The organism is Streptomyces blastmyceticus (assembly GCF_039521185.1).
GTDB lineage: Bacteria > Actinomycetota > Actinomycetes > Streptomycetales > Streptomycetaceae > Streptomyces > Streptomyces blastmyceticus.
The window spans coordinates 995,466-1,053,136 of sequence record NZ_BAAABW010000026.1; the positions used below are offsets into that span (position 1 = coordinate 995,466).

Genomic DNA, 57,671 nt, shown 5'->3' on the forward strand with positions numbered 1-57,671 from the left:
CCCCGGCGCCCGCCAGCGGGTGCTGCTGCGGGTCGTGCCGGGCATCGCGGCGGGGGCTCACTCCGCCGTGCGCACGGGGGTGGAGGGGCAGAAGTTCGGGCTGCCGATCGCGGGCGGGGAGGCCGAGGACGCGGTGGCGCGGATCCTGGGCCAGCCACGGCTCGAACTCGTCGGACTGCACTGCCACCTCGGCTCCCAGATCGCCGGTCTCGGTCCGTACGTCACCGCGGTACGCAAGCTCGTCGCGCTGCTCGCCGAGCTCCGCGACCGGCACGGGGTGACCTTCCCGGAGCTGGACCTCGGCGGCGGCTTCGCCATCGCCTACCGGGAGGGCGACCCGGTCCTCGACCCGGCCCTGTACGCGACCCGGGTGACGGGTGAACTCGCCCTGCAATGCGCCCGGTTCGGCCTGCCGGTGCCCAGGCTGACGGTGGAGCCGGGGCGCTGGATAGCGGGTCCGGCGGGCGTGGCGCTGTACCGCGTCCTCGCGGTCAAGTCGACCGGCGGGCGTACGTTCGTCGCCGTGGACGGCGGGATGAGCGACAACCCCCGGCCCGCGCTGTACGGCGTGCGCTACACGGTGCGGCTGGTGGGCCGGGCCTCGACCGCGCCCGCGCGGTCCGCGACCGTGGTGGGCCGGCACTGCGAGGCCGGTGACGTCCTCGCGGAGGACGTGCCGCTGCCCGGTGACATCCGGCCCGGCGACGTGCTGGCCGTGCCGGCGGCCGGGGCGTACCAGGTGTCGATGGCCTCGGCGTACAACCTCGTCGGCAGGCCGCCCGTCGTGGCCGTGTCCGAAGGGCGCGCGCGGCTGCTCGTACGCCGGGAGACGCTGGAGGATCTGCGCAGCCGCGACGTGGGGGAATGACGCAGGGGATGACGAGCGGGCCGGGCCGGACCCGGCGGGTGGGGGACGCTCCCTGCGCTCCCCCGCCCGCCCCATCGGCCCCACCTGCCCCGATCGCTTCTTTTGGCCCGTATATCCTGTTGTGCGGTCCAGAACGAGCGAGAGGGAGAGCGCCCCATGCCCGAGAACCCTCCGCGCCGCGAACGGCCCACGCCGAAGAAACACTCCTGGCTGCGGCCCACGGCGACCCGCTCGAACGGCTCCGGGCGCCCGGCCCCCGCGGACCCTCCCGGTAACAGCTCCGGCAACGCCGACACGAGCGTCGTCCACGCCGCCGTCTACCGCGACGGCCACCGCGTCGCCACGCCCGCCTCGCTGGCCGACACCTACCGGCAGTTGCGGGAGCAGCCGCAGGGGATGGCCTGGATCGGCCTCGACCGGCCCTCGGAGAGCGAACTCCTCTCCCTGGCCGACGAGTTCGACCTCCACCAACTGGCCGTCGAGGACGCGCTGGAGGCCCATCAGCGCCCCAAGCTGGAGCGCTACGGCGGCACCCTCTTCGTGGTGCTGCGGGCCGCCCGCTATCTGGACGCCCCCGAGGAGGTCGACTTCGGCGAGCTGCACATCTTCGTCGGCCCCGACTTCGTGATCACGGTCGGGCACGGCGCGGCCCCCGACCTCTCCGCGGTGCGCAACCGCATGGAGGCCACCCCCGAGCTGCTGGCCCTGGGCCCCGAGGCCGTCCTCTACGCGATCCTCGACGCGGTCGTCGACGGCTACGCCCCCGTGGTCTCCGGCGTGCAGAACGACATCGACGAGATCGAGACCGAGGTCTTCAGCGGCGACCCCGAGGTCTCCCGGCGCATCTACGAACTCGCCCGCGAGATGGTGGAGTTCCAGCGCGCCACCCGCCCCCTGGTGGGCATGCTGCACAACCTCATGGCAGGCTTCGCGAAGTACGGCACCGACGACGAGCTCCAGCGCTACCTCCGCGACGTCGCCGACCACGTCACCCACACCAGCGAACGCGTCGACGGCTTCCGCTCCGCCCTCGCCGACATCCTCGCCGTCAACGCGACCCTCGTCACCCAGCAGCAGAACGCGGAAATGCGCGCCCTGGCCGAGGCGGGCTTCGAGCAGAACGAGGAGATCAAGAAAATCTCCTCCTGGGCGGCGATCCTCTTCGCCCCTACGCTGGTCGGCACCATCTACGGCATGAACTTCCAGGCGATGCCCGAGCTGCACTGGGCCTTCGGCTACCCGTTCGCGATCGCCCTGATGGCCGTGGTGTGCGTGAGTTTGTACTTCATCTTCAAGCGGCGCGACTGGCTGTGAGCAGACGCGCGGGACGGTTGCCCGGACGTTGCGCCCGTTCACGGATCACCCGAGCCCTCCCGGACAGCCCACGCACGCTTACGATGCATTCGTGGACGACGGAGCCCGACGACGGAGAGGCAGTTCGGAGAACCCATGAGTGATGGCACGACCACTCCCGAGGCCGGCTTCGTCCAGGACAGGATTCCCGTCGAACTGGACGAGACAGGTTTCAGTACCGATGTGGAGAAGGAGGACATCGGCGAGCGGATCGACAGCCCTTTCGATCCCGATCTGATCGAAGTGCAGACCCGTAATCCAACGGTCGCTCTGCTCCTCAACCGGATCCGGCGCGGCACGATCGACCTCGCTCCCGACTTCCAGCGCCGGGCCGGCATCTGGACCCAGCAGGCCCAGAGCCGGCTCATCGAGTCGCTGCTCCTGCGCATCACCCTGCCGACTCTCTACGCCGCCGAGGGCGAGGAAGACATCTGGGCCATTGTGGACGGGGTCCAGCGTCTCTCCACGATCGCCCGTTTCGTCACACCCGAGCACATCGGCGCCACCCCTTTGCGCCTGACCGGGCTGGAGTACCTCACAGAGTTCGACGGATGCGCGTTCGGTGATCTGCCCGGCCGACTCCAGACTCGGATAGAAGAGACGGAACTTGTCGTTCTCCTCATTCGGCGGGGCACGCCGGAGGAGGTCAAATTCAACATCTTCGCCCGTATCAACACGGGCGGCCGGCCACTCACCCGCCAGGAGCTCCGCCACGCCTTGATCCCCGGTCCGGCCCGCTCGTTCCTGGCAGAGCTCGCACACTCCCATGCGTTCCGGCAAGCGACCGGCGGGAGCGTGTCGGCTGAGCGGATGTCCGACCGGGAGATGTGCCTGCGCTTCCTCGCCTTCTCCCTCACACCGCCCGAGGACTACGCGAGTGGGGACTTCGACAAATTCCTCCGCCAAGCCATGCACCAGGTCAACGGCATGGACTCCGCCGGGCGCGACGCCTTGCACGCCCGCTTCCTCAGCTCGATGGACGCAAGCTTCGCCGTGTTCGGCGAACATGCCTTCCGCAAGCGCTTCCGCGAGATCACCCGCCGTTCACCGGTCAACAAGGCACTCTTCGAAGCACAGTCGGTCACGCTCTCCGGATACACCAAAGGCATGATCGATCTGCTCGCTGAGCGCCACTCACAGGTCGAGGAAGGCTTCCTCGACCTCATGGACGATGCCGACTTCTTCAACGCCGTGTCCGCGGGCACCGGCGATGTCGGCAAGGTCAGACTCCGTTTCCGCATGCTGGACGAAATGTTCTTGGAGGTTTTGAATGCTTGAGCGCATCGGCATCATCAATTTCAAGGCATTCGGCCGCCAGAACCTCGCGCTCGCCCCCTTCACCCTCCTCACCGGCCTGAATTCCTCCGGCAAGAGCACCGTCCTCCAGGCATTGGCCCTGCTGCGTCAGTCGTACGAAGCGGGGGTCCTGGAGGACGGCGGTGAATCCGGACTGCTCCTCAACGGCGAGTTCGTCCAATTGGGCACCGGACAGGATGTCCGGCACGAGGCCTACCCCAAGGACGATCCCGATATCGGGTTCAGCGTGGCGACGGCCGACGCTGCCGGGGAGCCCTTCACCTGGCACGCCGCATACGGCTCCGAGGACGACCTGCTCAAGCTGGTCGCCGCGCCATCGGCACAGCCTCTTCTGGACGCCCTTCCCACACTCTTCGGCCCGGGGTTCCAGTATCTGAAGGCAGATCGCATCGTCCCGGACATCAGCTATCCGCGCTCGCACCACGCCGTCGTACGGCGCGGGTTCCTCGGAGCCCGTGGCGAGCACACGGTGAACTACCTGCGCGTCCACCAGGACGAACCCGTCGAGGCGGCCTCCTTGCGGCATCCGTCCGCCGCCTCGGGGACACTGCTCGCGCAGACGGAAGCGTGGATGCAGCAACTCTGCCCAGGCGTGAACCTCCAGGCTGTCGGTATCGACGGCACGGACACCGTGCGGTTGAGCTACGGCTTCGGGTCAGGCGTGAACGCGTCGAACCGGTACCGACCCACGAACGTCGGTTTCGGCCTCACCTACGCACTGCCCATCGTCGTCGCATGCCTCACCGCCCGGCCGGGTTCGCTCATCCTGCTGGAAAACCCGGAGGCCCATCTCCACCCCCAGGGTCAGACCTCGCTCGCCTACCTGGCAGCTGCCGCCTGCGCGGCCGGCGCGCAGCTCATCGTGGAGACACACTCCGACCACGTCCTCAACGGTCTGCGAATTTCGGTCAAGAACGGCCGCATCGCGGCGGCCTCGACAGCCGTGCACTTCTTCCGCCGCAACGACCAGAGCGGGGAGGTCATCAGTCCTCTGATGGGCGACGACGGCATGCTGTCCGAGTGGCCACAAGGGTTCTTCGACGAGTGGGAGAACTCCCTCGATCAGCTGCTGGACTGAGCGGGACCGTCAGAGTTCACGATCACCACAACCTGGGGCGGGGAGTGCCACTTCTACTCTTTCTCAACGAGCGGTCCTGTATGGCGGACGCCTCCCCTGCGGAGGTCGGTGAAGCGATGGAGGAGCTGGTCCGGGTACTGCGCGAGGCCCGGTCGTGGCGTGAGATCGCTCTCGTCACTCAGTCGCCGCTCGCCTCGTCCGAGCTGGCCCGGGGGTATTACTACCAGCAGTGGGCGGCCGACAACCGTCACCGCAACCAGCGTCAGTTCATCAAAGCCCTACGCAACCGGGCGCCTTTCACCGATGTTCTCTCCCAGGATGTGAATCCAGGAGAGATCGAGCACGAGCACGCTGGTGAACGTGTCGAGGGAATCGGTGCCGCCCATCTCATGGATGGCCTCTGCCTGAGTCTGCCCGTGTCGGAGGTATGGCAGCGGTCATGGCTGGAGGTCACCGTTCGCACACTGGTCGAGGGCAACGACGGCGAGCTGTCCATGGTCGAGACGACCGAGAGCGTACGGCACAGCTCGTGCCGTACCGACCTCAAGCCGCACGAACAGTGGGGCCGGTCCGCCGGGCTCGAATCCATCGGCTCCCCGACACAACTATGGGAGCAGCGAGCCGACTTCTTCCCCTCCCTCCGCTTCCTTCCCCGGGTCCTGAACGATCTTCAAGCCCTCCAGCCCGCATGGTTCGTACAATCGCGTCGGCTGCTGGCACGCCTCGAGGAGTCGGCCGCACGCTGGAACCCCGCCGAGACCGCCGTCCCGGCCTGGCAAGGAGCGAAGGTCACGCCGGAACACGAGCAGCGCAGGCGCCTGTGCCGCTTCACCGACGAGGGCGGAGAGGAGCATTGCTACGACTGGCACGGCCGCTTCACACCGGGGGCAGGGCGTTTGCATTTCCGTCTCGTGCCCAAGGAAGGGATGTTGGAGATCGCCTACATCGGGCGCAAGCTCGGGTCGTAGGAGCGGCCGACGGTCCGCAGGGCCGTCAGTTGTACCGAGGAGGAGCAGTGGCGGACGAGCCGGAGACGGTGCATGCCCCCGGTGTGCGGCGGCGGAAGCGGAAGTTGTGGTACGAGCTGATCGAGTGCGGGCTGCACGGGCACCGTCTGGAGGGCACGGACGCCGCGCGGGTGCGGCCCGGGGACGCGCTGTTCGTGCGGGAGGCCGACGGGGTGCGGTGGCACCGCTGTCTGCGCTGCGACGCCTGGCTGCCGCTCCCGCCGCCGGAGAGTCCCGGCAGGGAGACGCCTCCGGAGCGTGAGGCGATCGAACTGCCGCTGCGGGGCAGGCCGTTGCGGGACCGGTACGTGCTGCGGCTGATCGCCATCGACCGGATGGTGCACTTCGTGGTGCTCGCCGTGCTGGCCGTCGCCGTGTTCGTGTTCGCCGGGGAGCGCGCCCGGCTCAAGGACCCGTTCTACCGCGTCGTGGACGCCCTGCAGAACGGCGTGGGCGGGCCCAGCGGCCGGTCGGGGCACGGGCTGCTCGGGGAGCTGGACAAGGCGTTCAAGGCGCACACCTCCACGCTGTGGCTCATCGGGCTGGTGATCGCGGTGTACGCGGTCCTCGAAGGTGTGGAGGCGGTCGGGCTGTGGCGGGCCCGGCGGTGGGCGGAGTACCTCACTTTCGTCGCGACCACGGTGCTGCTCGTGCCCGAGGTCTGGGAACTCACCGGGCGCATCAGCGCGACCAAGATTCTCACTCTGGTGATCAACCTCGCGGTCGTGGTCTATCTCCTCTTCGCCAAGCGGCTGTTCGGCCTGCGGGGCGGCGGCCGCGCCGAGGAGGCCGTGCGCGCGCACGACACCGGCTGGCACGCCCTCGAACGCGTCTACCCCGGCCCGCGCCCCGCCCGGCCGCACGCCCCGTGACCGGAGCGTGCTCAGGCTGCGTACAGGTGAGCCGTGCCAGCCTCGCGCCATGACCATCACGACGGGGCATCCCGAGGCCGCCGCGCGGCGCCGCCGGATGCTGAACAAGGTTCCGGAAGTCACGCTCTACTTCTGGATCATCAAGATCCTCTGCACCACGGTGGGCGAGACCGCCGCCGACTACCTGAACCAGAACCTCGGCCTGGGCCTGACCGGCACGACAGGTGTCATGGCCGGGCTGCTGATCGCCGCGCTGGTCGTCCAGTTCACGTCCAAGCGGTACGTGCCGGCCGTCTACTGGATCTCGGTCGTCCTGATCAGCGTCGTCGGCACGCTGGTGACCGACAACCTGACGGACAACCTCGGGGTGCCGCTGGCGGTGGCCACCGCCGTCTTCGGCGCCGCGCTGGCGGTCACCTTCGCGGTCTGGTACGCGTACGAGAAGACCCTGTCCATCCACACGGTCCACACCACCCGGCGCGAGGCCTTCTACTGGTCGGCCATCCTCTTCACCTTCGCCCTGGGCACCGCGGCGGGTGACTTCGCGGCGGAGCAGCTGAACCTCGGCTATCCGGTGTCGGCGCTCCTCTTCGGCGCGGTGATCGCCGCCGTGGCCGTCGCGCACCTGAGGTTCCGGCTCGACGCGGTCGTGGCCTTCTGGATCGCGTACGTCGTGACGCGGCCGCTCGGCGCGTCGCTCGGCGACTATCTGTCCCAGGCCTGCGCCGACGGCGGGCTGGGGCTGGGCACGGTCGCGACCAGCGCGGTCTTCCTCGTCACGATTCTCGGCCTCGTCGGCTATCTGTCCTATCTGTCGGTCGTGCGCGAGGACCGGGACTGACGGTGCCGGGTACGGGCGCGGCCCCGGGGCCGCGCCCGTACCGTCAGACGGCCGCCGGGCTCTTCCGCTCCTCCTCGACGGCTCCGCGCTTCGGCTGTTGCCGCACGGTGCGGACGATCAGCACCGCCAGGACCGCCAGCAGGACGGCCGACGAACCCACCGTGCCGTAGCCGAGGCCGCCCTTGGCGCCCGGCTTGCTGAGGAAGTCCCCCACGGTCGCGCCCAGCGGGCGGGTCAGGACGAACGCCATCCAGAACAGCAGGGTGTCGGAGATCCCTCCGGCGTACTTGGCGGCGACGATCAGCGCCAGCGCGCCACCGACCAGGAGCGCCCCTCCGGAGTAGCCGAGGCCGGAGCTGTCGGCCAGGAAGTCGCCGAGGGACGTGCCCAGCGTGTTGGAGATCAGGATGGCCGCCCAGTAGAGCAGTTCGCCCCTGAGGGTGCCGATGCTCTGGACGTCGAAGGAGTGGCCGCTGCGCTTCCACACCGCGAACACGACGGCCAGGGCCGTGATCAGCACCAGCGCGCCCTTGGCGTAGCCGAGCCCCGCGGTGCGGTTCATGAAGTCCGACACGGTCGTGCCGGCGGTGCTCGTGGAGAGGATGACCGACCAGTAGAGCACCGGGTGGAAAGCGCGGACCCTCAGCTGCGTCACGAGGCTCGCGAGGAAGAGCCCGACCAGGATCACGGAGCTGACAAGATAGCCGACGGCCATGGTCTGGGCGAGGAGGTCCCCGGCCGTCTCCCCCAGCGTCGTCGCGGCGATCTTCATGATCCAGAAGGCCAGGGTGATCTGCGGAAGCTTGTTCATTCATCCCGTTTTCGCCGTGGTCACCGGGCGCGGCCGAAGACCGGTCGAGAGACTTGTGACGGGGAAGCGTAGGGCTCCGCGGGCGTGTGTGGCTGAACAGAACCTGAGCGCGTGAACCACGCCGCCCGGCCCGTACGTCCCCGGCGTGGCCGGTGGGCGGGCCGGGCGATACTGGGCCCGTGACCGTACACCGGGTGCTGGTCGTCGAGGACGACCACGGACTGCGCGACGTGCTCGCCCGCGGCCTGCGGGAGGAGCGCTTCGACGTGCTGACCGCCGCCGACGGGGCGGCCGCCCTCCGGGCGGTGACCGGCGAGGGGCGGGTGGACGCCGTCGTGCTGGACGTGGGCCTGCCGGATTCCGACGGGCGTGACGTCTGCCAGGCGATGCGCGCCCGGGGGCTGGACGCCCCTGTGCTCTTCCTCACCGCGCACGACGGCCTCACCGACCGGCTGTCGGGCTTCTCCTCCGGCGGGGACGACTATCTCTCCAAGCCGTTCCACCTGGTGGAGCTGGCCGCCCGGCTGCGGGCCGCGCTGCGCCGCGCGGGCCGCAGCGCGGCGGTCGACGTCGGCGGGATCCGGCTGGACCCCACCCGCCACCTGCTGGAGCGCGAGGGCCGGACCGCCCCGCTGACCCCGACCGAATTCCGGCTGCTGGCCTGCCTGATGGCCGAGCCGGGCGCGGTCGTACGCCGCCACGGGCTGATCAGGGCGGCGTGGCCGGAGGGCGCGCTGGTCACGGACAACACCCTGGACCAGTATCTGGCGCGCCTGCGCCGCAAGCTGCGCGCCGTGGGCGGCGACCGCGGCATCGGCACCGTACGCGGAGTGGGGTACCGGTTCGAGTGAACGCGTTCGCACCGGGCCGGTGGTGGCGCCGCGTACGCCCCGGCACCCTGCGCGGCCGGCTGGCGCTGCTCGCCCTGGTCACCACCGCGGTCTGGGTGGTCCTCCTCACCTGTGCCTTCAACGTCGTGCTGAGCGGGCGGCTGCGCGCGGAGGCCGACGACCTGCTCCGCACCCGCGCGGAGGCGGCCGCCGCGACCGTGCACGTCGGCCCCGACCGGTCCCTCACCGTCCGCGAACCGGCCGACGACCGCGCGCTCGACACCGGCATCTGGATCTACCAGGGGTCCCGCGCCCTGGAACAGCCCTCCGCGACCGAGCGGGACCGGCGGCGGGCGGACGGACTGGCCGGGCGCGGCCGGGCCTTCGCCGAGACCACCGGGCCGGCCCCCACCCGGCTCTACGCCCTGCCGGTCCTCGCCGAGGGCCGCCAAGTGGGAACCGTGGTCAGCGCGGTCGGGCTCGATCCCTACCGGCACACCGCCCGGTCCGCGCTCGTCGGCTCCATCGGCCTGGCGCTGCTGCTCCTCGCCGGTGTGTATCTGATGACCCGGGCCGTGGTCGGGCGCGCCCTGCGCCCCGTGGCCGCGATGAGCCGGCAGGCCGCCCGGTGGAGCGGCCACGACACGGACCGCCGGTTCGGGGACACCCCGCGCCCGGCGGAGCTCGGCGCCCTCGCCGGGAACCTCGACGAGCTGCTGGACCGGCTGGCCGCCGTGCTCCGCCACGAGCGGCAGCTGAGCGCCGAGCTCTCCCACGAGCTGCGCACCCCGCTCGCCCGGATCACCGCCGAGACGGACTGGCTCCTGGCCCGCTCCCGCGACCCCGCGCAGCAGAAGGCCGGTCTTGAGGCGATCTCCGCCGGGGCCGACCGGATGCGGACGATATGCGAGACGCTGCTGAGCGACGCCCGCGCCCGCACCTCCGAGGCGCCCGGCAGGTGCGCGCTCGGCGCGCTCGCCCGGGACCTGGCCGCCCGCGCCGCGCACGAGCTGCCCGCGGCCCCGCCGGTCACGGTCCGCCTCGCGGACGAGGAGTCCGCCCTGACGGCCGGTGTCTCCCCGGCGGTCGCCGAGCGGATCCTCGCCCCGCTGCTGGACAACGCCCGCCGCTATGCGGCCGGGCACATCGCCCTGGAGTGCTCCGCCCGGCCCGAGGGCGTACGGGTGGTGGTGGCGGACGACGGCCCCGGGGTGCCGGACGGCGCCCGCGAGGCGGTCTTCGAGCCCGGGCACCGCGCGCACCCGGCGGACGGGCACGACGGGGCGGGTCTGGGCCTTCCGCTGGCCCGGCGCCTGGCCCGCGCGGCGGGCGGCGAGCTGACTCTCGAACCCGCCGCGCGCGGCGCCCGGTTCGTGGTCACGCTGCCGCCGGGCTGATCGTCAGCCCCCCTGGGGCACCGCTTCCGCCTTGCGCCGGGCCCGGTGGGCGGCGGCGTGGGCGCGGTTGCCGCAGATGAGGGGGGAGCAGTAGCGGCGGGACTGGTTGCGGGAGGTGTCGACGAAGACCTCGGCGCAGCGGTTGCCGACGCAGACGTGGAGGCGGTCCATCCCGCCGGTGGTGATGACGCCCAGCAGGGCCATGGCGGCGTTGGCGGCGTAGCGGTCGACGGGTGAGGCGTCGGGGGCCGCGACGTGGAGGTGCCAGGTGCCGTCGTGGTCGGTGTAGTGGGGGACGGCACGGTGGTCGGCGAGCACGCGGTTGAGCAGGGCGACCGCGGTGGCCTCGTCGGGGGCGCCGAAGACCTCGCGCAGCACGGGGCGCAGCCGGTGGGCGGCGGCGAGGTCGGCCTCGGAGAGCTCGGCGGCGAGGGGCATGCCGTGCTGGGCGAAGAGAGCGGACAGCCCGTCAACTTCCGGCATTTTTTCGATATTTCGCACGATGTTGTAGGTGTTGACCAGGTCTTCAGCCAGCGTCACCGAAGGCTCCGAGTAACTAGTAAACCTCACCATGACTCCGTACTATGGCTGTCAGTCGGCGGCGCCGTGCACGCGGCTGTCGCGGCACCGCACCCTGTTTGCCCGCTCCGAAGCAGAGGGCTCGATGGATTCACAAAAGGAATTACCCAACCCGGCCACCTCCGGCTCTCCTGTTTCCGATGCGGTCCCCGACGGGGGAACACATTCTCCCTCGGCGGGATTCCGGGAGGAAGCGGTCCAGGGGCTGCGGGCCGCGGTGCCGCTGGCCGTGGCGGTCTTCGGGTTCGCCGTGTCGTTCGGCGTGGTCGCCCGTGCGGCGGGCATGGGGGTGCTGGCGCCGCTGGTGATGTCGGTGACGACCTTCGCGGGCTCCGCGCAGTTCGCGGCCGCGTCGGTGCTGGGCACGGGCGGTGGCATCGCGGCGGCGATCGTGGCGGCCGTACTGCTGAACTCCCGCTATCTGCCCATCGGCATCAGCGTGGCCCCGGCGATGACGGGCGGGGTGCTCAAGCGGTTCCTGTCCGCCCAGTTGGTGGTCGACGAGTCGTGGGCCGTGGGCCACATCGGAGGCGGCCGCTACTCCCGGGGGCGGCTGCTCGGCGCGGGCGTCCTGGTCTACGCCGCCTGGGTCGGCGGCACCGCGGTGGGGCTGCTGGGCGCGCACTATCTCGGCGACCCCGAGCGCTTCGGTCTCGACGTGGTCTCCCCCGTGCTCTTCATGGCCCTGCTCAAGGGGCAGATCACCAGCAGGAAGGCGCTGGTCGCCGCCGTCCTGGGGGTCGCGATCGCGCTGACCCTGGTGCCCTTCGCGTCGCCCGGCGTCCCATTGATCGCGGCCACCGCCGCCTGCCTGCTGGGGTTGAGGAAGCGATGAGCGGACTGTGGCTCGCGGTGCTGCTGGTCGGCGCCGTTTCCATGGCACTGAAGGCGACGGGGCCGGTGCTGCTGGGCGGTGAGGAACTGCCCGCCGCCATGCAGCGGGTGGTGACCCTGATGGCCCCGACCCTGTTGGCCGCCCTGATTGCCACTCAGATGTTCGGCCACGGCAAGGCGTTGGTCCTCGACGCCCGCGTGGCCGGGCTCCTGGTGGGCGCCTTCGGCATCTGGCGGAAGTGGCCGACCCTGCTCGTCGTCGTGCTCGGAGCAGCGGCGACCGCCCTGACCCGCCTGGCCATTGGCTGACGGCCCCTCACCCCCCAGGAGAATCCGCATGGTCAGCAGCACCGAGGAGCACCCGATGTGGCCCACCGCCGCGCTGTGGGACGCCGCCGCCCGCCTGGGAGCGCCCCTCGCCCTCCCGCCCCGCCCCCTGACTCCCGCCGTCGCCGGCATGCGCTGCTCCGGCCCGCTGCGCCGGATCGCGCACACGGACGGGGTGGCGTCGATCCTCGAAGGGCTGGACCGTACCGTGCCGGGCGAGGTGCTGCTGATCGACGACGGCGGCCGTACGGACGAGGCGTGCGCGGGTGACCTCGTCGCGATCGAGTCCCGGCTCGCCGGTACCGCGGGCCTGATCCTGTGGGGCTGTCACCGCGACACCGACGAACTCGCCGCCATCGGCCTGCCGGTGTTCAGCCTCGGGCCGTGTCCGGCCTCGCCCCATCCCCACCCCGAGGGCCCGGGCGCGGGCACGCCTCTCTTCGAGGGGCGGGACGGCGACACCGTGGTGGCCGACGCGGACGGTGTCGTGGCCGTGCCGGCGGCGCTGTGGGAGGACGTGCTGGCCGTGGCCGAGAAGATCGTCCGCGCCGAGCGGATCCAGGCCGACATGGCGCTGGGCGGCGTCGGCCTGCGGGAGCAGCTCCAGTGGAGCCGCTTCCTGGACCGGCGCCGCACGGACCCGGGCTATACGTTCCGCTCCCACCTGGCCCAGGTGAACGGGGCGTTGGAGTAGCAGCCCGCTCCCCGGAGCGGTGGCGTACGGCGCCCGCGCCGGGGAGGGCACAGCACGGTCCCGCCCTGCGGGCACAACCCGCTGCCGCCGGGATGCGACAGCACGGAGATCAGCACAGGAACGTCCTTTCCCCGGTTTTCCGGGGAGGGGCCGTGGGCCCCGGCCCGGCCTTCGGTGGACCCCCGCCGCCGGAGGCCGGCCCAGGACCCACGGCCCGGAACCGCCCGTACCCGCCGAAGGCTCAGCAGGAGGGAGGATCCGTCAGATGGGCACGTACGAAGTCGAGTTGACGCCGGAAGAGCGCCACCCGCTCCGCGACGTCGGTGACGCTGTGCCCGGCGTCGTAGCAGTGGAACTGATGGGGCACCCCCCGCTCGGCGAGCCGCTCGGCGTAGGCGCGAGCCTGGTCGACGGGGCAGCGGGCGTCGTTGGTCCCGGCGCAGATGAGCACCGGGGCGCGGACGGCGTCGACGTAGGTGACGGGCGAGGCCTCGCGGTAGCGCTCGGGCACCTCGTCGGGCGAGCCCCCGAAGAGGCTGCGGTCCAGTGCCTTGATCTCCTCCATCGCCTGCCGGTGGGCGTCGGCGCAGTCGGCCACCGGCGTCCCGGCGAGCCCCAGCGCCCAGTCGTCCGGCTGGGTGCCCAGGGCCAGCAGCGTCAGATAGCCGCCCCAGGACCAGCCGGAGAGCACCATGCGGCGCGGGTCCGCGATGCCGTGCTCCACGGTCCACCGCCGCACGGCGGCGACGTCCTCCAGCTCGGTCAGCCCCACCCGGGCGCGCAGCGCCTCGGTCCAGGCCTGTCCGTAGCCGGTCGAGCCGCGGTAGTTGACCCGGACGACCGCGAAGCCGTGGTCGACCCAGGCGGCCACCGTCGGGTCGAAGGCGTCCTGGTCCGCCTCGTCGGGCCCGCCGTGCAGCAGGAAGACCGTCGGGTACGGCCCCTCGCCGGTGTCCGGGGTGCTGAGCAGGGCGTGGATCCGGCCGCCGGGGCCGTCCACCCAGAGGTCGCGGGCCTCGGCCGTCAGCGGCGGCACCTGCCGCGGGGCGGGGAACTTGGGGTCGTCGAGCAGCCCGCGGAAGGCCGGTGGCCGGGAGGAGCTCGACCACAGCAGCCAGGCGTCGCCGTCGGGGCGGGTGCGGGCGTGCTCGATCGTCCCCGGCGGGGTGTCGAGGCGGGTGAGCCCACCGCCCCGCAGGTCGTAGCGGTAGGCCGTGGACCGGGCCTCGTGGTCGTGGACCACCAGCAGGGAGCGGGCGTCCTGGAACCACTCGACGGTCACGTCGCCGGGCAGCCCGAGGCCGATCTCCGTGCGCTCGCCGGTGCGCGGGTCGAAGATCACCGGTTCCCAGCGGTCGTCGCGCTGGTGCTGGAGCAGCAGCCGGGCGTCGCCGCGGACCGGCGAGAAGCCCACGGCCTCCAGGCCGCCCTCGTCGTCGGCGAGGTCGGCGACCGTGGAGCCGTCGGTGCCGAGGACGCGGACGCCCAGGTCCCACAGGTCGCCGCGCTCGCTGTGGGCGATCACCGCGAGGTCCAGCGCCCGGGACAGGTCGACGGCGAAGGCGGGCTCCTCGTGCCGGTAGAGCAGGCGGGTGGCCCCGCCGGGCAGCACCAGGTGGACAGCGGCGCCGTCCTCGGTCGAGCAGCCGAGCAGGGCGTGGTCCTCCAGCCCGACGGCCAGGCCGGACGGCCAGTAGAGGCCGGTGGAGGGGGCCGCCGGGGTGTCGGGGCCGCCTTCGAAGGGCTGCCGCATCCACTGTCCGTACTCGTCGCCGTCGGCGTCGGCGAACCACCACACCGCCCGCCCGGACGCCTCGATGGCGCAACTCTGGGTGCCCGAGGGCCGGTCGGTGACCTGCCGGATGCTCCCGGCCGTACGGTCCCAGCAGTACACCTGGGCGATGCCGGACAGGTCGCTGACGAAGGCGCAGCGCTGCGGCGCGCTCTTGGCCCATGCGGGCAGGGTGTAGCGGGGCGCGCGGAAGCGCTGCTCCCAGCGGGGGGTGTCCACGGTGTGCGGCACGGGCGCGGTCATCGCTGCGGTTCTCCTACGGCTCCGTCGGGTGCCGGCGCGCTCCCGCGGGCGGAGAACGGCGGGCCGGTTGCGGGGTCGGGCGGCCGGCGGCCGGGGCCGCCGGACGGGCCGGGGTCCCGCACCGCCCGGAGTCGGTCAGTGGCAGCCGCAACTGGACGCGGTGACACGGTTCATGCGGCGCCGGGGGCGCTCGCCCCCGGCGGTCTCCGTGCCGGTGCCGGCCAGTGCCTCTGTGGCGCCTTCGGCGGTGACGGTGCTGGTCGCGCAGGCCAGGGTCAGCTGGTACGGGGTCTGCGGCAGTGCGCCGAGGACCAGGTGGACGGAGGCCTTCGCGCGGCCCGTGGCAGCCGAGTTGGCCTCGGTGTTGAAGGGCAGCGGCTGGGTGCCCCGGCTCAGGCCGAACTCCACGCCGGAGACGACGGAGTGGTCGGAGTGCTCGGCGAAGAGGCTCTCCAGCGCGGCCGCGGCGGCGCCCGAACCGGACGCGGCGGCCTTCAGGTCGGTCACCGTCCCGTCGTCGACGGTGAGGACGAGCGGGTAGTGGGACAGACCCGTCAGCTGCTCGTAGAGCTCGTTCCGGCGGGCGTCGCCTTCGGTGCGGCTGCGGACGACCGGCCAGCCCTTGACGGCGATCTGGCCGGAGAGCGTCGTGCCCGTGACGTCGGTGGCGAGGCGCAGCCGTCCCGTGGGGGCCAGTTGGACCGCGCCGGGCTTGAAGGTGCCGACGTCCGACCGCGACCAGGTCGGCCGGGTGAATCCGGCCTGCGCGACGGAGGCGGTGAGCGGGTCCTCGATCCGCAGCCCGCCGGCCGTGGCCAGTGCGCCGGCCAGCTCGTCGGCGTGGCGCTGCACGTCGTCGGGGTCGGTGCGTTCCAGCGTCTCCAGCAGGGAGCGCGTCTGGTCGAGGGCGAGCGGGCCGGTGCCCATCCGGACGGCGGCGACGGTGCGCCCGGGGCCGATCTCCACGGTCGGGGCGGTCAGCAGGGAGTCGGCGGCGGCCACCACGAGGACGTCGGAGTTCTCGGGCACGTCGGTGCGCAGTACGTCGGCGAGGGTGCGGCCGGGTTCCGCGAGGACGGTGGTGTGGTGTTCGTGGCGGGTGCCGTGCTCGATCCGGAAGAAGTCGGCGAGGGCCTTTTCCACGACGAGCACGAAACGGTCACGACCCGCCGTGTACTGGCGATAGGCCGTAGGTCGGACGACAATCATTGCGACACTCCCGGATGTTTTCGGTGCAGTGCGGCGAGGCGGGTCGAGTCAGCACCTCGACCCGCCTCGCACTGGGCCGGGCCCGGAGGCCGGCCGTCACTCGGTTCAGCCCAGGAGGGTGCCGAGGTAGTTGCTGTTCTTACGCACCTTGATGGTCTTCTTCATGGCGGACACCTCCCCTCACGATCGAATCCGACGGCCACCCGGGGCTCAGCCCAGGAGGGTCCCGAGGTAGTTGCTGTTCTTGCGGACCTTGATGGTCTTCTTCACGGAGAACACCCCCTCTCGCCATCGAATCCGACAGGCCACCGGGGCTCAGCCCAGAAGCGTCCCGAGGTAGTTGCTGTTCTTGCGCACCTTGATGGTCTTCTTCATGGTCGTCACCTCCTCCCAGGTCTTTATTCGCGCTCCCCCGCGTCGGGGCCCGGCCGGTCAGTGACCGGCGGCCATCCGGACGCCGGGAGCGCCGCCCTTGTTGCCCAGCACCACTTCACCGCTCTCGGTGTAGACGGTGGTGTCGGGCGAGATGATGTCGAGGTGGTACTGGGTGAAGGGGGTGAGCCCCAGTCCCCAGTGGAGGCAGCCCCGGTCGCCTCCGTACACCTCGTTCATGGCGTGGTTGCCCGGCAGGATGTCCAGGCTCGTGTTGAGGGCGTGTCCGATCTCCCAGACCAGGGTGTAGCGGGAGTCGATCTCGAACATCGCCTCGAAGGTCTTGGCGACCGCGGCACCGGAGGGCCGGTGCGGGCGCAGCGCGGCGATGCTGCCCTTGCGCACCTCGGCGATCACCGCCTCGTGCTCCAGGCCGGCGAGCTTCCCCTGCAGCCGGGCCTGGTCCTTACGGGTGAAGGACGGCGTCCCGTTGTGCAGGATGGGGAATCCGCGCAGGGCGATCTCGCCTTCGAGCGGCAGGTGCAGGCTCTCGTCGAATTCGACGATCTGCATCGGCAGGACGCTGATCTCGCCCGACGGCACGATCTGCTGCTCGCCCCAGTCGAGGGGGCCGGCCTGCTGATTCCACACGAGGTCGTCGGCGAGGTGGTCGAGGACGGCGCGGGTGCCGTGGCGCTCGTCCACATAGACGAGGTGGTCGGTGGACTCCGCCAGCTCGAAGAAACGGTCGCTGAATTCGGCCTGTTCCTGGGCCGAGGTGCGCTCGATCACCCCGATGAAATGCCGGATGATCTCCAGGTCGGTGGGCGTGGAGTTGCACGCCATGCCCATGAGTTTCCGGCGCGGCCCGAGCGCTTCCTCGGACGGGGACTCAAAGAATCGGTAGGGGGAGATGACCAGCGAGTGCGACTGCTGCGGAATCGTTTCATCGGCGAGCATCGCCTCGAAGTCGTCCCCGGGGCGCAGGATTATCGTCCGGTACTCCTCGTAGGGGGCATCCCTGACGATTTCGAGTTCCTTTTCCATCTCCTGATTGGTGATCAAGCAGAAGACGCTTCCTTCGGCCGGCCCGAACTGACTGAACCGGGCAGGATTGATCTTGATTGCCATAACCGGCATACCCCCAGGTGGCTGCTTACCTGACCGCAAGAAAACAGCACTCCCCGAAGGCGGCGCAATATCGACAACCACAACGGCCGGAATGCGCGCGGGTTTAACCCGCCACTTGTCCGTATTGCCGCCTGGGCGGCCTTGGTCCGGGTTGACAGAGATCTCGCAGCAGTTCGGCACCCACCGGTTCCGGCCGACACCGGAGCGGATGTCCGGAGTTGCCCTGTGGCGCCGCTTCCGTCCTCGATCCGAACGATCAATTCCGGCAAGGCCGGGAGGGCGGGAATGTGACTCCGAGGCAAATCGGCACCGCACGGCCCCGCGGACTTTCGGCCATGATCCAAAGCAGTCGACACGCGTCATCGAGCGCGGATGCCGGGAAACCGAGGATGACACGCGCATGTGACGTGAATCACGAATAGCATGTACTTGCCATATGCCGCGGGCACTCGCGCGGACCTGAAACGACGTCAACTCCCTGCTCAGGACGGGTTTTACGGCCCAGTGGCCCGCCGCCGGGGCGTCAGGCGCCGGCGGCGGGCCCCACCGTTCACCGCCCCGTGAAGAAGTCCCGCACCCGCCGCCGGCCCCGTGGCTCGGCCGGGTAGTCGTCGTCGGCCGTGTCGTCCGGGCCGTGCAGGACGGTCCACCGCACGGCCGAGACCGCGGGCTCCAACGAGAGCCTGCTGACCGCCTCTTCGAGCAGGCTGTCGTTGCGCCGCTCGGTGGTGAGGTCGGCCGCCACCATGACCTTGCCCCCGGCCTCCACGTCGCTGCTGTACACCGAGCGCAGCCGGAAGCCGGGCCGGGTGACGGCCTGCACCACGAGGGTGCGGATGTGGGCCTCCTCCGGTTCGGTGCAGACGACCTCGAAGTGGTAGTCGGTGGCCACTTCGGCGCCGCCGTGCGGCCCCCGGTCCAGGCCCCGGGCCAGCGGGCGCAGCAGGGTGTTCGCGCCGACCACGCCCACGGTGCCCAGGGCCGCGACCACATAGAGCCCGGTCCCGGCGAGGGCGCCGACGGCAGCCGAACACCACAGCGTGGCCGCGGTGTTGAGGCCGCGGACGCTCAGCCCGTCGCGCATGATGACGCCCGCGCCCAGGAAGCCGATGCCGGAGACGATCTGGGCGGCGACCCGGGAGCCGTCGTAGCCCGTGGTGCTCGTCGCCGCCGCGAAGCCGTACTGCGACAGCAGCACGAAGAGGGCGGAGCCCGCCGCGACGAGCGCGTTCGTCCGCAGTCCGGCCATGCGCGCCCGCCACTGGCGCTCCAGCCCGATGATCGCACCGAAGCCCAGGCCGGCCGCGATATTGGCCGCCATGGGCCACTCATTGACGATGACCATGCCCCACGCTCCTCCTCGTCCTCGTTCCGTATCCCTATCGGCCGGTCACAGCCAGCTGCTGAACCGCCGGATGTACCAGGTCTTCACCACCTGGGTGAGCGCGCAGTAGGTGAGCAGGACCCCGATCAGCCACGGGAAGTAGCTCATCGGCAGCGGCTCCATCGACAGCGCCGACGCCAGCGGCGAGAACGGCAGGACGATGCCGAACGCCATCACCAGGCCGGTCATGACCAGCACCGGCAGCGAGGCCCGGGACTGGATGAAGGGGATCTTGCGGGTGCGGATCATGTGGACGACGAGGGTCTGGGAGAGCAGGCCCTCGACGAACCAGCCGGACTGGAAGAGCGTCTGGTGCGCCTCGCTGTTCGCGCCGAAGACGTTCCACATCACCAGGAACATGGTGATGTCGAAGACCGAGCTGATCGGGCCGATGCACAGCATGAACCGGGCGATGCCCTTGGCGTCCCAGGTGCGCGGCTTGCGCAGGTACTCGGGGTCCATCCGGTCCCACGGGGTGGCCAGCTGGGAGATGTCGTACGCGAGGTTCTGCACCAGCAGGTGGATCGCGAGCATCGGCTGGAAGGGGATGAACGCGCTGGCCACCAGCACCGAGAAGACGTTGCCGAAGTTCGAGCTGGCCGTCATCTTGATGTACTTGATGGTGTTGCCGAAGGTCGTCCGGCCCTGCTCCACGCCCTGCTCCAGGACCATCAGGTCCTTCTCCAGCAGGATGATGTCCGCGGACTCCTTGGCGATGTCGACCGCGGTGTCGACCGAGATGCCGACGTCGGCGTCGCGCAGCGCGGCGGCGTCGTTGATGCCGTCGCCGAGGAAGCCGACGGTGTGCCCCTCGGCCTGCAGCGCCCGCACGATCCGGGCCTTCTGCACCGGGTTGGTCTTGGCGAAGAGCGTGGTCGTGCGCACCAGGGCGCGCAGCCCGTCGTCGTCGAGGCGGTCGATCCGGGCGCCGGTGACGACCTCGCCCACGTCGATGCCGACGTCGGCGCAGACCCGGGCCGCGACCAGCTCGTTGTCGCCGGTGACGACCTTGACGGCGACCCCCTTGTCGGCGAGGGCCATGAGGGCCCTCGCCGCGTCGGCCTTCGGCGGGTCGAGGAAGGCGAGGAAGCCGATCAGGGTCAGCTCCGCCTCGTCGGCGACGGTGTACGTGGTGCGGTCGGCGGGGAGCGTACGGGTGGCCACGGCGAGGACGCGCAGGCCCTGCCGGTTGTGGTCCTCCGCCGTGCGGGTGACCTTCCGGCGCAGCTCGGCGGTGAGCGGCACCCGCTGCCCACCATCCGTCATGTGGGTGCTCAGGGCGAGGACTTCCTCGACCGCGCCCTTGGTGATCAGGCAGTGTTCATTAAAAGCGTGCTCGCCGGCCTCGGGGGTCGCGGCAAGGCTGTTGCGGTTCAGGACCACCGACATCCGGCGGCGGGCGAAGTCGAAGGGGATCTCGTCGACCATCGAGAAACGCGCGTCGACGACAACCTCCTCGGCCTCGAGCACACGGTCGATGACCGCCTGGTCCATGAGGTTGCGCAGCCCGGTCTGGAAGTGGCTGTTGAGGTAGGCGTGTTCGAGGACCTCGGTGTCGTCCCGGCCGTGCACGTCGAGGTAGCGGTCGAGGACGATCCGGTCCTCGGTGAGCGTGCCCGTCTTGTCCGTGCAGAGCACGTCCATCGCGCCGAGGTTCTGGATGGCGTTGAGGCGCTTGACGACGACCTTGCGGCGGGACATGGCGACCGCGCCCCGCGCCAGGTTGGTGGTGACCACCATCGGCAGCATCTCGGGGGTGAGGCCGACCGCGACGGCGAGGGCGAACATGAACGCCTCGTTCCAGTCGCCCTTGGTGAAGCCGTTGATCGCGAAGACGACGGGGACCATGACCAGCATGAAGCGGATCAGCAGGAAGCTGACCTTGCGGACGCCGGTGTCGAAGCTGGTCTGCGGGCGCTCGCCGACCAGGGAGCCGGCCATCGACCCGAAGTAGGTGTCGGAGCCGGTGGCGACGACCACGCCGGTGGCGGTGCCGGAGGTGACAGTGGTGCCCATGAGGCAGAGGTTGTCGGCCTCGACGGGGTCGGTGGTGACGCTCTGCCCGTAGTCGTGGGTGCGGGTGTCGGCCTTGGCGACGGGCAGCGACTCGCCGGACAGCGCGGCCTGGGCGACCATGAGGTCCTTGGCGGTGAGCAGCCGCAGGTCGGCCGGTACGAGGTCACCGGCGGCCAGGCGCACGATGTCGCCGGGGACGACCTGGTCCATGGGGAGCTCGACGGTGGTGGGCCGCTCGTTGCGGCCGTCCCGGCGCTGCACGGCGGTGGTCGTGGTGACCAGGGCCCTCAGGGCGGCGGCCGAACGTCCCGAGCGGTACTCCTGCCAGAACCGCAGGGCGCCGCTGATCAGCACCATCGCGCCGAGGATGGCGATGCCCGGGTCGAAGGACTCGTCCTCGGCGGCCTGGGTCCACTGCCAGAGCATGACGATGTCCAGCAGGACGAGAATGGCGATGAAGGGGTTGACGTAGGCCTTGGCGAGCTGTGTGTACCAGCGGGGCGCGCGCTCGTGGGCGACGACGTTGGCGCCGTGCTGCTCCAGGCGGTGGGCCGCCTCGTCGTGCCGCAGCCCCTGCGGGGTGGCGCGCACGTCCTGGAGGACCTGGCTGCCGGGCAGGGAGCTGTAGCGGGCGAGGCGGTCACCGGCCGCGCGGGTGCGGGCCTCGAGCTCCGCGGCCTTGCGGTCCCGGCGGCCGCGGCCCGGCGGTGCGAGCTTCTGGGGGGTGAGCGTGGTGTTGGTCATGGCGGAAACCTCTCTCCGGGCACGACGGCGCGACGGCATCGCGGTATGGCGGCATCACGACATGGCGCGGCCGCGCCGGGGCACGGAAAAGTGAAGGGTGAACGCGCGGCGGGAGCGCACACAGGCGACCCGGGGCACGGGAAATGGGGAATTCGACAGCCAGGAAGGCCGGAAACACCGAAAGGGGAAAGGGCCCGCGACAGCGGCACGGCCGGCACGCCGGAAAAAGGCGCGAACCGCGGGTCGGCTCAGGGAAATACGAGCGGAACGCCTGCGCTCAACAGGAAAGAAGCGGAGCGCCTACGCTCAGCGAGGAGAAGCCGACCGACTGTAGCGAGGACTTCCCTCGGGACTCCGACTGGTCATCCCGATCACCTCCTCGCTCGCATACGGACAACACAGGCGCCGCGCGACGGAAAACGCGCCAATGCGGCCGGAGCGGCACCTTCAGCGTCTAGCTTGCCATAGGACGTCAAGTGGTTCCGCCCCGGGCGGTTGATGCGAAGGTCGGACGATGCGGAAAGACCCCGGAACCGGAAAGCGGCCGCCGGGCGGCCGGCGGCGCTGGGCACGGTGGTGCGCGGGGTTGCTGCTGGCCCCCGTGAGCGCGGTGCTGGCGTGCCGGGCCTGCGGCACCGACGGCATCACACCGGTTCCCCAACTCCTGGCGTTCCTCCCGTGGTTGCTGGTGCCCGGCGCCATGGCGCTGCTGCTGGCCGCGGGCGCGCGCTGGGCCGTCGGCTGCGCCTGGGGGCTGCTCGCCGTCGCGGCCGTCGGCTTCTTCCTCCGCCCGTACGACGCCACGCGCCCGCCCGCACCCGGCCCGGCCCGCGCCCAACTGCGCATCCTCACCGCTAACTTGGAGTTCGGCGGCGCGACCCCGGACCTGCTCCGGGCGCTGCGCCGGGAGAAGCCGGACCTGGTGTCGGTGCAGGAGTGCGCGCCGGAGGTGTGCGCGGTCGCCCTGGACGGCGCGGAGGTGCGCGCGGCCTACCCGTACCGCCGGATCGTCGGGGGCGGCCGGGCGGAGGGCTCGGCGATCCTCAGCAGGTTCCCGCTGGAGCCGGACGGCGAGGTGCGCGGCACGCTGGCGATGCCCCGGGCGGTCGTGCGTGTGGCGGGGGTGGCGCTGCGGTTCCAGGTGGCGCACCCGATGCCGCCGGAGCCCGGGCAGGTGGGGCTGTGGCGTACGGAGCTGGGGCGGCTGCGGGCCGTGACCGCCGGGCGGGACGCGGCGGAGACCGTCATCGCGGGCGACTTCAACGCGACGCAGGACCACGCGGCGTTCCGCGCCGTGCTGGACACCGGGCTGCGGGACAGCGCCGCCCTGGTAGGCCGGGCGCGGACGCCGACGTGGCCCGCGCTGACCGCGCCGCCGCTGGGCGCGCAGATCGACCATGTGCTGGTCGGCGCGGCGGTCGAGCCGCGCGCGGCGCGCTTCCTGGACCTGGCGGGCACCGACCACCGGGCGCTGGTGGTCGATGCCGTCCTGCACGGCTGACGCTGCGTCAGCCGGTGTTGACCAGAGGGTTCCAGGTGCCGAGGGTGTCGGCGGCGGTGCCGTCGTAGAGCGAGGTCTCGCCGTCGGCCCAGCGGACGAGGAGGCCGTCGGCCCGGCCCGCGCCGCCGAAGTCTCCCGCGGTCATCGCGGGCGACGCCCAGGAGGGGTTGGGGGCCTGGAGCCGGGTGCCGGTCAGGCCGCTGCCGGAGAGGGCGAAGCTGCCCAGCGAGCCGTCGGCCCAGCGCACGACGACCTGCGAGCGGTCCCGGCCCGCGGGGAGAGTGGCAGTGAGGGCCGTGGAGTTGCGCCAGAAGGAGCCGGAGTCCGCGAGGCGGCGCTCGGTGCCGGTGCCGGTGCCGGCGGGGCCGACGTCGCTGTGCAGCGTGACCTTGCCGTCGGCCCAGCGCACGATCATGTCGTTCGCCCTGTCGGCGGAGTTGAAGCGGCCCACCGCGATCTGCGCGGCGTCCTTCCACGCGGAGCCGCCGGCCGCGAGGGTGTACTCCTTCTTGTTGTCGAAGCCCGCCGGGTCGACGTCCTCGTAGTAGCTGACCTTGCCGGTGTCCCAGCGGACCAGGACGTCGGGCCGGCCGGTGCCGCTGAAGTCGCCGCTGGTCACGGACTGGGCCCGCTGCCAGTAGCTCTTCGGCTTCGCCAGCTGCTTCTCCGCGCCGAAGCCGCCCTTGCCGTCGCCGGGGTAGAGGGTGACCTCGCCGTCGCTCCAGACCGTCAGCAGGTCCTCGCGGCCGTCGCCGTCGTAGTCGCCCGGGGCGAGGAACCTCGCGTGGCTCCAGGTCGACGCGGCACCGGGCAGCCGGGCGCCGTCGGCGGGCGACTGGTAGGCGGCGCGCACGGGCGTGCGGTCGGCGACCGCGTCCTGGTAGAGGTCCTGGATCTCGTGGTCGTAGACCGGGGAGTAGCTGATCCAGTCGTCGCCGGTGGCGTTGCCGCCGCCGTTCCAGCCGCCGAGGTTGCCGATGACGTCGCCGGTGCGGTTCTTGGCGTCGTAATTGGTGATCCAGGGGCTGCCGGAGGTGCCGCCGTAGAAGCCGCCGCACTTCATCTGGAGCTGGCGGTAGCCGGCGAGCCGCGAGGTCGGCACGGTGCAGCTGACGGCCTTCTGGTCCGGGTTGTGCGAGCCGGGGTAGCCGGTGACCGTGACCGTGCTGGTCCAGCGCGGGGTGGGCGTCAGCCGGAGGGCGCCGGTGCGGTCCTCCACACTGGCGCCCTGGGCGTTGGGCAGGACGCGGGCGAAGCCGAAGTCCAGGCTGGAGTCGGGGCCCTTGCTGTTCTTGGTGTAGCGCGGGTCGGTGAAGACCCGGTCCACGGGGAAGACGCCGTACGGCTGGTGGGCCGCGTCCAGGCCCTTGCGGTACTGCGGTACGAAGACGCGCTGGCCGCCGCCCGCCAGGGACTTGGCGCAGTGCCCGGCGGTGAGCACGAGGTTGCGGCCCGCGCTGTGCACCACACTGGCGGTGCAGTAGGTGGGCCCGTCGGGGCCGGTGCTGCTGAAGAACGTGCCGACCATGGGTATGCCGTCGCCGTACGCGCCCTGGGGCGTGCCGGTGGGGGCGGCGCCGACGAGGGCGCGGGACCGGGCGGCGGAGGCGGGCGCGGCGGCGCGGCCCGCGTCGGCCGGCTTGGCGGCGGCCATGCGCTCGGCCGTCCAGTACTTCTCCGCGGCGCGGCCGCCGGACGGGGCCGGGGTGGCCGCGACGGCCGCGGTGGCGGTGGCGGTCGTGCCGCACGCGGCCATGCAGAGGGCGACGGCGACGGCACGGGACCATCTGAAGGGTGACAAGGTGACTCTCTGGGGTGGGAGAAACAGACAGTGCGGGGCATCGTGCCACAGGTCATGGACACGCCCGACGCCGGTCTCCGGAACCCCGTCCTCCGAGGTCAGGCCGCCCGTGCGTCCCGGTGGATGGGGGTGTGCGCCCCGGTGAGGGGAACCCCCGTGCCGCCGCGCCGGACGGCGACGATCTCGGCGACGATGGACAGCGCGGTCTCCTCCGGCGTACGGGCCCCGAGGTCCAGGCCGATGGGCGAGCGCAGCCGGTCCAGCTCCGCCTCGCCCACCCCCGCCTCCCGCAGCCGCCCGAGCCGGTCCTCGTGGGTGCGGCGGGACCCCATCGCGCCGACGTAGGCGACCGGCAGCCGCAACGCCCGCTCCAGCAGCGGGATGTCGAACTTCGCGTCGTGGGTGAGGACGCACAGCACCGTACGGCCGTCGAGCTCCTGGGAGTCGAGGTAGCGGTGCGGCCAGTCCACCACGACCTCGTCCGCCGCGGGGAAGCGGCCGGGGGTGGCGAAGACGGGTCGGGCGTCGCAGACGGTGACGTGGTAGCCGAGGAACTTGCCTGCGCCGGCGAGGGCGGCGGCGAAGTCCACGGCCCCGAAGACGATCATCCGGGGCGGCGGCAGGCTGGACTCGACGAGCAGCACGACCTGCTCACCGCAGCGCGAGCCGCTCTCCCCCGCCCCGTCGTCGCCGTACGCCACCCCCACCGTGCCCGTGTGCCCGAGGTCCAGCAGCGCCGCCGTCTCCCGCGCGGCGGCGTCGTCGAGCGCCCCGGTGCCGCCGAGGGTGCCGGCGGCGGTGCCGTCGGGCCCGACGAGCAGGGGGCGGCCCAGGAGCCCGGCCGGGCCGTGCACGACGCGGGCGAGGGCCGCGGTCCCGCCGCGGGCGGCGGTCGCCAGCGCGGCCGCGTGCACGGGCCGGTCCCGGGCGTCGGCCCGGACCGGGGTGACGAGGATGTCGATCACGCCGCCGCAGGTCAGGCCGACGGCGAAGGCGTCCTCGTCGGAGTAGCCGAAGCGCTCGCGCACGCTCTCGCCGTCCGCGAGGGCCGCCAGGCACAGGTCGTAGACGGCGCCCTCCACGCACCCGCCGGACACGGACCCTACGACGCTGCCGTCCGCGTCGACGGCCAGCGCGGCACCGACCGGCCGGGGGGCGCTGCCGCGCACGGCGACGACGGTGGCGACGGCGAAGTCGCGGCCTTCTTCGCACCAACGGTGCAGTTCCTCTGCGAGGTCGAGCATGGGGGTGTCTCCTCGGGGTGTGCGATTCCAGTGTGCGGCGGGTGGGTGACGGCAGGGGTCTCTTTCCGACGGCGGGCCGGTCCGCGCCTGCGGCGGGCTTGTTCCCCAGCCCCGCCCCTTCCCGAAACCGGGGCTCGTGCCCCGGACCCCCGGCTGCGGCGAGCGTTGCCGCCTGCGGCGGGAGCGGCCTGCGGCCGCGTCCTCAAACGCCGGACGGGCTGGGTTGCGCGAACGTCCACCGTCGCCCGCCCGGCGTGAGGGCTACGCACCCAGCCAGCCCTCGATCGGGTGCAGCGCGAAGTAGACGCCGAAAACCACGGTGAGCACCCACATGAAAAGACCGGGCTCGCGCCACTTGCCCTCCGCCGTCCTGATGGCCGTGTAGGCGATGATCCCCGCACCCACACCCGCGGTGATCGAGTACGTGAACGGCATCAGCACCACGGTCAGGAAGGCCGGGACGGCCACCGCCCGGTCGTTCCAGTCGATGTGCCGGGCGTTGCTCATCATCATCGCGCCGATGACCACGAGCGCCGCGGCGGCCACCTCGCCGGGCACGATCCGGGTGAGCGGGGTGAAGAACAGGCAGGCGGCGAAGAAGAGTCCGGTCACCACCGAGGACAGGCCCGTGCGGGCGCCCTCGCCGACCCCGGTCGCCGACTCGATGAAGACGGTCTGGCCCGAGGCGCCCGCGACCCCGCCGATCGCGCCGCCCGCGCCGTCGATGAAGAGGGCCTTGCTCAGGCCCGGCATCCGGCCCCTGGCGTCGGCGAGCCGCGCCTCGGTGCCGACGCCGATGATGGTGGCCATCGCGTCGAAGAAGCCGGCCAGCACCAGGGTGAAGACGATCATTCCCACGCTCATGGCGCCGAGCGAGCCCCAGCCGCCGAACTCGACATGCCCGAAGAGGGAGAAGTCCGGCATGGAGACCGCGCCGCCCTTGAGCTCGGGCGCACCGTTCTGCCAGGTGCCGGGGCCGAGGTGGCCGACGGCGTTGACGACGACGGCGAGGACCGTACCGGCGACGATGCCGATGAGGATCGCGCCGGGGACCTCGCGGGCCTGGAGCATCAGGACGACCAGCAGGGTGACGCAGAAGATCAGCACCGGCCAGCCCGCGAGCTCGCCGGCCGGGCCGAGGGTGACCGGTCCGCCGCCCGTGGAGGCGTGCACGAAGCCCGCCTTGACCAGGCCGATCAGGGCGATGAACATCCCGATGCCCATGGTGATGGCGTGCTTGAGGGCGAGCGGTATCGCGTTCATGATCAGTTCCCGCAGGCCGGTGACGGCCAGCAGCACGATCACCGCGCCGTAGAGCACGCACATGCCCATGGCCTGCGGCCAGGTCATGTGGGGCGCCACCTGGGTGGCGAGCACGCCGGAGACGCCCAGCCCGGCGGCGAGGGCGAGCGGCACCTTGCCGACGAGGCCCATGAGCAGGGTGCAGACCGCGGCCGCGAGCGCGGTGGCGGTGATCAGTCCGGCGTGGCCGAGCGTGTGCCGTGCGGAGTCCGGCCCGGAGAGGATCAGCGGGTTGAGGAGCAGGATGTAGCACATCGCCATGAAGGTGGTGATGCCGCCGCACACCTCGCGCCCGACGGTGGAGCCTCGCTCGCTGATGTGGAAGTACCGGTCGAGCCGGGAGCGCCCGGCGGGTGGACACGGGCCCGCGCCCGTGCCCTCCGCCGTGGCCCCGGTCTCCACGGATGAGTGGGTCATGATGCCTTCCCAAGGTTCAGAGGGGCACCCGTGGCGGCGGGTGGGACCGCCCACGGGATTTGGGATGTGGATCGGCTGCACGACCCGGGGGACGGCCCGAGACGAAGGGATTGCACCACACACCACCGGCCGGGGGGCGTGCGGGTGGTGTGATGTGACGTGTTGTCAGGTGCCGGTGAGGTGCTCAGGACGCACCGGCACCCGCTTCAGCGGCAGGCCGGTGGCGGCCCGGATCGCGGCGACGACGGCCGGGGTGGAGGACAGGGTGGGCGCCTCGCCGACGCCGCGCAGCCCGTACGGGGCGTGGTCGTCGGCGAGTTCGAGCATGTCGACCGGTATGGCGGGGGTGTCCAGGATGGTGGGGATGAGGTAGTCGGTGAAGGAGGGGTTGCGCACCCTGCCGTCCGCCGCGACGACGATCTCCTCCATGACGGCAAGCCCGAGGCCCTGAGTGGTGCCGCCCTGGATCTGGCCCACCACCGAGAGCGGGTTGAGGGCCTTGCCGACGTCCTGGGCGCAGGCGAGCTCGACGACCTTGACCAGGCCGAGCTCGGTGTCGACCTCGACGACGGCGCGGTGGGCGGCGAAGGAGTACTGCACATGGCCGTTGCCCTGCCCCGTCGCCAGGTCGAAGGCCTCGGTGGGGCGGTGCCGCCACTCCAGCTCGACGTCGACGGCCTCGCCCTCCAGCACGTCGGCCAGGTCGGCGAGCACCTCGCCCGCGTCGGTGACGACCTTGCCGCCCTCCAGGAGGAGTTCGGCGTGGCTCCAGGCCGGGTGGTACGCGGCGAACCTGGCGCGGCCGAGCTCCAGAACCTTCTCCCGTACGGCCTCGCAGGCGTGCCGGACGGCGCCGCCGGTGACGTAGGTCTGGCGGGAGGCGGAGGTGGAGCCCGCCGAGCCGACGCGGGTGTCGGCGGGCCGGATGGTGACCTGGGCGACGCCGAGCTCGGTGCGGGCGATCTGGGCGTGGACGGTGACCCCGCCCTGGCCGACCTCCGCCATGGCCGTGTGCACCGTGGCCACGGGCTGTCCGCCGACGGTCTCCAGCCGCACCCGGGCGGTGGAGTAGTCGTCGAAGCCCTCGGAGAAGCCGACGTTCTTGATGCCGACCGCGTAGCCGACGCCCCGCACGACGCCCTCGCCGTGGGTGGTGTTCGACAGGCCGCCGGGCAGGGCCCGGACGTCGGGCGGGCCGCCCGCGCTCTCCCACTCGCGCTCGGGCGGCAGGGGCAACGCCTTGACCCGGCGCAGGAGTTCGGCGACCGGTGCCGGGGAGTCCACGATCTGCCCGGTGGGCATGACGGCCCCCTGCGCCATGGCGTTGCGCTGCCGCAGCTCGACGGGGTCCATCTCCAGCGCGGCGGCCAGCTTGTCCATCTGCGCCTCGTAGGCGAAGCACGCCTGGACCGCGCCGAAGCCGCGCATCGCCCCGCAGGGCGGGTTGTTGGTGTAGAGGGCGAGGGCCTCGCTGTCGACGTTGTCGACGACGTACGGGCCGACGGCGAGCGAGGCCGCGTTGCCGACGACCGCCGGGGAGGAGGAGGCGTACGCGCCGCCGTCGAGGACGATGCGGCAACTCACGTACAGCAGCGTGCCGTCGCGGGTCGCGCCGTGCTCGTAGTGCAGCTTGGCGGGGTGGCGGTGGACGTGGCCGAAGAACGACTCGAAGCGGTTGTAGACCATCTTGACGGGCCGTCCGGTGCGCAGCGCGAGCAGGCAGGCGTGGGCCTGCATGGAGAGGTCCTCGCGGCCGCCGAAGGCCCCGCCGACGCCGGAGAGCGTCATGCGGACCTTGTCCTCGGGCAGGCCGAGGACCGGGGCGATCTGGCGCAGGTCGGCGTGCAGCCACTGGGTGGCGATGTAGAGGTCGACGCCGCCGTCCTCGGCGGGCACGGCGAGGCCGGACTCGGGGCCGAGGAACGCCTGGTCCTGCATGCCCACTTCGTAGTCGCCGGTGACGACCACCTCGGCGCGGGCACGGGCCGCGGCGACGTCGCCGCGCCGCACGGGCTGGCGGTGGACGATGTTGGGGTGGGGGACGTGGCCGGCGTGGTGGTCGTCGCGGCCCGGGTGCAGCAGGGGCGCGCCGGGCGCGGTGGCCGACTCCTCGTCGGTGACGGTGGGCAGTTGCTCGTACGCCACCTTGATCTTCGCGGCGGCGCGGCGGGCGGTCTCGGGGTGGTCGGCGGCGACGAGCGCGACGGGCTCGCCGTGGTAGCGGACCACGCCGTCGGCGAGGACGGGGGTGTCCTTGATCTCCAGGCCGTAGCGGGTCTCGGCGGGGAGGTCGTCGCAGGTCAGAACGGCGTACACACCCGGGGTGGCGTACGCCTCGGAGACGTCGACGGACAGGATCCGGGCGTGGGTATGGGGGCTGCGGAGCGTGAAGCCCCAGAGCATGTCCTCGTGCCACAGATCGGAGGCGTAGGCGAAGTCGCCGGTGACCTTCAGGGTGCCGTCGGGGCGCTGGGTGGACTCGCCTATGCCGCCGCGGGTCCGGCTGCCCTGGGTGAGCGCGGTGGGGGTGCGTGCGGTACCCATGTCAGCCCGCCTCTCCCGCGCGGGCGGCCGCGAGGCGCACCGCGTCGAGGATCTTCTCGTAGCCGGTGCAGCGGCAGAGGTTGCCCGAGAGCGCCTCGCGGATGTCGGCGTCGGTGGGGTCGGTGTTGCGCTCCAGGAGCTCGTCGGCGGCGACGAGCAGGCCGGGGGTGCAGAAGCCGCACTGCACGGCGCCCGCGTCGATGAACGCCTGCTGCACAGGGGAGAGTTCGGTGCCCGATCCGGCGTCGGGACGCCACTGCCGGGCCTCGTCGGCGCCCGTGCCCGGCGCGCTCCCGGCTCGCCGTCGCGCGTAGTCCGCGAGCCCCTCCACGGTGTCGACCTCGCGGCCCTCCACCTGGCCCGCGGCCACCAGGCAGGCGCAGACCGGGAGCCCGTCGAGGCGGACCGTGCAGGAGCCGCACTCGCCCTGCTCGCAGGCGTTCTTCGAGCCGGGCAGGCCCAGCCGCTCGCGCAGGACGTACAGGAGGCTCTCGCCCTCCCAGACGTCGTCGGCCTGCTGCGGCCGCCCGTTGACCTTGAAGTTCACGCGCATCGGGTGTTCCTCTCCCTGCCACGGTACGCGTCCCAGGTCCAGCCGAGCGTACGGCGGGCCATGACGCCCACCGCGTGCCGGCGGTACCGGGCGCTGCCCCGCACGTCGTCGATCGGGTTGCAGGCACCGGCGGCGAGTTCGGCGAACTGCCGGGCCAGCGAGGGCGCCAGGTCCGCGCCCGACTCCCAGAGGCCGCCCTCCTCCAGCGCGGCCGCCAGGAAGTCCTCGGCCGCCCGGGCCCGCACCGGCGTGGGCGCGGCCGAGCCGATGCCGGTGCGCACGGTGCGGGTCTCCGGGTGCAGGGCGAGGCCGAAGGCGCAGACCGCGATCACCATGGCGTTGCGGGTGCCGACCTTGGAGAACTGCTGCGGGCCGTCGGCCTTCCTGATGCGTACGGCCCGGATGAGCTCGTCCGGGGCCAGGGCGTTGCGCTTCACGCCGGTGTAGAACTCCTCCACCGGGATCAGCCGGGTGCCGCGCACCGACTCCGCCTCCACGTCCGCGCCGGCCGCGAGCAGCGCGGGGTGGGCGTCCCCGGCCGGGGACGCCGCACCGAGGTTGCCGCCCACGCTGCCGCGGTTGCGGATCTGCGGCGAGCCGACGGTGTGCGAGGCGAGCGCGAGGCCGGGCAGCGGATCGCGGAGCTCCGCCATGATCCGGGTGTACGGCACGGACGCGCCGAGGCGGACGTCCCGGTCGCCGATCTCCCATTCGTACAAATCGCCGATGCGATTCAGGTCGAGCAGATACTCCGGCCGGCGGTGGTCGAAGTTGATCTCGACCATCACGTCCGTGCCGCCCGCGATGGGCACAGCCGTGGGGTGCTCGGCCTTCGCGGCGAGCGCCTCCTCCCAGCTGCCGGGGCGCAGGAAGTCCATGGATCTTCTCTTCTCGATCGGGTCCCGAGGGGTGGTGCGAGGGGGTGTCCGTCCGGGCGGTTCATGTCCTGTTCACGCGGCGTGGAGCCAGTACAAGGCCGGGCGGGCACCCGGGTGCAGTCACCGAAACCATGAAGCGGTTCGCTGGCCGAGGGCCCCGTCTTGTAGATTCGAACGAAAGACGGGGTTCAGAAACCTCACTGCATTCCACTGGTTACAACAAGACAGATCGGCGGCGACCACGATGCGGCTGCGCGCACTCCTGGAGACCGAAACCCTGGGCCTTCGGCTGCTCGGCGGCGAGGACGAGCTGGACCGCTCCGTGCGCGGCGTGATGACCACCGACCTGCGCGACCCGAGCCGGTATCTCTCCGGCGGCGAGCTGGTGCTCACGGGCCTCGCGTGGCGGCGGGAGCCGGAGGACTCCGAGCGGTTCGTACGGATCCTCTCGGCGGCCGGGGTGGCCGGGCTCGCGGCGGGCGAGGCCGAGATGCGGTCGATCCCCGACGACCTGGTGCAGGCGTGCGCGCGGCACCGGCTGCCGCTGTTCTCGGTGGTCGAGGACGTGTCGTTCGCGTCCATCACCGAGCACGTGGTGCGGCAGGTCTCCAGCGAGCGGGCCGGTGACCTGGCGGCGGTCGTGGAGCGGCACCGGCGGCTGATGACCTCCGGCCCGGCGGGCGGCGGCCCCGAGGTCGTCCTCGACCTCCTCGGCTCCGACCTGGACCTGCGGGCCTGGGTCCTCTCCCCCACCGGCCGCCCCATCGCCGGGTCCTCGCTGGCCGGGTCCGGGCCCGAGCTGCCCGCCGCCGTCTGCGCCGCGCTCGCGGGCGAGCACCTGGCCGCCTCGCGCACCGGCCGCCGCGGCCCGCACCGGGTCAGCGCCGGGGGCAACACGTACTCCCTCTTCCCCATCAGCGGTGCCGGGCGCGGCGCCGCCCGCGACGTCCGGGAGACCGTCCTGTCGGACTGGCTGCTGGCCGTCGAGGCGGACGCCGGCGACTGGCCCGCCGAGCGCCTCGACCTGCTCGACGGCGTCACCCAGCTGATCGCGGTGGAGCGCGACCGGCGGGACGCCGCCCGCACGGTGCGGCGCCGGCTCGCCCAGGAGATCCTGGAGCTGGTCCAGACCGGGGCGGCCCCGGCCGAGATCGCCGCCCGGCTGCGGGTGGCGGCGCCCGTGCTGCTGCCGGGCCTCGGCACGGCCCCGCACTGGCAGGTCGTCGTGGCCCGGGTCGAGTGGGACGGCACCGACATCCCCGGCGGCCCGGTGGCCCAGGCCCTGCTGGAGGAGGTCCTGGTCGACCCGGAGGCGTCCGGCACCGAGCCGTCCGACCGGATCGCGGTCGCCCACCTCGGCGACGAGGCGGTGGCACTGGTGCCGCTGCCCGCGCTGCCCACCCGGCCGGAGGGGCTCGAACCCGAGGGCGCCGCCCCGGCCACCGCCCCAGGGCTGCACGCGGACACCCTCCTCGCGGCCGTCCGCGAGCCCCTCGCCCGGGGGCTCGACGACGACGGCCGCCTCACGCTCGGCGTCAGCGCCTCCGTGCACTCGGCGGAGGGCCTGCGCGGCGCGCTGGAGGAGGCCCGGCACGCCCGCCGCGTCGCCGCCGCCCGGCCGGGCCGCGTCTGCGCCGCGGGCCACCAGGAGCTGGCCTCGCACGTGCTGCTGCTCCCCTTCGTGCCCGACGACGTCCGCCGCGCCTTCACCGCCCGCCTCCTGGACCCCCTGCGCGACTACGACAACCGCCACCGCGCCGAGCTGATCCCGACCCTGGAGGCGTTCCTCGACTGCGACGGCTCCTGGACCCGGTGTGCCACGCGCCTGCACCTGCATGTGAACACCCTGCGCTACCGGGTGGGCAGGATCGAGCAACTGACGGGCCGTGACCTGTCGCGCCTGGAGGACAAGCTGGACTTCTTCCTGGCCCTGCGCATGAGCTGACCGCGGGTAGCCTGACCCCATGGGGGTAGTGATCAAGGACGGCCGCACCCGGATCTGGGTCGAGCGGCACGAAGTACGGGTGCGGCGGGGCCGCGTGACCACGGTGGTGCCGGGCGCCCAGGTGCGGTCGGCGGACGTCTCGGGATCGGAGCTGACGCTGCGTCTGGTCGAGCGGCCGCTGGAGCTGACGGTCCATCACCGCAATCCGGCGGCCCTGGCCGCGCTCCGCGCGGAGATCGACGAGGCCCGCCGCACGGACCGCACCGGCTCGCCCGTACGACAGGAGACCGCCGAGCCCTGGCCGGTGTCGTACGCGCGCGCCGGGTCGGCGTGGCTGGACCGGGTGACGCGGGGCAACGCGATCGCGCAGGCCGCGGTGGCGTACGTCCTGGCGAGCGTGCCGCTCACCCTCCTCCTGGCGGACAGCCCGAAAGAGCTCCTCGCCTGGCCGCTCGGCACGCTCGGCGTCGTCCTGCTGTACTGGTGGGCTGCCGTCGCCAACCTGCGCACCCGCTGGCTCGTGCGGCGCCGCGGGGTGACCGTGCGCCCCGGCCCACCGCAGGTCCGGACCGATGCCGAGGGCAGCAAGCAGTACACGTACCGCTTCCGCGCCCTCGACGGGATGGACTACCGACACGTCTCGGGCCACGCCTCGCACAACGGCGAGATCCGCTACGACCCCGCGGACCCGTCACGGATCGTCGTCCCGACCCGCGTCATGTGGCTCGCCGGCGACGTACTCCTCTTCTGGATGGCCGGCGCGCCGGGGCTGGCGCTGACGGGCAACTATGGGTTGTGGCTGGTGGGGGCGGATCCTTTTGTGATCGCTTGAAGGGGTGCGAATTTCAGCCCGTCCGGCGTTTGAGGACGCGCCCGAAGGGCGCTCCCGCCGGAGGCGACACCCGTCAAGCCCCCGCCAGATGCCTCAGATACTCCGCCCGATTCAGCGGGTTCCCGTCCGTGCGAGCCCGCACCGGCAGCGAGCCCACACACCGGCGGTCTTCTCCCGGCGTCGACCACCACACCGCCTCACCATGAGCCAGCGCAGGCAGACGCCGTTCGAGAACCGGCACCTGCCGCGCCGGGATGACGCCCCGGAAGACGCACACCATCGGCTCGGCCGCCGTGTCGTGGAGTTCGGCGCCCAGCGAAGCCAGCGCACCGCCGATCGCGCTCAACACCCCTAGAGGGACCTCCAGTTCAAACGAATGGCACGGCTCGTACACCCCCGTCCCCGCCTCCGCCAGCGCCCGCATCAGCACCAGCGGAGTCACCTGGCGGAAGTCCGCCGCCGTGCTCACCGGGCCCACGAACCCCGACCGGGTCAGGGTGACGACGCAGTCGGTGACCGGCCAGCCGTGCAGGCCCTGGGTGAGCGTGCGGTGGACGGTCTCCTCGATCGCGCGGTCGAAGGCGAGCGGCAGGGCGCCGAGTTCGGTGTCGCGGCGGAAGGCCGTGCCCGACCCCGGTGGGCCGGGTTCGACGCGCAGGCCGACCGTCGCCCAGAAGTCATGGCCGCCGTGCCGCTCGATCTGCTCGTACGCCTCGCCGCTGCCGGCCGGCCGCTCCCGGTGGACCGTGCTGCTCGGCTCGAAGCGCGCGTCGACGCCGAACTCCTCGCCGAGCGTCGCCGCGATGATCTCCTTCTGCACCTCGCCGTAGAGGAGGACGGACGTACCGCCTCCGGCGGGCAGGGCGCGGGTGCCGATGAGCGGGTCCTGGTCGGCGAGGGCGGTGAGCGCGGAGTGCAGCCGGGCCGCGTCGGCGGGGCGCGCGGGCCGTACGACCGTCTCCAGGCTCGGCGGCGCGAAGTGGGGCTCGGGCCGCGCGCCGTCCTCCGCGGTCCCCAGCCGGTCGCCCACCCTGACCCGCGGCAGGCCGCGGACCTTGGCGATGTCGCCCGCGGTGAGCCGGCGCCGCTCGCCCGGCTCCGCGCCGATCACGTCGAGGCCGGTGATCCTGCCGGAGTGCTCGACACGGGTTCCGTCCGCCTCGCGCCGGTGCAGCGCGACATGTTGACGTTCCGTCACTTCTCCTGAGAACAACCGCAGATACGCGATCTTCTCGCCCGACGCGCTCCGCTCCACGGCGAAGACCATGCCGACGGGCCCGGCGCCCTCGGCCGGGCGCTCCGGCAGGTGGCCGACGATGCCGTCGACGAGTGCGGCGATACCGTCCCCGGACAGCGCCGAGCCGAAGTACACGGGGTGGACCAGGCCGCGCGCGGTGCGGTCGGCGAGCAGGGCCCGCAGTTCCCCGGCGGCGGGCGGCGCACCGTCGACGAGCCGGGCGAGCAGCGCTTCGTCGGCCTCGGCCAGGGCCTCGGCCACCGTGTCGCGGAAGGCCGGGTCGGCGAAGGAGCCCGGGACCGCGCGGGCGCCGGGCGTGCCGATGTCACGAACCGTGCCCATCGGTACGACGCCTGGCGTCAGCCGGCGGCGGATGTCGGCCAGCGTCCCGGCGTAACGGGCCCCGGCGCGGTCGGTCTTGTTGACGAAGATCAGCGTCGGCAGCCGCAGCCGCCGCAGGGTCTTCATCAGGACGCGCGTCTGCGCCTGCACCCCCTCGACGGCGGACAGGACGAGCACGGCGCCGTCGAGCACGCCGAGGGCCCGCTCCACCTCGGCGATGAAGTCGCCGTGGCCGGGGGTGTCGATGAGGTTGACGCGGCGGTCGCCGACGCGGAAGGGGGCGACGGCGGTGCGGATGGTGATGCCGCGGCGGCGCTCCAGTTCGCCGCTGTCGGTCAGCGTGCTGCCCTCGTCGACACTGCCGAGCCGGTCGATGGCGCCGGCGTCGAAGAGGAGGCGTTCGGTGAGACTGGTCTTGCCGGCGTCGACGTGGGCGACGATGCCGATGTTGAGGGTGCGGCGGGTGTCACTCCCGGTGTTCCGGGTGCGCCAAGTGCTGCTGCTGGTGGTGTGCATACGCGAAGAAGTCCTCGGGAACGGTCGTCCGGTCAGGGCGCTGGTGGTTTCCGAGGCTTCGGCGCATTCCCGTGTCTCCTGAGGCTCTTGAGATTCTCCGCGCCCGCAGTGGCGCGCGCCTCGGCCATCCTGCCAGCCGACCCCCTCCGGTTCGAGGCATTTTTCGCGCGCTGGGAGGGGCCGGTCAGTCGATGCGGGCAGCATGACCGGACGGCGGGGAGCACCAAACCCGGCACCTGCCACTTGCACCACATGAGCACCCTGCCGCTCATAGGGCCGTTCACTCTCCGGTAATCTTCCGCTACCGCTGGAAGTCGGTCGTCCTTTGTGAATTGCTTCACACCTGACCCTTGGCCGCGTCCGGGTCTTCGTGCTGAGATTCGGGTCACGGCTTCCAGCTCGACGGCGCGCTTGGGGAGGGCACTGTGGCGGATACCGCCATGCGGAATTCTGGGTTGTCGGAGGAGCCACGAGGACCACAGGGGCCGGACCCGCAAGGGGACGATCCTCTCGAACGAGCCGTATGGCGGCTGCGATCGCGCGCCTGCTGGGACGACGCCGCCGCGCTCCTCGCCCCGCGCGCCGCCCAGGAGCCCGACGCGGCGCTGCGGCGGACGGCGGTGCTGATCGAGCGGTGCGTGTTCACGGCGCAGGGCTGGGGGGCCGCGGAGGACGCGCTGCGGGCGGCGGAGGCGCTCGCCACGGACGACGAGGAGCGGGGCGCGGCGGCCTGCGAGCGGGGTCATCTCGCTTACGCGTCCACCCTTTTGGGCGTACGGGACCGGTCGGACGAGGCCCGTTCCGCACTGGGCCGGGCGGCCGCGCTGCTGGCTCCCGGATCGCCGACGCGGCCGTTGCTGAACTTCCGGCGGGGGCTCATCGCCCAGCACCTCTCCGAGAACCCCTCCGACGCCACGGCCGCCTTCCAGCGCGCCCACGCGGGGGCGACCGCGCACGGTCAACGGCTCCTGCTGTCCTTCACCTGGCGGCACGTGGCGGCCATGGCCGAGCACGACGGCAAGCTCGCCGAGGCCCGGTACGGGTTCGCGGAGTCGCTTCGCATAAGGGAAGAGCTGGGCTATCTGGTCGGCATCGCCCCGGCGCTGGCATCGCTGGCGGCCGTCCTGCCCGACGCGGACGAGGCGGCCCGCCTGCGCGAGGAGGCCGGCCGGCTCGTGCGGCTCCTGGGCGGCGTCCCGGCGTGGCTCGCGGACCGGCTGTCCCCGACGGCGGCACCGGACTGATGCCCGCGGCCGTACGGGGCTGGGCCCTTCGCTCAGCGCGCGCCCGTGAAGTGCCCGGTCACCAGTGCCTCGACCCTCGGCAGGTCGCCCGCTCCCAAGGCGTCGAGCAGGGCCAGGTGTTCGGCCGCGTCCGCGACGAGGCAGGAGGTGCGGACGGCGAGGCCGTGGGCCGTGGGCCACTGCGCGCGACGGTGGAGCTCCTCGGCGACCGTGACCAGTTGGCGGTTGCCGGAGAGGCCGAGGAGCGCGCGGTGGAAGGCGCGGTCGGCCTCGGCGTAGTGGGCCCGGTCGCCGGTCGCCGCCACGGCTGCGGCCGTCTCGGCGAGCGGCCGCAGCTCGGCCCAGCGCGCCGCCGGAACGGTGCGGGCCAGGCGGAGCACGGACGGGACCTCCAGGAGCGCGCGGACCTCGGCGAGTTCGGCGAGGTCACGGGCGGTGCGGCTGGTGACGCGGAAGCCCCGGTTGGGGACGACCTCGACGGCGCCTTCGAGGACCAGCTGCTGCATCGCTTCCCTGACGGGCGTCGCGGAGACACCGAAGCGCTCACCGAGCGCGGGCCCGGAGTAGACCTCGCCGGGTATCAGTTCGCCGCTCAGCAGGGCCCTGCGCAGGGCGTCGAGGATCTGGCCGCGCACGGAGTAGCGCTGCGGCATGCGGCGTGCGGGAGCGGGCCGCGGCGCGGGGACGGCGGCCGGGGCGCCGTACGCGTCCTCGCCGTACGCCTCCTGGCTGTGGACGTGTTCGCCCCGGACGTGGCCGGTCGGCGCGGTGTGCGCGGCGGACGCGACGGCCCGTCCGGGCACGCCGGTACCGGGCCGCGGCGGCGCGCCGTGGGATCTGCCCTGCTCCATTGGGGTCCTCCTGTGTCCATCCGAACCATAGGCGGCCGTTCTGACAGTTCAAACCCCGATCCATCCGGGTAAGGTAAGGCTTGCCTGTAAACGATCGCGATTCGGTGGTCCTCGCATGCCTTCCGCCCCGGCTGCCCCGTTCTCGCACGTGCCCCCTCCGCCACCCGCCCGGGAGTGTCCCGTCGGCGACGCGTACGCCCGGCTCGCCGAGGTGTTCCCCCGGCTGACCGTCACCGTGGAGCCGCCCCGGCAGGGGGACGGCTGGGTGACGGCGGCGGGGCTCGCGGCGGGCGGCGACGAGCTCGACGCGTTCCTCGCGTGGGACGACGAACAGATCCTGCGCGACCACGGGGAGCGGGCCCGCCCGGACGTCGTCGCGAGCTTCGGGCTGCACCGCTACGCCTGGCCGCTCTGCCTGCTCGTGACGATCCCCTGGTTCCTGTGCCGCCGGGTGGTGCGGCTGCCCGTCGAGGCCGTCTCCTACCACCGGGTCCGCGGCCGGATGACGGCCCGGATCACGGAGTTCGCCTGCCTGGCCGGCGACCCGGCGGCGGCGCGAGCGGGCGCCCTGGTCGTCGCGGACGAGGAGGCGCTGCGGGTCCGGGTGCGCGAGGCGGTGGCCGAACACCTCGCACCGGTGCTGGCCGCCTTCCGGCCGCGGATGCGGCGCGGCTCGCGCGCCCTGTGGGGCATGGCGACGGACGAACTCGCCGAGGGCCTGTGGCGAATGAGCCGGCTGCTGGGCGAGGAGGGGCGCGCGGAGCGGGAGTTGGAGCTGCTGCTGCCGGGGTCGACCCCTCCGTACGCGGGCGGTGCGGCCTTCCGTGCGCTGACCGGACCCGCGGGCGAATCCCTGCGGACCCGCGACCGGGCGAGCTGCTGCCTCTTCTACACATTGCGCCCCGATGACACCTGCCTCACCTGCCCCCGTACCGGGGATGACGTACGAGTAGCACGTATGACCACAAGCTGATTACCTTCACACCACTCGATCGGGTGGAGTGAAGCGAACGCAATTCCCTTTTCGCTGGGCGGCGTTCGAATACTCCCACACCTATCTGTATGCCCTCGGCGTCCATTGGACGGCAGTTGCTCGGAAACCCTTTGGCGAACGGTCCGATTCCGTCAGGATGGCGCGCGAAAGGCCGTACAGCTATGCAAGGGACGCAAGATGAGAGTGACCGATATACCGCTGAATTGGATGCTCCCCAGTGTTGTGGCGCTCGCCGGGGCCGTGGTGGCGGTGACGGTGCTCGCACGCGGTGGCCGGAACGGCGGCGCGGACGACACGGGGGCTCCCACGGACTCCTGGGAGCGCACCGAGGAGCGCAGGCGCCGCAAGGAGGCCATCTACGGCAGCGCCTCGTACGTACTGCTCTTCTGCTGTGCCGCCGTGGCCGCCGCCCTCTCCTTCCACGGGCTGGTGGGCTTCGGTGTGCAGAACCTGGGCCTGACGGGCGGCTGGGAGTATCTGGTGCCCTTCGGTCTCGACGGTGCCGCCATGTTCTGCTCGGTGCTCGCCGTGCGCGAGGCGAGCCACGGTGACGCGGCGCTCGGCTCCCGGCTGCTGGTGTGGACCTTCGCGGGCGCGGCGGCCTGGTTCAACTGGGTGCACGCGCCACGGGGGATGGACCACGCGGGGGCGCCGCAGTTCTTCGCCGGCATGTCCCTCTCGGCCGCGGTGCTTTTCGACCGCGCGCTCAAGCAGACCCGCCGGGCCGCGCTCCGCGAGCAGGGACTCGTGCCCCGCCCACTCCCCCAGATCCGCATAGTCCGGTGGCTGCGCGCCCCCCGCGAGACCTTCGGCGCCTGGTCGCTGATGCTCCTGGAGGGCGTGCGGACGCTGGACGAGGCGGTCGAGGAGGTCCGGGAGGACAAGCGGCAGATGGAGCGGGACCGGGTCAGGCGGCGCGAGGCGGGCAAGCTGGAGCGGGCCCGCATCAAGGCCTACAACCGCCAGCACCGGGTCTGGGGCCGCGCCCGCACCGGACGCCAGGTGGAGGTGACCGGGCCCGCCGTGCCCGCCGCCGCGCAGCCGCCGCAACTCGGCGCGGAGCCTTCCATAGCGGCCGAGGGGCAGCTCCCCGTACGCGCGCGTCCGCTCCAGGCGGTGAGCGGCCCTGATCCGATCGACCTCACCGCCGAGGACGACACCCAGGCCATTCCACGACTCGACTCACTGGAGGCCAAACTCGCCCAGATCGAGCGACAGTTCGGCTGATCCCCCAAGAGCCCTGGGTCGCCACGCGGCGGTTCAGGGCTCTTGGGCGTCCAGCTCGAACCAGACCGCCTTTCCCACGCCGTGCGGGCGCACGCCCCAGCTGTCGGCGAGGGAGTGCACGAGCAGCAGGCCGCGCCCCGAGGTCGCGGTCTTCTCGATGTCGTGCTCCCGGCCGTCGCCCGCCTCGCCGTCGGTGCGCGCCCCGGGGACGCGCAGGGCCGGGTGCCGCACGGCGAAGTCCCGCACCTCGACCCGCAGTCGGCCCTTGGACCGGGCCTCCGCGTCACCGGTGAGCGCGGCCGTCACCACCGCCGCCCCGTCGGTGTGCACCAGTGCGTTGGTGACCAGCTCGCTCGTCAGCAGCTCGGCCGTGTCCGCGCGCCCCGGTGCGCCCCAGTGCGCCAGCAGTGCGCGCAGCTGTGCCCGCACCTCACCGACCGCGGTGAGGTCCCGGCGCCCGAGCCGTCTTTCGAAACGCGGCACCGAGGGCGCCCGCGCGTCCCCCCGCTCCGGCCGCCCGTTCCCCGCCCCGCTCGCCGCCATGCCCTCCGCGGCCCCTCCCCGGCCCGCGTGGCCGTCCGCGCCCGCCAAGCTTGCAGTCCGCCGTTTCATCCTTCCCTGTCCCCGACCCCTCCCCGGCGCCCCGGCATCGAACACGCTCACGCACACTCATGACAATGCATGCCCCGGCCCACTGGTGACGACTCCTGTTGAGCCATCAACATGGTGATATGACTGGAATGCTGAGGCGTCTTGTGCTGCGCGCGAATATGCCGTCGGCCTGTAGCGGATTAACGTTTCCCGTGCGGCATTCCGTGGTCAGGGGCGCGGTACGTTGCGGAGGTTGGCGCGCGCCATCTGGAGCATGCGGCCGACGCCGCCGTCGAGCACAATTTTTCCCGCCGAGAGCGCGAATCCGCCGACCATCTCCGCGCTGATCTTCGGGGGGATCGACAGGGCGTTGGGGTCGGTGACGATGTCCACCAGTGCGGGCCCCTTGTGCCGGAAGGCGTCCCGCAGCGCGTCGCGCACCTGCCTGGGCTTCTCCACCCGCACGCCGTGGGCGCCCGCCGCCCGGGCGATGGCCGCGAAGTCGGGGTTGCGGTTCGTCGTCCCGTACGAGGGCAGCCCGCTCACCATCATCTCCAGCTCGACCATGCCGAGCGAGGAGTTGTTGAACAGGACGACCTTCACCGGCAGGTCGTACTGCACGAGCGTGAGGAAATCGCCCATCAGCATCGAGAATCCGCCGTCGCCCGCCATCGCCACGACCTGGCGGCCGAGGTCGAGGAACTGCGCCCCGATCGCCTGCGGCAGCGCGTTCGCCATCGAGCCGTGGGTGAAGGAACCGATGACCCGGCGGCGGCCGTTGGGTGTGAGATAGCGGGCCGCCCAGACGTTGTTCATGCCCGTGTCGACGGTGAAGACGGCGTCGTCGGCGGCCTCCTCGTCCAGGACGGAGGCGACGTACTCGGGGTGGATCGGGGTGTGCTTCTCGACCTTGCGCGTATACGCCTTGACGACCCCCTCCAGGGCGTCGGCGTGTTTCCTGAGCATCCGGTCGAGGAAGGCGCGGTCGCTCTTCGCCCGCACCTTCGGGGTGAGGCAGCGCAGGGTCTCGCGCACGTCGCCCCACACCGCGAGGTCGAGCCGGGAGCGGCGGCCGAGGCGCTCGGGCCGCACGTCCACCTGCACGGTCCGCACGTCGTCCGGCAGGAAGGCGTTGTACGGGAAGTCGGTGCCCAGCAGGATCAGCAGGTCGCACTCGTGGGTGGCCTCGTAGGCGGCGCCGTAGCCGAGGAGCCCGCTCATGCCCACGTCGTAGGGGTTGTCGTACTGGATCCACTCCTTGCCCCGCAGGGCGTGCCCGACCGGCGACTTCACCCGCTCCGCGAAGGCCATCACCTCGTCGTGCGCGCCCGCGGTGCCACTGCCGCAGAAGAGGGTGACCTTCCCCGCCTCGTCGATCATCCGGGCCAGCGCGTCGACCTCCGCGTCCCCGGGCCGTACGGACGGGCGGGCGGGCAGCGGGGCGTGGTCCGTCGCGCGCTCGGGGGCCTGCTGCGCGGCGATGTCGCCCGGCAGGGAGACGACGCTGACGCCGCCCAGCCCGATCGCGTGCTGGACGGCCGTGCGCAGCACCCGGGGCAGCTGCCGGGGGCTGGAGATCAGCTCGCTGTAGTGGCTGCACTCCCGGAAGAGCCGGTCCGGATGGGTCTCCTGGAAGTAGCCGGTGCCGATCTCGCTGCTGGGGATGTGCGAGGCGAGGGCCAGCACCGGGGCCATGGAACGGTGGGCGTCGTAGAGGCCGTTGATCAGATGCAGATTGCCGGGGCCGCAGGAGCCCGCGCAGGCGGCCAGCCGGCCGGTGAGCTGGGCCTCGGCGCCGGCCGCGAAGGCGGCGGTCTCCTCGTGGCGGACCTGCACCCAGTCGATGGCGGCGGTCCGCCGGATCGCGTCCACCACCGGGTTCAGGCTGTCGCCGACCACTCCGTAGAGCCGCCGCACCCCGGAACGCACCAGGGTGTCCACGAACTGCTCCGCCACCGTCTGCTTCGCCATCGGGCCTCCTCCGGATCGGTCTCGGCCCGCTCCTTCCCCTATGAACCCACGGAACACATGACTATGCCTCCCAGAGGGCGCACGCGGTCCGGTCGTCGGCGTACCCCGTCACGCGCAGCTGGGCGTCCCCGAGGAAGGCCGCCAGGCCCGGCGGCTCGCCCCCGGACCAGCGGCGGGCGAGCTCCTTGCCCAGCTCGGGCTCGCCGCGCAGCGGCTCGGCCAGGCCCGTGCTGCACAGCAGCAGGCTGTCCCCCGGCCGGGCGACGGACGCCCGGAAGCGGAACGGCTCGCCCGGCACCTCGGCCGGTTCGACGGCCGGGGCGATGCCCGGCGTGGTGATGCCCAGGTCGATGGTCATCCGCTCGTCGGGCGTCGTGCCCTGGCCCACGGCGGGTTCGAGGCCCGGGCAGAGCTCCGCGGGATCCGGGTCGAGGTCCTGCCAGGCGCCCTCCCGGAGCCGGAAGAGGCCGCCGGTGCCGACGCCGAAGAAGACGCGCGTACGGCACGCGGGGTCGGCGGTCAGCAGCAGGCAGCGCACGGCGGCGGTGTACTCCTCGGGGCGCAGGCCGAGTTCGGCGGCGCGGGCGCGCAGCCGTCCGTAGCTGCGGTCGGTGAGCCGGTGCAGCCCGGACCTCAGCTCGCCGCGGCGCCCGCCGCGGATGTCGTCGGCCAGCCGGGCGTGGCTGCGCCCCACGGCGCCGCCCAGCCAGGCGCAGATGTCCCGGGCCGCGCGGTGCGCCTCACCGGCCGCGCGGGTCCCACTGGCCATCGCGACGAACAGCAGCGCGCCGTCACCGTCGCCGAACCGGGTCGTCAGCAGGGCGTCGCGGCGCGGCTCGCCGCGATAGCGCGCCGAGTCGCCGCGCAGCGAGGTCGCGCGCAGGGTCACCGCGCCGTAGCACGCGCCGTCCAGCACGGTGTCCGGCACGGCCTCCGCCAGCTCCCGGGGGTCACCGGCGGGCCAGGCGGTCGGCTCGGCGTCGTACGTGGGCGGGCGCTCCCCCACGAACTCGGCGGCGCGGGCCGGTTTCCGCCCCTGCCGGGGGACCAGCGGCAGCCGGGGCGCCCGCTCCTCGGGAGGCGTGGGCTGGGGGGAGAAGAGGGTCTCCCAGGGCTGCATGGTCTGCGGGGGCTGCGGGGTGTCGCGGGGCTGGGGCGACTTGGCGGGCGAGAGGGGTTCGCGCGGCCGGCGGGGACCGGAGGACAAGGGGTCGCCGGACTGCCGGGGGTCGGGGGGCGCGAGGGGGTCGTGCGGCTGCCGGGGGGCGGAGGGGAAGAGGACGTCGCGGGGCGGACGGGAGTCGGAGGACGGGAGGGCGTCGCGGGACGGGCGTGATCCGTTGGACGGGAAGGATCCGCGCGACCGGCGGGGGTCGGAGGGGGGCTCGGGGTCGCGCGGGCGACGTGACGCGGGCGGCGTCTCGTTGGACCGGGACGGCAGCGGCTTCCGCGGGGATGCCGTCCCGCGCGGCTGCGCGTCACGCGGCCGTTCGCTGCGCGGCGCCGGAAGGGTCGCCCGGCGCTCCGGGGGTGCGGACGGCGGCTCCGCCGGCCGCTCGGCGTCCGGGGGCGGATCCCCGTGCCGCCCGGTCTCCGGGGCCGGGTCCTGCTCCGGCGGCCGATCGGCGCCCTGGGGGCTCGCCGGGGACGGGGAGTTCTCGCGGGACTTCGGGGACCACAGGGGCTCCCGCGACTGCGGGGGCCGGGGTGGAAGGGGCCCCTCCCACAGCTCCCGGGGCTCCGGTTCCGGCGGCGGGAGCGGCTCGTCCGGCTGCGGCAGGCCGGGGGACGGGAGCGCGTCCCGTACGGGGAGGGGTTCGAGCGGCTCCTCCTGGCGGGGGGCCTCCGCGGAGGGAAGCGCCTCGCGCGGCGGCGGCACGGACTGCTCCGGTTTGCGGAGCGGTGTCCTGGGCCGCGGGGTGTTCATGGGCCGGGGCGAGGGCCGCCGTACGTTCACGGGCCTCGGCGCGCTCGCGGGCCGGGCGACGTTGGCGGGCCGCAGGGACTCCGGGAGCTTCACCGGCTTCTCGGTCGGGCCGCTGGGGTCCGCGGGCTCGGGGAGCCTGGGCGGCGGGGCGGGGGCGCGGGGCGGTGGGACCTGCCCCCTGGTATCGGGCGGGGGCACGTCCCTGGTGATCCGCTGCGCGCGGTCCGGCAAGGGGAGCGGGGGCGGGCCCACGAGGTCGGGTGGCGGCTGGAGTTCGGGCGGGCCGGGCAGGCCCCGGGTGTGCGGTGCTCCGTAGCCCAGGGACAGCGAGGGGAGCCCTCCCGAGGGGGGAGCCGACCGGCCGGGTGGTTCGGCGCCGCCGAGGTCCCGCGCCGCTCGCGCCGCCCGTCCGGCGGGCTCCGCCTCGGGCACGGCGCCGGTCGCTCTCACGACCGAGGCGACGGAGGTGAAGCGTTCGTCGAGGCTGTCGTCCGCGGCGGCGGAGCCGGTGTCGGGTTGATTCTTGTCGTACAACTCGCCCCACCAGGCGTCCTCTTGGCCGGAGCGTTGATCCCCCTGCTGACTCATGCCCTTATTGTCCACACCTCGGGGCATACGGGAAGAGTGCACGAAGGAACCGCCCACAGGGATGATGGCCGCAGTCGAAACGCGGTTGTGGGGAGGGATGTCGCTTGCTCAGTGCCATAGGTCTGGACGCCGTCCGGGAGACAGGGCGGTGCGGGCAGCCGACGCAACGGTCCGCCGGGAACAGTGCGGTGGAACTGGTGACCGGTTCCCACGCCATTGCCGAACGTCTGTTGCGACTGCGGCTCGCCGCCACCCGCGAGATCTGCACACTGATGGCGGACAGATCGTGGCCCATCGCGGGTGACGCGGTCAACGGCGTGCCCCAGCGCGTAGTTGTCGACCGCAGTGCACCGGCGCGCGCCGTCGTTCTCGCGCCGGGGGCCGGCCACGGCGGGCCCGCCGCGCGGGTCCGGGCCGTCTGCCGGGTGCCCGCGGAGTTCGTCGTCGCCGACCGCGCGGTCGCGCTGGTGCCGCTGTCCCCGCACGCCGCCGCGCCCGCCGCCCCGGCCGCCCTGGTCGTCCGCCCCGGCGCACTGCTCACCTCGCTGGCAGACCTCTTCGAGGACGTGTGGCACCAGGCGCTTCCCCTGCGGACAGGCGTGGACGGCGCCCTGTACGAGACCCCGGGAGCGGGGCCGGACGCCGTCGATCTGGAGGTGCTCTCCCTGCTGCTCGCCGGCCTGACGGACGCCAGCGTCGCCAAGCAGCTCGGGCTGGGGCTGCGCACGGTGCAGCGGCGGGTCAAGCGGATGATGGAGCTGGCCGGGGTCACCACCCGGCTCCAGCTCGGCTGGCACGCCGCCGAGCAAGGCTGGACGGCACGGCGCTGACACGCGCCGTGCCGCTCGTGGACCGCCCGGCGCCGCCGGTGGGGGATTACCGGCCACGCTGGCCACAATCGTCCGGAAGCGGTGCCGCGCGCCTTCCGGCAACCTTGGTCCATGGGGACGTGGCAGCTGGTCCTGGTCGGTCTGGTGATGCTGCTCGGCCTGCTCGGCGTGGTGACCCCGGGGGTGCCGGGGCCGCCGATCGTCTGGGCCGGAGTGCTGTGGTGGTCGATGACCGCGCGGACCGCCCTGGCCTGGGCCGTCCTGGCCGGTGCCACGGGGGTGCTGCTGCTGAACCAGGCCGTGATCTGGCTGCTGCCGCCCCGTCGGCTGAGAGGCGCCGGCATCACCCGCCGCGCCTTCCTGGTGGCCGGTTCGGCCGGGATCGCCGGGTTCTTCCTCGTGCCGCTGCTGGGCGCGGCCCTGGGCTTCGTCGCCGGGATCTACGGGGTGGAGCGGCAGCGACTCGGCGGGCACGGCGAGGCGTGGGCGTCGACGCGGAATGTGATGCGGGCGCTCGGGACGAGCGTCCTGGTCGAACTGTTCGCCTGTCTGCTGGTCGTGGGGGCGTGGATCGGATCGGTGCTGCGAGGGTGATCTCCCGCGCCGCCGATTGACAGCGCGTCCAGTCCGGTTGACCAGGGTGGTCAAGCGCGTGGTGTCTCAAGACCGAGCAGCAGCCGCTTGCGCTCCAGCCCGCCCGCGTACCCGGTGAGCGAGCCGTCCGCGCCGATCACCCGGTGGCAGGGGCGCAGCACCAGCAGCGGGTTGGCGCCGATCGCGCCGCCCACGGCGCGGACGGCGGCGCGCGGGGCGCCGATGCGGGCGGCCAGTTCGCCGTATGTGGTGGTGGAGCCGTACGGGACAGTGTCGAGCGCGTCCCAGACCCGCTGCCGGAACTCCGTTCCCTGTACGGCGAATTCGAGGTCGAATTCCTTGGCCTCCCCCGCGAAGTAGGCCGCGAGCTGCCGTCCGGCCTCCGCGAAGGCGCCGGGGTCGCGCTGCCAGTCCGGCTGCACGGTGGCGCCGTTGCGCTGTCCCGGTACGGACAGCGACACGAGGGCGGTGCCGCCGGGCGCGGTCGCGGAGGGCCTGCCGGTGAGCAGCAGCGGGCCGAGGGGGCTGTCGATCTCGGTGTAGAGCATGGTCAGGCGTCCTTCGGTGCGTCGGTGCGGGGCTCGGCGGTGCGGAGCCGGAGGTGGTGCAGGGCGTACGAGCGCCAGGGGCGCCAGGCGGCGGTGTCCTCGGCGGGTATGCCGGTCTCTTCCGCCGGGAAGACGTCGGGGTCGGCGAGCGCCCGCATCCGGATGTGACCGGCGGTCCGGGCGTCGATGCCGGGCAGGGCGAGCAGGGCGCGTTCGGCGCTGTCGCGGTCCGCGCCCGGGTCGAGGTGGACCGTGCCGTCCGCGAGGGCGGTGGTGAGCGCGCGCAGCGTGCGGCGGGGCGCGGCGGGGATGTCGTCGAGGGCGGCGCCGGCGAGGGTGTCGGCGTCGGGGAAGACGTGGGTGAGGGCGCCGTCCGGTGCGGCGAGAGGCTTGCCGTACGCGGTCACGAGCCCGCCCGCGAGCTCGGCCGCGGCTTCCGCGCTCCTCCCCCGGGCCAGCACGGCGCGCACGGCGAGCTCGTCGCCGTCGGCCGCTCCGGGCGAGCGCAGGCCCGGCCGGGCGTCGACGAGCGGCCGCAGCAGGGGGTCGGCGCGGAGGCGGTCGGCGACGGCGTACGGGTCGGCGTCGAGGTCGAAGAGGCGGCGCATCCGCTGGACGGCGGTGGACAGGTCGCGCGGGTCGGACAGGTGCAGCCGGCAGTCGAGCCAGTGGCCGCGGTGCGCCGGTGCGGGTTCGCGGACCTCGGCGACGGCGGTGCCGTACGGCAGCCGCAGGGTGCGGCGGTAGCGGCGGGCACCGGGGGCGCCGCGCGTCTCCTCGACGCCGGGGACGGCGCCGCGCTGGAGGTGGTCGAAGATCTCCCGCGCGGCGTACGGGCCCCGGTGGGCGAGCCGGAGCGGTATGCCGGCCGCGGTGGGTGCGGGGCGGCCCCGGTGGCCCGGCGCGCGGCCGCGCAGGGCGGTCGGCGTGCAGGCGTAGATCTCCCGGACGGTGTCGTTGAACTGCCGGACGCTCTTGAACCCCGCCGCGAACGCGATCTCCGTGACCGGCAGCGACGTCGTCGTCAGCAGGATCCGCGCGGTGTGGGCGCGCTGGGCCCGCGCGAGGGCGACCGGCCCCGCGCCCAGCTCCTCGGTGAGCTGGCGGTGGACCTGCCGCGCGCTGTACCCCAGCCGGTCCGCGAGGCCCCCGACGCCCTCGCGGTCCACGACCCCGTCCCCGATCAGGCGCATCGCCCGGCCGACGAGATCGGCCCGTACGTTCCACTCCGCGGACCCGGGCACGGCATCCGGTCGGCACCTGCGACAGGCCCGGAACCCGGCGCCCTGCGCGGCGGCCGCCGACGGATGAAAACTCACATTGACCCGCTTCGGGGTCACCGCGGGACAGCTCGGCCGGCAGTAGATCCCCGTGCTCGCCACACCGAAGAAGAACTCTCCGTCGAAGCGGGCGTCCCTACTGCTCACCGCTTGATAGCGGGAGTCGTCGAGGGGGGTGGGGGTGTCGTCCATGCGTTCCAGTCTGCGGCATCCGCTGGGTGCGGTCTGGCGGAAATCGGACGCGAGGTTTTCGGGCTCGCTTGTCCTCCGTTGCCGCCTGCGGCGGGAGCGGCCTGCGGCCGCGTCCTCAATCGCCGGACGGGCTGGAAAACCAGCCCGTCCGGCGATTGAGGACAGCGCGCGAAGCGTGCTTCAGGGTCTGGGGCGGAGCCCCAGGTCAGCGGCCCCGTTTCCGGGCGGACATCTCGCGGCCCTCGGCCTGCCTCCGCTTCCATTCGCGCCGCATCTCCGCCCGAAGCCTCGCATCCGTTCGCGCGGCGATCCGCTCGTTCTCGCGGAGCAGCTTGCGGTAGCTGTCGAGGCGGCGCTGCGGCAGTTCGCCGGAGGTCACCGCCTCAAGGACCGCGCACCCCGGTTCGCCCTGGTGGCCGCAGTCGTGGAAGCGGCAGCGCGCGGCGAGGGCCTCGATCTCGGAGAAGGTCTGCGCGACCCCGCTGTCCGCGTCGTACAGCCCCACGCCGCGCAGGCCCGGGGTGTCGATGAGGACGCCCCCGCCCGGCAGCGGCAGCAGGTTGCGCGTGGTGGTGGTGTGGCGGCCCTTGCCGTCGCTGTCGCGTGTGGCGTGGACGTCCTGGACGTCCTCGCCGACCAGGGCGTTGGCGAGCGTGGACTTCCCGGCGCCGGACTGTCCCAGGAGCACGGACGTGCCGCCGGCGAGCGCCGCGGCGAGTACGTCGACGCCCTCGCCCGTCGCCGCGCTCACCGCCAGCACTTGCGCGCCCGGCGAGACGGTCGCGGTGTCGTCGAGGAGATGGCCGAGGACGACGGGGTCGGTGACGAGGTCGGCCTTGGTGAGGACGACCACGGGCGCGGCCCCGCTCTCCCAGGCGAGGGTCAGGAACCGCTCGATCCGCCCGAGGTCCAGCTCGACGGCCAGGGAGGAGGCGATCACGGCGTGATCGACGTTGGCGGCGAGGATCTGCCCCTCGGACCGCTGGGAGGAGGTGGAGCGGACGAAGGCGGTACGGCGCGGCAGCAGCGCCCGTACGAACCCCCGGGCGAGGTCGACGGCCGCCCAGTCGCCGGTGCACATGATGCGCAGCGGGTCGCCCGTGGTGACGAGCGCGGTGTCGGCCTGCACGGTCCGTACGCCGTCGCCGTCGGGGACGACGAGGTCGCAGCGACCGCGGTCGACGCGGACGATCCGGCCGGGGGTCAGGCCTTCGGCGGCGTGGGGGGCGAAGCTTTCAGCGAACCCTTCGTCCCAGCCGTAGCGGGTGAGGGGGTGCGGAGCGGTGAGCTCGGACAAGGTGATGGTCCTTCAGGAGGGAGTTGATCAATACCTGCTTCCGTGTGCGGGCAGCGCCCGTGGCCGTGACAGTCATCGGTCCTCACCTCCTGTTTCTGCACCTTGTGTGCGACGCGATCGTATGCACCGCGGGCCGACGCCCGCCATTGGTTTTCCGCCCTGAGGGGCAGCCTTGAGGGACGGAGGGACAAAAGCGGGGCTAATGGCCGCCGTTCGGCCTGGCATGTTTGCCCGGAGAGTCCGGCTTGGCGTGTTTCGGGCGGTGTTCCGGGCGCTGGATGCGCGAGCGTACGTCCTCCGGCGGCAGGAACTGCGCCCAGCGCTCGGGGAATTCCGACGGCGGTTCCCGGTCCTGGCCCACGACGCCTTCCTCCACCTCGTCGTCGAGGTCCTCCTCCAGCCCCGCCTCCAGCGCGCGGGCGGCACGCTCCGCGGCCTCGCGGGCCAGCGCGGCCGCGCGCAGCCGGTCGACCTCCGCGCGGGCACCGGCCGTCGCGACGGACGGCCAGACCCGGTCTATCGCGGCGTTCACCGCGGCGCCGACGAGGACGGCGAAGGCCGAGACGCCGATCCACAGCAGGACGGCCACGGGCGCGGCGAGCGACCCGTAGATGGTGAGGCCCTCCACGGTGTGGGTGAGGTAGATGCGCAGCAGGAGGCTGCCGATCACCCACATGGTGAGGGCGACCAGCGCGCCCGGGATGTCCTCCCGCCAGGGCGAACGGACCGGCACGGACACGTGGTAGAGCGTGGTGAGGAAGGCGATGGAGAGCAGGATCAGGACGGGCCAGTAGAGGAAGCGGACGAGGTCCGCGCTCCAGGGCACGACGTTCACCACCTCGTCGGGACCGGCCACCATCAGCGGCAGGACCACCGCCCCGATGAGCAGGGCGACCACGTAGAGGATGAAGGCCAGCAGCCGCGTCCGGACGATGCCGCGCTTGCCCTCCAGCCCGTACATGATGGTGATCGTCTCGACGAAGACGTTCACGGCCCGGGAGCCGGACCACAGGGCGATGGCGAAGCCGAGCGAGATGACGTCGGGGCGGCCCTTGGTGACGTCCTGGAGCAGGGGCTTGGCGATCTCGGTGACGCCCTTGTCGCTGAGGACGGTCGCCGACGCCTTGAGGATGTTCTCCTGGATGGAACCGATGGTGTTGGTGCCGGTCCAGTCGTCGAGATAGCCGAGCAGACCGAGGAGTCCGAGCAGCAGCGGTGGCAGGGACAGCAGACTGAAGAAGGCCGCCTCGGCGGCCAGTCCGGTGACGCGGTATTCGACACAGGAGTTGACGGTGTCCTTGAGGAGCAGCCACGCCATCCTGCGTTTCGAGACATTTCGGTACAGGACCCTGGCCCTGTGGAGTCGGCCGTCCCGCCGACCCGATCGTTCGTTTGCTGCCTGCACCCTCTAACCGTATCGGCCCTGGCCAGGTTGGTTCGCACCGTGGCCGGGCGGCGCCCCCGAGAGGCGCGGCGGCGGTGGGAGGCCCGGGCGGAGGGTGATGCTGCGCCGACTCGGCACCACCCTCCGGCCGCTCGTCGCAAGCTTCCGCCCGCGCGCTGCCGGACCGCAACGGTTGCATGGAGTTGCAATCCTGCGGATGCCCCGACATGCGGGCCCCCGCGGCGGCACCATGGCAACGTGAACCGCGGAACCATCGATGCGCGTCTGCTGCCGGCCGTCCGCGAGGCATGCCTCGGCGACGGCGAATCTCCCGCTCCGCCCCGGCCGGTGATCGGGGACTCCTGGCGCCGGGTGCGGCTCCACGGCCTCGATCCGGACCACGGCGCCGCGGTCCCTCCCCCGCTGCCGGTGGAGGAGGTCGAGCACCGGCGGCACACCTCGCAGTTGGGCGGGTTGCTGCCGCAGCTCCGCGAGGGGCTGGGCACGTTCGTGGACGTGGAGCGGCAGCTGCTGGTCGTCACGGACGGCGAGGGCCGGGTGCTGTGGCGCGAGGGGAGCCGGGGGACGCTCCGCAGCGCCGACCGGCTGGAGTTCGCGGTGGGCGCCGCGTGGACCGAGGAGCGGGTGGGCACCAACGGCATCGGCACGGCGCTGGTGGAGCGCCGGCCGGTGCAGGTGCACTCCGCGGAGCACTTCGTACGGACCCACCACGCCTGGACGTGCGCGGCGGCTCCGCTGCACGACCCGCGCGACGGGCGGCTGCTGGGCGTCGTGAACGTCAGCGGTCCGGCACCCGCCTTCAACCCGGCGACGCTTCCGCTGGTGACCGCCGTCGCCAAGGTCGCCGAGGGGGAACTGCGCGCCCGGCACTGGGAGTCCGTGGAGCGGCTGCGTTCGGTGGCTGCTCCGATGCTCTCGCGCCTCGGCGGGCGGGCGCTGGCCATCGACCGGGAGGGCTGGACGGCGGCGGTGACCGGGGCGGTGCCGGTGGGCCGGGTGGCGCTGCCCAAGTCCGTGCAGCCGGGGCTGGTGTGGCTGCCGTCGCTCGGGCTGTGCTCCCTCGAACCGCTGCCGGACGGCTGGCTGGTGCGGGTGGCGGAGACCCCTCACCCGGACGCTCAGCCGAACCGCGTGGTGCTCGACCTGCGGCGCGCCCGCGACTGGACGGTGACGGTCTCGGGCGCGGCGGGCCAGTGGTCGCAGGAGCTGAGCCCGCGCCACGCGGAGCTGTTGTACGTCCTGGCGCTGTACCCGGCGGGGCGGACGGCCGCGGAGCTGGCGGCGGACCTGTTCGGCGACCCGACGCGCACGGTGACCGTACGGGCGGAGATGTCGCGGATGCGGCGCACGCTGGGCGGGGTGCTGGGGCACCGCCCGTACCGGTTCGCGGACGGCGTCGACGTGCGGCTGCTGTCGCCGGGGCACCCGGGCGAGCTGCTGCCGGGGTCGACGGCACCGGCCGTCCTCGCCGCGCGCGGGCAGGCGCCGCCGCGCTGACGGCGGGCGTGTGATGGGGTGAGCGGCATGAGCCATCGCACCCTCGCCGTGACCACCTGGTCCCTGGAGCAGACCGCGCCGGACGATCTCGTGTCCACGCCCGCACCCGACGCGTCCGCCGGGGTCCGGATCACCCGGGCCGAAGTGCCCTCGCCGGAGTTCAGCCGCTTCCTCTACACCGCCGTGGGCGGGGACAACACCTGGACCGACCGGCTGGGCTGGACGTACGAGCGGTGGCGGGCGTTCCTGGAGCGGCCCGGGGTCGAGACATGGGTGGCGTACGACCACGGGACCCCGGCCGGCTACATCGAGCTGGACGCACAGGACGACGGCGTGGTGGAGATCAGCTACTTCGGCCTGCTCCCGGCGTTCCGGGGCCGCCGCATCGGCGGGCACCTGCTCTCGTACGGGACGGCGCGGGCGTGGGATCTCGCCGAGCGGTGGCCGGGGGTGGCGCGTACGAAGCGGGTGTGGGTGCACACGTGCTCTTTGGACGGGCCTCATGCGATGGCCAACTACGAGCGGCGGGGGTTCCGCTTGTTCGACACGACGGTGGCCGACGAGCCGGTCGCCGACGACCCGGGCCCCTGGCCGGGGGCGCACGGCTGACCCGCCGCGGTTTCTTTTCCCCAGCCCCGCCCCTTCCCGAAACTGGGGGCTCCGCCCCCAGACCCCCGGGGTGCGCAATTTCAGCCCGTCCGGCGATTGAGGACGCGCCCGAAGGGCGCTCCCGCCGCAGGCGGCAACGGGCTCGCAGGCGTTCAACACCCGGCACACCATCCCGCATCGCGAGACCCAAACATCCGCCATGCGGACAACGGTGGACTCGCCCGAGAAGGCCGTGCCACGCTTCCGTCATGTCCCGCGCCGGAGTTGCCTTGGTGAGTCGACGCCACGTCGATCTCGGCCGCATGTCCAGCGCCATCTGTCCGGCGCGCTGAGAGCCTCAGCACCGCCGCACCCCGCCAAGCTCCCGCACCCCGCGCCTACTCATCGGCGCGCTGGGCCATTTCGGCATACGCGCAGGTCAGCAGGGCCCGTCTCAGGAATTGGGCCGCCGCCCGCCGTCGCGCCCCCGAGCGCCACCCCCAGAAGGACATCTCGCCATGGCTGCCACCTCGGAACCGCCCGCCGCCGCCACGTCCCGCCGCAAGGCCGGCCGCCACCGCGGCGAGGGACAGTGGGCCGTCGGCCACTTCACTCCGCTCAACGCCAATGAGCAGTTCAAGAAGGACGACGACGGTCTCAATGTGCGGACACGCATCGAGACGATCTACTCCAAGGCCGGCTTCGACTCGATCGACCCCGGCGACCTGCGCGGACGGATGCGCTGGTGGGGGCTCTACACCCAGCGCAAGCCCGGGATCGACGGGGGGAAGACCGCGATCCTGGAGCCGGAGGAGCTGGACGACAAGCACTTCATGATGCGGGTCCGCATCGACGGCGGGCGGCTCACCGTCGCCCAGCTGCGGGCCATCGGCGAGGTGTCGGAGCGGTACGCGCGGGGCACGGCCGACATCACCGACCGGCAGAACATCCAGCTGCACTGGGTCCGTATCGAGGACGTGCCCGCCATCTGGGACACGCTGGAAGCGGTCGGTCTTTCCACCACCGAGGCGTGCGGGGACTGCCCCCGCGTGATCATCGGTTCGCCGGTGGCGGGGATAGCCGCCGACGAGATCATCGACGGCACGCCAGCGGTGGACGAGATCCACGACCGCTACATCGGCAGCAAGGAATTCTCCAACCTGCCGCGGAAGTTCAAGACCGCGGTGTCCGGTTCGCCCGTGCAGGACGTCGTGCACGAGATCAACGACATCGCGTTCGTCGGTGTGGACCACCCCGAGCACGGCCCCGGCTTCGACGTCTGGGTGGGCGGCGGGCTCTCGACCAACCCCCGGCTCGCCGAACGGCTCGGCGCCTGGGTGCCGCTGGACGAGGTGGCCGACGTCTGGGCCGGTGTCGTGGGCATCTTCCGCGACTACGGCTACCGCAGACTCCGCACCCGCGCCCGGCTGAAGTTCCTGATGGCGGACTGGGGGCCGGAGCGGTTCCGCCGGGTGCTGGAGGAGGAGTACCTGCAGCGCAAGCTGCTCGACGGGCCCCCGCCCGGGCAGCCCGTCTCGCGCTGGCGCGACCACGTGGGTGTGCACCGGCAGCGGGACGGCCGCTTCTACGTGGGCTTCGCCCCGCGCGTCGGCCGGGTGGACGGCGCCACCCTCACCAAGATCGCCGAACTCGCCGCCGCCCACGGCAGCGACCGGCTGCGGACCACCGTCGAGCAGAAGATGCTGATCCTCGACGTGGCGGCCGACCGGGTCGATTCCCTCGTCGCCGGGCTGGAGGCGCTGGACTTCCAGGTGCGGCCGTCGCCGTTCCGGCGCGGGACGATGGCCTGCACCGGCATCGAGTTCTGCAAGCTGGCCATCGTGGAGACCAAGGCGCGCGGCGCCTCGCTCATCGACGAGCTGGAGCGCAGGATGCCGGACTTCGAGGAGCCGGTCACGATCAACATCAACGGCTGCCCCAACGCGTGCGCCCGCATCCAGACCGCGGACATCGGTCTCAAGGGCCAGCTGGTGCTGGACGCGGACGGCAGGCAGGTCGAGGGTTTCCAGGTCCACCTCGGCGGCGCGCTCGGCCTGGAGGCCGGTTTCGGCCGCAAGGTCCGCGGGCTCAAGGTGACCTCCGCCGAACTGCCGGACTACGTCGAGCGCGTCCTCACCCGGTTCGCGGAACAGCGCGAGGAGGGCGAGCGGTTCGCGTCCTGGGTCGTGCGCGCCGGGGAAGCGGACCTGTCATGAGCGAGCGGGCCGCCCCCTTCTACTGCCCCTACTGCGGTGACGAGGACCTGCGCCCCTCCGAGGAGGGCCACGGCGCCTGGGAATGCGCCATGTGCAACCGTGCGTTCCGACTCTCGTTCCTCGGGCTGCTGGCCAAGGGCCTCACCCCCGGAACACCCGGACACCGTGAAGGGGACAGCACATGACCGGCACGACAGATCTGCGCAGGCTCGCCGAACGGGCGGGCCGCGAACTGGAGGACGCCCCGGCGTCCGACATCCTGAGCTGGGCGGCCGACACCTTCGGCGCGCGGTTCTGCGTCACCTCCTCCATGGAGGACGCGGTCGTCGCCCATCTCGCCTCGCGCGTACGGCCGGGCGTCGACGTCCTCTTCCTCGACACCGGCTACCACTTCCCCGAGACCATCGGCACCCGGGACGCGGTGGCGGCTGTCATGGACGTCAACGTCGTCACGCTCACGCCGGAGCGCAGCGTCGCCGAGCAGGACGCCGAGCACGGACCCGCGCTGCACGACCGCGACCCCGACCTGTGCTGCGCGCTGCGGAAGGTCGCCCCGCTGGCGAACGGCCTGGTCGACTATGACGCGTGGGCGACCGGCCTGCGCCGCGACGAGTCGCCGACCCGCGCGAATACGCCGGTCGTCGGCTGGGACGAACGGCGCGGTAAGGTGAAGATCGCTCCGGTGGCCCGTTGGACGCAGGACGACGTGGACCGGTATGTCGCCGAACATGGCGTGCTCACCAACCCGTTGTTGATGGACGGCTATGCCTCCGTCGGCTGCGCCCCCTGCACCAGCCGGGTCGCCGCCGGAGAGGACGCACGCGTCGGCCGCTGGGCGGGCCGCGCCAAGACGGAGTGCGGGCTGCACGGATGACCGGACACGGGGAGCACGTCATGAACGGGGCCACGATCTGGCTCACCGGCCTGCCCAGCGCGGGCAAGACGACCATCGCCCACGCGCTCGCGGGGCGGCTGCGCGGCGAGGGCCACCGGGTGGAGGTGCTCGACGGCGACGAGATC

48 protein-coding genes (2 of these 48 cut by a window edge) are annotated in these 57,671 nt (G+C 72.7%); 26 read left to right on the top strand and 22 right to left on the bottom strand.

Going from position 1 to position 57,671, the window contains the following annotated elements; translation table 11 throughout:
* The 7 genes from lysA to ABD269_RS26810 form a co-directional block, all read left to right on the top strand.
* Positions 1-868, top strand: the 3' portion of a protein-coding gene (gene lysA, locus ABD269_RS26780; protein WP_344121820.1) for a diaminopimelate decarboxylase. 470 nt of this gene lie to the left of the window's left edge; 868 of the gene's 1,338 nt are visible here — the last part of the coding sequence; its start codon lies beyond the left edge, outside the window; it ends in the stop codon at positions 866-868.
* A 156-nt stretch (positions 869-1,024) separates the two neighbouring features.
* Entirely contained in the window at positions 1,025-2,182 is a 1,158-nt protein-coding gene (locus tag ABD269_RS26785) for a magnesium and cobalt transport protein CorA (protein WP_344121823.1), read from the top strand.
* Positions 2,183-2,317: 135 nt separating this feature from the next.
* Positions 2,318-3,499 carry a DUF262 domain-containing protein gene (locus tag ABD269_RS26790; RefSeq protein ID WP_301891550.1) on the top strand — a complete coding sequence of 394 codons (1,182 nt, stop codon included), beginning with the start codon at positions 2,318-2,320 and terminating at the stop codon, positions 3,497-3,499.
* A complete protein-coding gene (locus ABD269_RS26795; protein ID WP_344121826.1) occupies positions 3,492-4,616 on the top strand; it encodes an AAA family ATPase in 1,125 nt (374 codons plus the stop codon). Before ABD269_RS26790 ends, ABD269_RS26795 begins: the two co-directional genes overlap by 8 nt.
* A gap of 80 nt (positions 4,617-4,696) precedes the next feature.
* Entirely contained in the window at positions 4,697-5,584 is an 888-nt protein-coding gene (locus tag ABD269_RS26800; protein ID WP_344121828.1) for a hypothetical protein, read from the top strand.
* 47 nt (positions 5,585-5,631) lie between these two features.
* On the top strand, positions 5,632-6,495 hold the full coding sequence (locus ABD269_RS26805; protein ID WP_344121830.1) for a DUF2127 domain-containing protein: 864 nt from the start codon (positions 5,632-5,634) through the stop codon (positions 6,493-6,495).
* Between the two features lie 49 nt (positions 6,496-6,544).
* On the top strand, positions 6,545-7,336 hold the full coding sequence (locus ABD269_RS26810; RefSeq protein ID WP_344121832.1) for a COG4705 family protein: 792 nt from the start codon (positions 6,545-6,547) through the stop codon (positions 7,334-7,336).
* A gap of 43 nt (positions 7,337-7,379) precedes the next feature.
* On the opposite strand, the gene ABD269_RS26815 is transcribed toward ABD269_RS26810, so the two are convergent.
* Positions 7,380-8,147 carry a COG4705 family protein gene (locus ABD269_RS26815; RefSeq protein ID WP_344121834.1) on the bottom strand — a complete coding sequence of 256 codons (768 nt, stop codon included), beginning with the start codon at positions 8,145-8,147 and terminating at the stop codon, positions 7,380-7,382.
* A gap of 179 nt (positions 8,148-8,326) precedes the next feature.
* Here ABD269_RS26815 and ABD269_RS26820 point away from each other — a divergent pair, with 179 nt between their 5' ends.
* The gene (locus ABD269_RS26820) at positions 8,327-8,998 is read left to right on the top strand and encodes a response regulator transcription factor (RefSeq protein ID WP_301891556.1); all 672 of its coding nucleotides are present in this window, start codon (positions 8,327-8,329) and stop codon (positions 8,996-8,998) included.
* Positions 8,995-10,374, top strand: a complete 1,380-nt coding sequence (locus ABD269_RS26825; protein WP_344121836.1) for a HAMP domain-containing sensor histidine kinase — start codon at positions 8,995-8,997, stop codon at positions 10,372-10,374. Before ABD269_RS26820 ends, ABD269_RS26825 begins: the two co-directional genes overlap by 4 nt.
* Positions 10,375-10,377: 3 nt before the next feature.
* Here the strand turns inward: ABD269_RS26825 and ABD269_RS26830 are convergent, their stop codons facing one another.
* A complete protein-coding gene (locus ABD269_RS26830) occupies positions 10,378-10,914 on the bottom strand; it encodes a CGNR zinc finger domain-containing protein (protein WP_344121838.1) in 537 nt (178 codons plus the stop codon).
* Positions 10,915-11,038: 124 nt separating this feature from the next.
* On the opposite strand from ABD269_RS26830, the gene ABD269_RS26835 reads away from it, so the two are divergent.
* Genes ABD269_RS26835 through ABD269_RS26845 form a run of 3 tightly spaced genes read left to right on the top strand, consistent with a single transcriptional unit; the run spans position 11,039 to position 12,808 of the window.
* Complete coding sequence (locus ABD269_RS26835) at positions 11,039-11,788, top strand: AzlC family ABC transporter permease (protein ID WP_301891559.1); 750 nt, start codon at positions 11,039-11,041, stop codon at positions 11,786-11,788.
* Positions 11,785-12,096 (top strand): AzlD domain-containing protein, encoded by a 312-nt coding sequence (locus tag ABD269_RS26840; RefSeq protein WP_301891560.1) that lies wholly within the window; start codon positions 11,785-11,787, stop codon positions 12,094-12,096. Before ABD269_RS26835 ends, ABD269_RS26840 begins: the two co-directional genes overlap by 4 nt.
* 28 nt (positions 12,097-12,124) lie before the next feature.
* On the top strand, positions 12,125-12,808 hold the full coding sequence (locus ABD269_RS26845) for an RraA family protein (protein WP_344121841.1): 684 nt from the start codon (positions 12,125-12,127) through the stop codon (positions 12,806-12,808).
* A gap of 241 nt (positions 12,809-13,049) precedes the next feature.
* On the opposite strand, the gene ABD269_RS26850 is transcribed toward ABD269_RS26845, so the two are convergent.
* The 5 genes from ABD269_RS26850 to mgtA all read right to left on the bottom strand — a co-directional run bounded on the left by ABD269_RS26850 (position 13,050) and on the right by mgtA (position 21,699).
* On the bottom strand, positions 13,050-14,843 hold the full coding sequence (locus ABD269_RS26850; protein ID WP_301891562.1) for a S9 family peptidase: 1,794 nt from the start codon (positions 14,841-14,843) through the stop codon (positions 13,050-13,052).
* A 135-nt stretch (positions 14,844-14,978) separates the two neighbouring features.
* Positions 14,979-16,052, bottom strand: a complete 1,074-nt coding sequence (locus ABD269_RS26855) for a hypothetical protein (RefSeq protein WP_344121844.1) — start codon at positions 16,050-16,052, stop codon at positions 14,979-14,981.
* 432 nt (positions 16,053-16,484) lie between these two features.
* Entirely contained in the window at positions 16,485-17,489 is a 1,005-nt protein-coding gene (locus ABD269_RS26860; protein ID WP_344121846.1) for a hypothetical protein, read from the bottom strand.
* A 616-nt stretch (positions 17,490-18,105) separates the two neighbouring features.
* Positions 18,106-18,900, bottom strand: a complete 795-nt coding sequence (locus tag ABD269_RS26865; RefSeq protein WP_344121848.1) for an MgtC/SapB family protein — start codon at positions 18,898-18,900, stop codon at positions 18,106-18,108.
* Positions 18,901-18,945: 45 nt separating this feature from the next.
* On the bottom strand, positions 18,946-21,699 hold the full coding sequence (mgtA, locus tag ABD269_RS26870) for a magnesium-translocating P-type ATPase (RefSeq protein ID WP_344121850.1): 2,754 nt from the start codon (positions 21,697-21,699) through the stop codon (positions 18,946-18,948).
* 601 nt (positions 21,700-22,300) lie between these two features.
* Between mgtA and ABD269_RS26875 the strand changes: the two genes are divergently transcribed.
* Entirely contained in the window at positions 22,301-23,200 is a 900-nt protein-coding gene (locus ABD269_RS26875; RefSeq protein ID WP_344121852.1) for an endonuclease/exonuclease/phosphatase family protein, read from the top strand.
* A 7-nt stretch (positions 23,201-23,207) separates the two neighbouring features.
* On the opposite strand, the gene ABD269_RS26880 is transcribed toward ABD269_RS26875, so the two are convergent.
* The 6 genes from ABD269_RS26880 to ABD269_RS26905 all read right to left on the bottom strand — a co-directional run bounded on the left by ABD269_RS26880 (position 23,208) and on the right by ABD269_RS26905 (position 31,939).
* Positions 23,208-25,001: an FG-GAP-like repeat-containing protein gene (locus tag ABD269_RS26880; RefSeq protein WP_344121854.1), complete on the bottom strand. Its 1,794-nt coding sequence runs from the start codon at positions 24,999-25,001 to the stop codon at positions 23,208-23,210.
* A 98-nt stretch (positions 25,002-25,099) separates the two neighbouring features.
* Positions 25,100-26,245, bottom strand: coding sequence for an XdhC family protein (locus ABD269_RS26885; RefSeq protein WP_344121856.1), 1,146 nt, complete (start codon positions 26,243-26,245; stop codon positions 25,100-25,102).
* 261 nt (positions 26,246-26,506) lie between these two features.
* Complete coding sequence (locus ABD269_RS26890; protein WP_344121858.1) at positions 26,507-27,964, bottom strand: NCS2 family permease; 1,458 nt, start codon at positions 27,962-27,964, stop codon at positions 26,507-26,509.
* Between the two features lie 165 nt (positions 27,965-28,129).
* Positions 28,130-30,508, bottom strand: coding sequence for a xanthine dehydrogenase subunit D (pucD, locus tag ABD269_RS26895; RefSeq protein ID WP_344121860.1), 2,379 nt, complete (start codon positions 30,506-30,508; stop codon positions 28,130-28,132).
* A 1-nt stretch (position 30,509) separates the two neighbouring features.
* A complete protein-coding gene (locus ABD269_RS26900; RefSeq protein ID WP_344121862.1) occupies positions 30,510-31,061 on the bottom strand; it encodes a (2Fe-2S)-binding protein in 552 nt (183 codons plus the stop codon).
* Positions 31,052-31,939: an FAD binding domain-containing protein gene (locus ABD269_RS26905; protein WP_344121864.1), complete on the bottom strand. Its 888-nt coding sequence runs from the start codon at positions 31,937-31,939 to the stop codon at positions 31,052-31,054. Before ABD269_RS26905 ends, ABD269_RS26900 begins: the two co-directional genes overlap by 10 nt.
* Positions 31,940-32,183: 244 nt before the next feature.
* Between ABD269_RS26905 and ABD269_RS26910 the strand changes: the two genes are divergently transcribed.
* Both ABD269_RS26910 and ABD269_RS26915 read left to right on the top strand, forming a co-directional pair.
* Positions 32,184-33,884, top strand: a complete 1,701-nt coding sequence (locus ABD269_RS26910) for a PucR family transcriptional regulator (RefSeq protein ID WP_344121866.1) — start codon at positions 32,184-32,186, stop codon at positions 33,882-33,884.
* Between the two features lie 19 nt (positions 33,885-33,903).
* A complete protein-coding gene (locus tag ABD269_RS26915; RefSeq protein ID WP_344121868.1) occupies positions 33,904-34,716 on the top strand; it encodes a hypothetical protein in 813 nt (270 codons plus the stop codon).
* A 73-nt stretch (positions 34,717-34,789) separates the two neighbouring features.
* Here ABD269_RS26915 and otr(A) read toward each other — a convergent pair whose 3' ends face one another.
* Positions 34,790-36,811: a tetracycline resistance ribosomal protection protein Otr(A) gene (gene otr(A) / locus ABD269_RS26920; RefSeq protein ID WP_344121871.1), complete on the bottom strand. Its 2,022-nt coding sequence runs from the start codon at positions 36,809-36,811 to the stop codon at positions 34,790-34,792.
* A gap of 440 nt (positions 36,812-37,251) precedes the next feature.
* On the opposite strand from otr(A), the gene ABD269_RS26925 reads away from it, so the two are divergent.
* Positions 37,252-38,055: a hypothetical protein gene (locus ABD269_RS26925; RefSeq protein ID WP_344121873.1), complete on the top strand. Its 804-nt coding sequence runs from the start codon at positions 37,252-37,254 to the stop codon at positions 38,053-38,055.
* Positions 38,056-38,087: 32 nt separating this feature from the next.
* Here the strand turns inward: ABD269_RS26925 and ABD269_RS26930 are convergent, their stop codons facing one another.
* Positions 38,088-38,906: a GntR family transcriptional regulator gene (locus ABD269_RS26930; RefSeq protein ID WP_344121875.1), complete on the bottom strand. Its 819-nt coding sequence runs from the start codon at positions 38,904-38,906 to the stop codon at positions 38,088-38,090.
* A 115-nt stretch (positions 38,907-39,021) separates the two neighbouring features.
* On the opposite strand from ABD269_RS26930, the gene ABD269_RS26935 reads away from it, so the two are divergent.
* Complete coding sequence (locus ABD269_RS26935; protein WP_344121877.1) at positions 39,022-39,879, top strand: (2Fe-2S)-binding protein; 858 nt, start codon at positions 39,022-39,024, stop codon at positions 39,877-39,879.
* A gap of 198 nt (positions 39,880-40,077) precedes the next feature.
* The gene (locus tag ABD269_RS26940) at positions 40,078-41,127 is read left to right on the top strand and encodes a DUF2637 domain-containing protein (RefSeq protein ID WP_301891585.1); all 1,050 of its coding nucleotides are present in this window, start codon (positions 40,078-40,080) and stop codon (positions 41,125-41,127) included.
* 33 nt (positions 41,128-41,160) lie between these two features.
* On the opposite strand, the gene ABD269_RS26945 is transcribed toward ABD269_RS26940, so the two are convergent.
* The 3 genes from ABD269_RS26945 to ABD269_RS26955 all read right to left on the bottom strand — a co-directional run bounded on the left by ABD269_RS26945 (position 41,161) and on the right by ABD269_RS26955 (position 46,204).
* Complete coding sequence (locus ABD269_RS26945; RefSeq protein WP_344121879.1) at positions 41,161-41,610, bottom strand: ATP-binding protein; 450 nt, start codon at positions 41,608-41,610, stop codon at positions 41,161-41,163.
* A 336-nt stretch (positions 41,611-41,946) separates the two neighbouring features.
* Positions 41,947-43,689, bottom strand: coding sequence for a pyruvate dehydrogenase (locus ABD269_RS26950; RefSeq protein WP_301891587.1), 1,743 nt, complete (start codon positions 43,687-43,689; stop codon positions 41,947-41,949).
* A 61-nt stretch (positions 43,690-43,750) separates the two neighbouring features.
* Entirely contained in the window at positions 43,751-46,204 is a 2,454-nt protein-coding gene (locus ABD269_RS26955) for a protein phosphatase 2C domain-containing protein (protein WP_344121880.1), read from the bottom strand.
* Between the two features lie 197 nt (positions 46,205-46,401).
* Between ABD269_RS26955 and ABD269_RS26960 the strand changes: the two genes are divergently transcribed.
* The gene (locus tag ABD269_RS26960) at positions 46,402-47,034 is read left to right on the top strand and encodes a helix-turn-helix transcriptional regulator (protein WP_344121882.1); all 633 of its coding nucleotides are present in this window, start codon (positions 46,402-46,404) and stop codon (positions 47,032-47,034) included.
* Between the two features lie 111 nt (positions 47,035-47,145).
* Positions 47,146-47,628, top strand: a complete 483-nt coding sequence (locus ABD269_RS26965; protein WP_116214482.1) for a DUF456 domain-containing protein — start codon at positions 47,146-47,148, stop codon at positions 47,626-47,628.
* A 50-nt stretch (positions 47,629-47,678) separates the two neighbouring features.
* Here the strand turns inward: ABD269_RS26965 and ABD269_RS26970 are convergent, their stop codons facing one another.
* From ABD269_RS26970 to ABD269_RS26985, 4 genes are all read right to left on the bottom strand, one after another.
* Positions 47,679-48,176, bottom strand: coding sequence for a methylated-DNA--[protein]-cysteine S-methyltransferase (locus tag ABD269_RS26970; protein ID WP_344121885.1), 498 nt, complete (start codon positions 48,174-48,176; stop codon positions 47,679-47,681).
* Between the two features lie 2 nt (positions 48,177-48,178).
* Positions 48,179-49,648, bottom strand: a complete 1,470-nt coding sequence (locus ABD269_RS26975; RefSeq protein ID WP_344121886.1) for an AlkA N-terminal domain-containing protein — start codon at positions 49,646-49,648, stop codon at positions 48,179-48,181.
* Between the two features lie 205 nt (positions 49,649-49,853).
* A complete protein-coding gene (rsgA, locus tag ABD269_RS26980; protein WP_344121887.1) occupies positions 49,854-50,945 on the bottom strand; it encodes a ribosome small subunit-dependent GTPase A in 1,092 nt (363 codons plus the stop codon).
* A gap of 199 nt (positions 50,946-51,144) precedes the next feature.
* Positions 51,145-52,350 carry a YihY/virulence factor BrkB family protein gene (locus ABD269_RS26985; RefSeq protein WP_301891594.1) on the bottom strand — a complete coding sequence of 402 codons (1,206 nt, stop codon included), beginning with the start codon at positions 52,348-52,350 and terminating at the stop codon, positions 51,145-51,147.
* Between the two features lie 237 nt (positions 52,351-52,587).
* Here ABD269_RS26985 and ABD269_RS26990 point away from each other — a divergent pair, with 237 nt between their 5' ends.
* From ABD269_RS26990 to cysC, 6 genes are all read left to right on the top strand, one after another.
* Positions 52,588-53,847 carry a GAF domain-containing protein gene (locus tag ABD269_RS26990; RefSeq protein WP_425572977.1) on the top strand — a complete coding sequence of 420 codons (1,260 nt, stop codon included), beginning with the start codon at positions 52,588-52,590 and terminating at the stop codon, positions 53,845-53,847.
* 27 nt (positions 53,848-53,874) lie between these two features.
* Positions 53,875-54,456: a GNAT family N-acetyltransferase gene (locus ABD269_RS26995; protein ID WP_344121888.1), complete on the top strand. Its 582-nt coding sequence runs from the start codon at positions 53,875-53,877 to the stop codon at positions 54,454-54,456.
* A 497-nt stretch (positions 54,457-54,953) separates the two neighbouring features.
* Entirely contained in the window at positions 54,954-56,651 is a 1,698-nt protein-coding gene (locus tag ABD269_RS27000; protein ID WP_344121890.1) for a nitrite/sulfite reductase, read from the top strand.
* Entirely contained in the window at positions 56,648-56,836 is a 189-nt protein-coding gene (locus tag ABD269_RS27005) for a hypothetical protein (protein WP_301891597.1), read from the top strand. The genes ABD269_RS27000 and ABD269_RS27005 overlap by 4 nt, the downstream gene beginning before the upstream one ends.
* Positions 56,833-57,525 (top strand): phosphoadenylyl-sulfate reductase, encoded by a 693-nt coding sequence (locus ABD269_RS27010; protein WP_301891598.1) that lies wholly within the window; start codon positions 56,833-56,835, stop codon positions 57,523-57,525. Before ABD269_RS27005 ends, ABD269_RS27010 begins: the two co-directional genes overlap by 4 nt.
* 20 nt (positions 57,526-57,545) lie before the next feature.
* Positions 57,546-57,671, top strand: partial view of an adenylyl-sulfate kinase gene (cysC, locus tag ABD269_RS27015; RefSeq protein WP_301891599.1) — the 5' end (the start) only. The gene runs 408 nt beyond the window's last position; the window shows 126 of its 534 coding nt (coding positions 1-126); it begins with the start codon at positions 57,546-57,548; its stop codon lies beyond the right edge, outside the window.

Coding starts and splice junctions, on each gene's coding strand:
- ABD269_RS26785 (WP_344121823.1), top strand. CDS start 1,025: ATGCCCGAGAACCCTCCGCGCCGCGAACGGCCCACGCCGAAGAAACAC.
- ABD269_RS26810 (WP_344121832.1), top strand. CDS start 6,545: ATGACCATCACGACGGGGCATCCCGAGGCCGCCGCGCGGCGCCGCCGG.
- ABD269_RS26855 (WP_344121844.1), bottom strand. CDS start 16,052: ATGATTGTCGTCCGACCTACGGCCTATCGCCAGTACACGGCGGGTCGT.
- ABD269_RS26955 (WP_344121880.1), bottom strand. CDS start 46,204: ATGAGTCAGCAGGGGGATCAACGCTCCGGCCAAGAGGACGCCTGGTGG.
- ABD269_RS26915 (WP_344121868.1), top strand. CDS start 33,904: ATGGGGGTAGTGATCAAGGACGGCCGCACCCGGATCTGGGTCGAGCGG.
- ABD269_RS26970 (WP_344121885.1), bottom strand. CDS start 48,176: ATGCTCTACACCGAGATCGACAGCCCCCTCGGCCCGCTGCTGCTCACC.
- ABD269_RS26865 (WP_344121848.1), bottom strand. CDS start 18,900: ATGGTCATCGTCAATGAGTGGCCCATGGCGGCCAATATCGCGGCCGGC.
- ABD269_RS26995 (WP_344121888.1), top strand. CDS start 53,875: ATGAGCCATCGCACCCTCGCCGTGACCACCTGGTCCCTGGAGCAGACC.
- ABD269_RS26800 (WP_344121828.1), top strand. CDS start 4,697: ATGGCGGACGCCTCCCCTGCGGAGGTCGGTGAAGCGATGGAGGAGCTG.
- ABD269_RS26940 (WP_301891585.1), top strand. CDS start 40,078: ATGAGAGTGACCGATATACCGCTGAATTGGATGCTCCCCAGTGTTGTG.
- ABD269_RS26790 (WP_301891550.1), top strand. CDS start 2,318: ATGAGTGATGGCACGACCACTCCCGAGGCCGGCTTCGTCCAGGACAGG.
- ABD269_RS26910 (WP_344121866.1), top strand. CDS start 32,184: ATGCGGCTGCGCGCACTCCTGGAGACCGAAACCCTGGGCCTTCGGCTG.
- ABD269_RS26950 (WP_301891587.1), bottom strand. CDS start 43,689: ATGGCGAAGCAGACGGTGGCGGAGCAGTTCGTGGACACCCTGGTGCGT.
- ABD269_RS26975 (WP_344121886.1), bottom strand. CDS start 49,648: ATGGACGACACCCCCACCCCCCTCGACGACTCCCGCTATCAAGCGGTG.
- ABD269_RS26900 (WP_344121862.1), bottom strand. CDS start 31,061: ATGCGCGTGAACTTCAAGGTCAACGGGCGGCCGCAGCAGGCCGACGAC.
- ABD269_RS26845 (WP_344121841.1), top strand. CDS start 12,125: ATGGTCAGCAGCACCGAGGAGCACCCGATGTGGCCCACCGCCGCGCTG.
- ABD269_RS26815 (WP_344121834.1), bottom strand. CDS start 8,147: ATGAACAAGCTTCCGCAGATCACCCTGGCCTTCTGGATCATGAAGATC.
- ABD269_RS26935 (WP_344121877.1), top strand. CDS start 39,022: ATGCCTTCCGCCCCGGCTGCCCCGTTCTCGCACGTGCCCCCTCCGCCA.
- ABD269_RS27000 (WP_344121890.1), top strand. CDS start 54,954: ATGGCTGCCACCTCGGAACCGCCCGCCGCCGCCACGTCCCGCCGCAAG.
- ABD269_RS26885 (WP_344121856.1), bottom strand. CDS start 26,245: ATGCTCGACCTCGCAGAGGAACTGCACCGTTGGTGCGAAGAAGGCCGC.
- ABD269_RS26965 (WP_116214482.1), top strand. CDS start 47,146: ATGGGGACGTGGCAGCTGGTCCTGGTCGGTCTGGTGATGCTGCTCGGC.
- ABD269_RS26905 (WP_344121864.1), bottom strand. CDS start 31,939: ATGGACTTCCTGCGCCCCGGCAGCTGGGAGGAGGCGCTCGCCGCGAAG.
- ABD269_RS27010 (WP_301891598.1), top strand. CDS start 56,833: ATGACCGGCACGACAGATCTGCGCAGGCTCGCCGAACGGGCGGGCCGC.
- ABD269_RS26835 (WP_301891559.1), top strand. CDS start 11,039: ATGGATTCACAAAAGGAATTACCCAACCCGGCCACCTCCGGCTCTCCT.
- mgtA (WP_344121850.1), bottom strand. CDS start 21,699: ATGACCAACACCACGCTCACCCCCCAGAAGCTCGCACCGCCGGGCCGC.
- pucD (WP_344121860.1), bottom strand. CDS start 30,508: ATGGGTACCGCACGCACCCCCACCGCGCTCACCCAGGGCAGCCGGACC.
- ABD269_RS26795 (WP_344121826.1), top strand. CDS start 3,492: ATGCTTGAGCGCATCGGCATCATCAATTTCAAGGCATTCGGCCGCCAG.
- ABD269_RS26850 (WP_301891562.1), bottom strand. CDS start 14,843: ATGACCGCGCCCGTGCCGCACACCGTGGACACCCCCCGCTGGGAGCAG.
- ABD269_RS27005 (WP_301891597.1), top strand. CDS start 56,648: ATGAGCGAGCGGGCCGCCCCCTTCTACTGCCCCTACTGCGGTGACGAG.
- ABD269_RS26930 (WP_344121875.1), bottom strand. CDS start 38,906: ATGGAGCAGGGCAGATCCCACGGCGCGCCGCCGCGGCCCGGTACCGGC.
- ABD269_RS26840 (WP_301891560.1), top strand. CDS start 11,785: ATGAGCGGACTGTGGCTCGCGGTGCTGCTGGTCGGCGCCGTTTCCATG.
- ABD269_RS26925 (WP_344121873.1), top strand. CDS start 37,252: ATGCGGAATTCTGGGTTGTCGGAGGAGCCACGAGGACCACAGGGGCCG.
- ABD269_RS26890 (WP_344121858.1), bottom strand. CDS start 27,964: ATGACCCACTCATCCGTGGAGACCGGGGCCACGGCGGAGGGCACGGGC.